This is a genomic window from Pseudomonas palmensis (assembly GCF_017848315.1).
Taxonomy (GTDB): domain Bacteria; phylum Pseudomonadota; class Gammaproteobacteria; order Pseudomonadales; family Pseudomonadaceae; genus Aquipseudomonas; species Aquipseudomonas palmensis.
This window is the reverse complement of the sequence record NZ_JAFKEC010000007.1, coordinates 113,456-156,831: the sequence shown is the minus strand read 5'-3', so window position 1 is coordinate 156,831 and position 43,376 is coordinate 113,456. Positions and strand designations below refer to the sequence as shown.

General features: G+C 64.6%; 42 protein-coding genes (1 of these 42 cut by a window edge). 19 read left to right on the top strand and 23 right to left on the bottom strand.

Annotated elements, in window-relative coordinates:
• Positions 1–779 (top strand): lysylphosphatidylglycerol synthase transmembrane domain-containing protein (locus JZZ72_RS06915; RefSeq protein WP_210014212.1); only part of this gene is annotated, 779 nt, incomplete at its 5' end.
• Positions 780–829: 50 nt separating this feature from the next.
• On the opposite strand, the gene purU is transcribed toward JZZ72_RS06915, so the two are convergent.
• Positions 830–1,678 carry a formyltetrahydrofolate deformylase gene (gene purU / locus JZZ72_RS06910; protein WP_043862127.1) on the bottom strand — a complete coding sequence of 283 codons (849 nt, stop codon included), beginning with the start codon at positions 1,676–1,678 and terminating at the stop codon, positions 830–832.
• Between the two features lie 300 nt (positions 1,679–1,978).
• On the opposite strand from purU, the gene mvaT reads away from it, so the two are divergent.
• Positions 1,979–2,356, top strand: a complete 378-nt coding sequence (gene mvaT / locus JZZ72_RS06905) for a histone-like nucleoid-structuring protein MvaT (protein ID WP_043862126.1) — start codon at positions 1,979–1,981, stop codon at positions 2,354–2,356.
• Between the two features lie 72 nt (positions 2,357–2,428).
• Here the strand turns inward: mvaT and sbcB are convergent, their stop codons facing one another.
• The 3 genes from sbcB to JZZ72_RS06890 all read right to left on the bottom strand — a co-directional run bounded on the left by sbcB (position 2,429) and on the right by JZZ72_RS06890 (position 4,807).
• Positions 2,429–3,862 carry an exodeoxyribonuclease I gene (gene sbcB, locus JZZ72_RS06900; RefSeq protein WP_043862125.1) on the bottom strand — a complete coding sequence of 478 codons (1,434 nt, stop codon included), beginning with the start codon at positions 3,860–3,862 and terminating at the stop codon, positions 2,429–2,431.
• A 38-nt stretch (positions 3,863–3,900) separates the two neighbouring features.
• A complete protein-coding gene (locus tag JZZ72_RS06895; protein WP_043862124.1) occupies positions 3,901–4,260 on the bottom strand; it encodes a PilZ domain-containing protein in 360 nt (119 codons plus the stop codon).
• Positions 4,261–4,417: 157 nt separating this feature from the next.
• The gene (locus JZZ72_RS06890; RefSeq protein WP_043862123.1) at positions 4,418–4,807 is read right to left on the bottom strand and encodes a tetratricopeptide repeat protein; all 390 of its coding nucleotides are present in this window, start codon (positions 4,805–4,807) and stop codon (positions 4,418–4,420) included.
• A gap of 203 nt (positions 4,808–5,010) precedes the next feature.
• Between JZZ72_RS06890 and pyk the strand changes: the two genes are divergently transcribed.
• A complete protein-coding gene (gene pyk / locus JZZ72_RS06885; protein ID WP_043862122.1) occupies positions 5,011–6,462 on the top strand; it encodes a pyruvate kinase in 1,452 nt (483 codons plus the stop codon).
• A 608-nt stretch (positions 6,463–7,070) separates the two neighbouring features.
• On the opposite strand, the gene JZZ72_RS06880 is transcribed toward pyk, so the two are convergent.
• Both JZZ72_RS06880 and JZZ72_RS06875 read right to left on the bottom strand, forming a co-directional pair.
• Positions 7,071–7,997, bottom strand: a complete 927-nt coding sequence (locus JZZ72_RS06880) for an iron-sulfur-binding ferredoxin reductase (RefSeq protein WP_210014211.1) — start codon at positions 7,995–7,997, stop codon at positions 7,071–7,073.
• A complete protein-coding gene (locus JZZ72_RS06875; RefSeq protein ID WP_054914813.1) occupies positions 7,990–9,102 on the bottom strand; it encodes a GGDEF domain-containing protein in 1,113 nt (370 codons plus the stop codon). The genes JZZ72_RS06880 and JZZ72_RS06875 overlap by 8 nt, the downstream gene beginning before the upstream one ends.
• 283 nt (positions 9,103–9,385) lie before the next feature.
• On the opposite strand from JZZ72_RS06875, the gene JZZ72_RS06870 reads away from it, so the two are divergent.
• Positions 9,386–10,909: a fumarate hydratase gene (locus tag JZZ72_RS06870; RefSeq protein WP_088515529.1), complete on the top strand. Its 1,524-nt coding sequence runs from the start codon at positions 9,386–9,388 to the stop codon at positions 10,907–10,909.
• A gap of 111 nt (positions 10,910–11,020) precedes the next feature.
• On the opposite strand, the gene JZZ72_RS06865 is transcribed toward JZZ72_RS06870, so the two are convergent.
• The 4 genes from JZZ72_RS06865 to JZZ72_RS06850 all read right to left on the bottom strand — a co-directional run bounded on the left by JZZ72_RS06865 (position 11,021) and on the right by JZZ72_RS06850 (position 14,371).
• On the bottom strand, positions 11,021–11,602 hold the full coding sequence (locus tag JZZ72_RS06865; protein ID WP_043862118.1) for a DJ-1/PfpI family protein: 582 nt from the start codon (positions 11,600–11,602) through the stop codon (positions 11,021–11,023).
• Positions 11,603–11,643: 41 nt separating this feature from the next.
• Positions 11,644–12,801, bottom strand: coding sequence for a phospholipase D-like domain-containing protein (locus tag JZZ72_RS06860; RefSeq protein ID WP_054914815.1), 1,158 nt, complete (start codon positions 12,799–12,801; stop codon positions 11,644–11,646).
• A gap of 1 nt (position 12,802) precedes the next feature.
• The gene (locus JZZ72_RS06855; RefSeq protein WP_043862116.1) at positions 12,803–13,384 is read right to left on the bottom strand and encodes a YceI family protein; all 582 of its coding nucleotides are present in this window, start codon (positions 13,382–13,384) and stop codon (positions 12,803–12,805) included.
• 93 nt (positions 13,385–13,477) lie between these two features.
• Positions 13,478–14,371 carry an acyl-CoA dehydrogenase middle domain-containing protein gene (locus JZZ72_RS06850; RefSeq protein WP_210014210.1) on the bottom strand — a complete coding sequence of 298 codons (894 nt, stop codon included), beginning with the start codon at positions 14,369–14,371 and terminating at the stop codon, positions 13,478–13,480.
• 133 nt (positions 14,372–14,504) lie between these two features.
• Between JZZ72_RS06850 and olsB the strand changes: the two genes are divergently transcribed.
• On the top strand, positions 14,505–15,260 hold the full coding sequence (gene olsB, locus JZZ72_RS06845; protein WP_043862114.1) for an L-ornithine N(alpha)-acyltransferase: 756 nt from the start codon (positions 14,505–14,507) through the stop codon (positions 15,258–15,260).
• Entirely contained in the window at positions 15,260–16,045 is a 786-nt protein-coding gene (locus tag JZZ72_RS06840; protein ID WP_196932593.1) for a lysophospholipid acyltransferase family protein, read from the top strand. The genes olsB and JZZ72_RS06840 overlap by 1 nt, the downstream gene beginning before the upstream one ends.
• On the opposite strand, the gene JZZ72_RS06835 is transcribed toward JZZ72_RS06840, so the two are convergent.
• The gene (locus tag JZZ72_RS06835; protein WP_043862112.1) at positions 16,021–16,611 is read right to left on the bottom strand and encodes an acyl carrier protein phosphodiesterase; all 591 of its coding nucleotides are present in this window, start codon (positions 16,609–16,611) and stop codon (positions 16,021–16,023) included. The genes JZZ72_RS06840 and JZZ72_RS06835 overlap by 25 nt on opposite strands.
• Positions 16,612–16,770: 159 nt before the next feature.
• Between JZZ72_RS06835 and JZZ72_RS06830 the strand changes: the two genes are divergently transcribed.
• The 3 genes from JZZ72_RS06830 to JZZ72_RS06820 are packed head-to-tail and all read left to right on the top strand — an operon-like array spanning position 16,771 to position 19,326.
• Positions 16,771–17,073 (top strand): ArsR/SmtB family transcription factor, encoded by a 303-nt coding sequence (locus tag JZZ72_RS06830; RefSeq protein ID WP_043862111.1) that lies wholly within the window; start codon positions 16,771–16,773, stop codon positions 17,071–17,073.
• A 13-nt stretch (positions 17,074–17,086) separates the two neighbouring features.
• Entirely contained in the window at positions 17,087–18,256 is a 1,170-nt protein-coding gene (locus tag JZZ72_RS06825; RefSeq protein WP_210014209.1) for an MFS transporter, read from the top strand.
• A gap of 20 nt (positions 18,257–18,276) precedes the next feature.
• The gene (locus tag JZZ72_RS06820) at positions 18,277–19,326 is read left to right on the top strand and encodes an alkene reductase (protein WP_043862109.1); all 1,050 of its coding nucleotides are present in this window, start codon (positions 18,277–18,279) and stop codon (positions 19,324–19,326) included.
• Between the two features lie 109 nt (positions 19,327–19,435).
• Here JZZ72_RS06820 and JZZ72_RS06815 read toward each other — a convergent pair whose 3' ends face one another.
• Genes JZZ72_RS06815 through JZZ72_RS06805 form a run of 3 tightly spaced genes read right to left on the bottom strand, consistent with a single transcriptional unit; the run spans position 19,436 to position 22,234 of the window.
• Positions 19,436–20,260, bottom strand: a complete 825-nt coding sequence (locus JZZ72_RS06815; RefSeq protein WP_210014208.1) for a coiled-coil domain-containing protein — start codon at positions 20,258–20,260, stop codon at positions 19,436–19,438.
• Positions 20,261–20,299: 39 nt separating this feature from the next.
• Positions 20,300–21,295: an NAD-dependent epimerase/dehydratase family protein gene (locus JZZ72_RS06810; RefSeq protein ID WP_210014207.1), complete on the bottom strand. Its 996-nt coding sequence runs from the start codon at positions 21,293–21,295 to the stop codon at positions 20,300–20,302.
• Between the two features lie 12 nt (positions 21,296–21,307).
• On the bottom strand, positions 21,308–22,234 hold the full coding sequence (locus JZZ72_RS06805) for a LysR family transcriptional regulator ArgP (protein WP_058540891.1): 927 nt from the start codon (positions 22,232–22,234) through the stop codon (positions 21,308–21,310).
• 122 nt (positions 22,235–22,356) lie between these two features.
• On the opposite strand from JZZ72_RS06805, the gene JZZ72_RS06800 reads away from it, so the two are divergent.
• From JZZ72_RS06800 to JZZ72_RS06760, 9 genes are all read left to right on the top strand, one after another.
• Positions 22,357–22,956, top strand: coding sequence for a LysE/ArgO family amino acid transporter (locus JZZ72_RS06800; protein ID WP_043862105.1), 600 nt, complete (start codon positions 22,357–22,359; stop codon positions 22,954–22,956).
• 186 nt (positions 22,957–23,142) lie between these two features.
• Positions 23,143–23,739 (top strand): superoxide dismutase, encoded by a 597-nt coding sequence (locus tag JZZ72_RS06795; protein ID WP_210014206.1) that lies wholly within the window; start codon positions 23,143–23,145, stop codon positions 23,737–23,739.
• Positions 23,740–24,033: 294 nt separating this feature from the next.
• On the top strand, positions 24,034–26,085 hold the full coding sequence (locus JZZ72_RS06790) for a putative bifunctional diguanylate cyclase/phosphodiesterase (RefSeq protein ID WP_054914822.1): 2,052 nt from the start codon (positions 24,034–24,036) through the stop codon (positions 26,083–26,085).
• A gap of 144 nt (positions 26,086–26,229) precedes the next feature.
• On the top strand, positions 26,230–27,561 hold the full coding sequence (locus tag JZZ72_RS06785) for an imelysin family protein (protein ID WP_043862102.1): 1,332 nt from the start codon (positions 26,230–26,232) through the stop codon (positions 27,559–27,561).
• Positions 27,562–27,731: 170 nt separating this feature from the next.
• On the top strand, positions 27,732–29,159 hold the full coding sequence (locus JZZ72_RS06780; RefSeq protein WP_210014205.1) for a di-heme oxidoreductase family protein: 1,428 nt from the start codon (positions 27,732–27,734) through the stop codon (positions 29,157–29,159).
• Positions 29,160–29,173: 14 nt separating this feature from the next.
• The gene (locus JZZ72_RS06775) at positions 29,174–30,238 is read left to right on the top strand and encodes an imelysin family protein (protein WP_210014204.1); all 1,065 of its coding nucleotides are present in this window, start codon (positions 29,174–29,176) and stop codon (positions 30,236–30,238) included.
• Positions 30,239–30,240: 2 nt separating this feature from the next.
• The gene (locus JZZ72_RS06770) at positions 30,241–31,338 is read left to right on the top strand and encodes a DUF1513 domain-containing protein (RefSeq protein WP_078479534.1); all 1,098 of its coding nucleotides are present in this window, start codon (positions 30,241–30,243) and stop codon (positions 31,336–31,338) included.
• A gap of 174 nt (positions 31,339–31,512) precedes the next feature.
• Positions 31,513–32,664, top strand: coding sequence for an efflux RND transporter periplasmic adaptor subunit (locus tag JZZ72_RS06765; RefSeq protein WP_043862098.1), 1,152 nt, complete (start codon positions 31,513–31,515; stop codon positions 32,662–32,664).
• A 13-nt stretch (positions 32,665–32,677) separates the two neighbouring features.
• On the top strand, positions 32,678–35,725 hold the full coding sequence (locus tag JZZ72_RS06760; RefSeq protein ID WP_054914825.1) for a multidrug efflux RND transporter permease subunit: 3,048 nt from the start codon (positions 32,678–32,680) through the stop codon (positions 35,723–35,725).
• Between the two features lie 81 nt (positions 35,726–35,806).
• Here JZZ72_RS06760 and JZZ72_RS06755 read toward each other — a convergent pair whose 3' ends face one another.
• The 5 genes from JZZ72_RS06755 to colR all read right to left on the bottom strand — a co-directional run bounded on the left by JZZ72_RS06755 (position 35,807) and on the right by colR (position 39,501).
• Positions 35,807–36,034 carry a hypothetical protein gene (locus JZZ72_RS06755; RefSeq protein WP_043862096.1) on the bottom strand — a complete coding sequence of 76 codons (228 nt, stop codon included), beginning with the start codon at positions 36,032–36,034 and terminating at the stop codon, positions 35,807–35,809.
• The gene (locus JZZ72_RS06750) at positions 36,031–36,744 is read right to left on the bottom strand and encodes a lipopolysaccharide kinase InaA family protein (protein WP_043862095.1); all 714 of its coding nucleotides are present in this window, start codon (positions 36,742–36,744) and stop codon (positions 36,031–36,033) included. Before JZZ72_RS06750 ends, JZZ72_RS06755 begins: the two co-directional genes overlap by 4 nt.
• A 4-nt stretch (positions 36,745–36,748) precedes the next feature.
• Positions 36,749–37,429 (bottom strand): class I SAM-dependent methyltransferase, encoded by a 681-nt coding sequence (locus tag JZZ72_RS06745; protein ID WP_043862094.1) that lies wholly within the window; start codon positions 37,427–37,429, stop codon positions 36,749–36,751.
• A gap of 97 nt (positions 37,430–37,526) precedes the next feature.
• Positions 37,527–38,828, bottom strand: a complete 1,302-nt coding sequence (locus JZZ72_RS06740) for a sensor histidine kinase (protein WP_100633518.1) — start codon at positions 38,826–38,828, stop codon at positions 37,527–37,529.
• Positions 38,818–39,501, bottom strand: a complete 684-nt coding sequence (colR, locus tag JZZ72_RS06735) for a two-component system response regulator ColR (RefSeq protein ID WP_043862092.1) — start codon at positions 39,499–39,501, stop codon at positions 38,818–38,820. The genes JZZ72_RS06740 and colR overlap by 11 nt, the downstream gene beginning before the upstream one ends.
• 181 nt (positions 39,502–39,682) lie before the next feature.
• On the opposite strand from colR, the gene JZZ72_RS06730 reads away from it, so the two are divergent.
• The gene (locus tag JZZ72_RS06730) at positions 39,683–40,438 is read left to right on the top strand and encodes a phosphatase PAP2 family protein (protein WP_078479532.1); all 756 of its coding nucleotides are present in this window, start codon (positions 39,683–39,685) and stop codon (positions 40,436–40,438) included.
• 87 nt (positions 40,439–40,525) lie between these two features.
• Here the strand turns inward: JZZ72_RS06730 and groL are convergent, their stop codons facing one another.
• The 4 genes from groL to JZZ72_RS06710 form a co-directional block, all read right to left on the bottom strand.
• On the bottom strand, positions 40,526–42,175 hold the full coding sequence (gene groL, locus JZZ72_RS06725; RefSeq protein WP_043862090.1) for a chaperonin GroEL: 1,650 nt from the start codon (positions 42,173–42,175) through the stop codon (positions 40,526–40,528).
• 46 nt (positions 42,176–42,221) lie between these two features.
• Positions 42,222–42,515 carry a co-chaperone GroES gene (locus JZZ72_RS06720; RefSeq protein WP_009050540.1) on the bottom strand — a complete coding sequence of 98 codons (294 nt, stop codon included), beginning with the start codon at positions 42,513–42,515 and terminating at the stop codon, positions 42,222–42,224.
• Between the two features lie 261 nt (positions 42,516–42,776).
• Entirely contained in the window at positions 42,777–43,235 is a 459-nt protein-coding gene (locus JZZ72_RS06715; RefSeq protein WP_054914827.1) for an FxsA family protein, read from the bottom strand.
• A 66-nt stretch (positions 43,236–43,301) separates the two neighbouring features.
• A protein-coding gene (locus tag JZZ72_RS06710) for a HugZ family pyridoxamine 5'-phosphate oxidase (RefSeq protein ID WP_088515535.1) crosses the window boundary here: on the bottom strand, positions 43,302–43,376 show its final stretch. Its footprint extends 657 nt past the window's final position; 75 of the gene's 732 nt are visible here — the last part of the coding sequence; its start codon lies off the right edge, out of view; it ends in the stop codon at positions 43,302–43,304.

Sequence of the window (43,376 nt, the reverse complement as noted above, 5' to 3'; positions counted from 1 at the left end):
GCCTGGGGGTGGTCATGGCCACCGAGTTCGCCATCTGCTCCACCCCCGGCGGCAGCGGCGGGCCATTGGCGCTGGTGGCCCTGCTGGCCAGGCACCGGGTGCGCCCGGCCCAGAGCAGCGCGGTGTTCGCCATGGACCAGCTCAATGACCTGGTGTTCTTCCTGTGCGCTATGTTCGGGATTGTCATCTACATGCTGTTCCACCGCTTCAGCGCAAGCATGCAGGGCATGCTGCTGGCCAGTGCGCTGATGATGTTCGCCGGCCTGCTGGCGGGGCTGGCGATACTGCGCTGGCGCCGCGGGTTGATGCGTGCGATGGGCCGGCTGCTGCGGCGGTTGAAGGTACGTGACGCCACGTGCCGACGCTGGGCGCGCAAGGTGCTGCACTTCTTTCGCGCGTTTGCCGCCACCTGGCGCCTGCCCAAGCGGGTACTGGCGCTGGTGTTCGGGCTCACCTGCCTGCACTGGGCGCTGCGCTACAGCGTGCTGTACCTGGTGTTGCGCGGGCTGGGGACAGACCTGCAGTGGGTGTCGAGCTTTCTGGTGCAGATGCTCGCCCTGAGTGCCGGCCAGTTCAGCCTCTTGCCCGGCGGGGCTGGCGCGGCGGAGTTGACCTCGGCGACGCTGCTGACGCCCATGGTGGGCAAGTCGACCGCGGCAGCGGCGATTCTGATATGGCGGGTGGTGACGTACTACTTCTATCTGGTGGTGGGCGGCCCGGTGTTCGTCTGCCTGCTGGGCAAGCCGCTGCTGGAGCGGTTGCGCCTGGCACGGCGGTAGACACGCGTTGTGCCCTTCGCCAGCAAGGCTGGCGAAGGGCCGGTGCGGTCCTAGAACACCACCGTCTTGTTGCCGTGCACCAGCACGCGGTCTTCCAGGTGATAGCGCAGGCCGCGGGCCAGCACCATCTTCTCGACGTCGCGACCGAAACGCACCATGTCCTCGATGCTGTCGCTGTGGCTCACACGCACCACGTCCTGCTCGATGATCGGGCCGGCATCCAGCTCTTCGGTCACGTAGTGGCAGGTGGCGCCGATCAGCTTCACGCCTCGCATCGACGCCTGGTGATACGGCTTGGCCCCCACGAACGACGGCAGGAAGCTGTGGTGAATGTTGATCACCTGCTGGGCGTATTCCTGGCACAGCTGTGGCGGCAGGATCTGCATGTAGCGCGCCAGCACCACCACGTCGGCGGCATGCTCCTTGACCAGGCGCGACACCTCGGCAAATGCCGGCTGCTTGTTCTGCGGGTCGACCGGTACGTGGTAGAACGGAATGCCGTGCCACTCGACCATGCTACGCAGGTCGTTGTGGTTGGAGATCACGCACGGGATATCGCAGTCCAGCTCGTTGCTGTGCCAGCGGTGCAGCAGGTCGGCCAGGCAATGGGACTCGCGGCTGGCCATCAGCACCACGCGTTTCTTCTGGTCGGTGTCGGTAATGCGCCACACCATCGAAAACTCTTCGGCAATCGGCGCGAACGCTTCGCGCAGCGCCTCGATGCCGAAAGGCAGGGTATCGGCACGGATTTCGTGACGCATGAAGAACCAGCCGCTCAGGTCATCGGAATGATGGCTCGCTTCGGTGATCCAGCCGTTATGGGACGCCAGAAAATTACTGACTTTGGCGACGATGCCGACACGGTCGGGGCAAGCGATCACCAGCCGATAGGTGCGCATGAGAGGGGCTCCAGAGTTCGCAAAGGCGCGTATTCTAACGACTGCCCGGAAAAACTGCAGTAGTGATTGCATACCGTGTATCACAACCTCACACCGCAGCCAGCCTGGGCTTGCACCTCGTCAAGGGCACATTAAAGTTATTTAACAATTGAAGCGGATAATTGGGAGTATCTCGTCACAATACCCTTTCAATTATGAAGGTATTCCGCAATGACGGCGGTTTAATGTTTACTTGTATTAAGTGTCTGACTATTATTGCTGCACCGCTGTCCTGCGTCCCTTCCCTCCAAGGAATACCTCATGTCCCTGATCAACGAATACCGCGCTACCGAAGAAGCCATCAAAGAACTGCAAGCCCGCCTGAAGAACCTGTCCGAAGACAACAAGCTGAAAACCGAGCTGGAGTTTGAAGCCAAACTGCGCGAGCTGATGGGCGAGTACTCCAAGTCGCTGCGCGACATTATTGCTCTGCTGGACCCTGAGGCCAAACTGAACAAGGCCCCTCGCGGCCCGGTTAAAACCACCGGCACCAAGCGTGCACGCAAGGTCAAGCAATACAAGAACCCGCACAATGGCGAAGTCATCGAAACCAAAGGTGGCAACCACAAGACACTCAAAGAGTGGAAAGCCAAGTGGGGTGGTGACGTAGTAGAAGGCTGGGCGACCCTGCTCGGTTAATCGCTGGACACTGTAACCCGGTTACAGGTCAGCCCAAAACGCCAGCATGCTGGCGTTTTTTATTGCCTGCAATTACTGCAGGGCAAACCGTTCGCGCAAGTTCATGGCATGGGCTCGCCATTGCGCCAGCAACTCGCGCTGCGTGGCATCGGCATCCAGCCAGGCGCTCTGCAATGCCTGCTCGAAGCCTTCAAGGGTATTCGGAGCGCCCATTGCCGGGTCGCTCAGGCGCTGCTGGCAGAACCCGAGCCAACGCTGGCGCTCCTGTGCATCCAAGGTCTGCGGAAAATTGCGCGCACGGTAGCGAAACAGCAACTCCGGCAATCGTGCATCGTCGAACATCCACTGACCCGTGGCTAATTGCTCGGGCTCCACGGTTCTTACTTGTTCACACAGGCGTCGGTCGCGATCACCGATAAATCCGTCATACAGCTGTTGCTCGGGGTCTTCGCTCGGGGCGAATTCCTGACTGTCATAAATAGCGCTCAACTTGTTCTGCCACACGGCCTGGGCGGCACTCAACTGCTCGGCGCGCTGTTGATACAACGTCATATCCAGGCCAAGGCGTTGCTGATCTTCACCGCGCAATACACTCAAGGGCGCGACCACCGGGCAGCGATTGATCTGAATTAATTTCAACGGTACCGGCAATTGTCCCTCGGACATTTCCTCGCGTCGGGTGTACAGACGCTGACGCAACACTTCGGCATCTTCCGTCAGCAATGGGGCGATATCCTGATGCAAGTCGCACACAATCAGCGCATTGCGATTGCGTGGATGCCAGGCCAGGGGCAGCACCACGCCAAGATAATTACGTGCCGCAGAAAAGCGTCCGGAAATATGGACAAGCGGTTGCAACAAACGCACTTGATCGAGGACTTTCTGCTTGCTGCGCAACTGGAACAACCATGCATACAGCCTGGGTTGCTTCTCGCGGATCAAGCGCGCCATTGCCAACGTGGCACGCACATCCGCAAGCGCCTCGTGCGCCTGCCCGTGATCGATGCCATTGGCCGCCGTCAGCAACTCCAGCTTCAGGCTCACCTGGCCGTCGCGCTGCGGCCACTGGATGCCATCGGGGCGCAGGGCGTAGGCAGTGCGCACCACATCGATAAGGTCCCAGCGGCTGTTGCCGCCCTGCCACTCGCGGGCATAGGGGTCGAAAAAGTTGCGATACAGGCTGTAACGCGTCACTTCGTCGTCGAAACGCAGCGAGTTGTAGCCGGCCCCGCAAGTACCCGGGCGCGCCAGCTCGGCGTGCACCCGGGTCATGAACTCGGCTTCGCACAGGCCCTGGGTGGCCAGCTGCGCCGGGGTAATGCCGGTTATCAGGCACGCCGCAGGGTGCGGCAGAATATCGTCGGCGGGTTGGCAGAAGAGGTTGACCGGCGGCTCGATCTCGTTGAGGTCCAGATCGGTGCGCACCCCTGCCACCTGCAGGGGCCGGTCGCTGCGCGGGTTGATACCGGTGGTTTCATAGTCGTGCCAGAAAATGCTGGAGCTCACGGCGTCGTCCTGAACAGAAAATCTGCCGGGAGTCTACCTCAGGCCGACGCACTCAACGGGTGGAAGCTGAAATAGTTGCGCAGCGACGACACCAGCTCGTCGTATTCGCGAGGGGCCTGCAGCAGCATGAAGCCGGAATCGTAGTGCCCCGGGTTCTCGTCTTCGTGGCACCACAGGCAGCTGGCGGTGAGGTTGATCACGTGCAGCGCACCGGCGCGCCCGGGCACCTTGAGCTGCAGTTCGAAATCGGGGCCCACCAGCAGTGGCAGGTCGCTGATCAGCATCAGGCCGTCTTCGGACACATTGCCCAGATAACCGATGGGCAACCCGGTAAACCGGTTGAAGACCTTGAGGTAATACGGGAGCAGGTGACGCTCGATTCGACGTTCGGTAAACATGATAGGAGTCGCTGTCGAAGACCCTTGAGCAGGGTCGCGCTGGATCGTTCTGGTGTACCGCATGTACCTCACAAGCCTAGCGCAACCTGACTGCCCCGTCACATTCGGACCCGCGCACTTTAGTATTAACGTCAGTATCGACGTCGTTGCGCGGCCATCAACGCCAGGGGGTGCTGCTGGCCGGACGGGCGATGGCCGGCTCGCCATTGGGGCGATAGTGGCCAAGCTGCTCGAGGGTCTGCAGGCGGGCGCGGGCACGGTAGGCGTACTCGTTGCGCGGGTACTGGGTGATGATGTACTGGTAGGTCTGCGCCGCATCCACATAGAGCTTCTGGCGCTCCAGGCACTGACCGCGCAGCATCGACGCCTCGGGGTGGATGAACGGGCGCGCACGGCTGGTGCGGTCGACCTGCGACAGCTCGAGCATGACCTGCTCGCAGTTGCCGCGATCATAGGCGCGGTAGGCATTGTTCAGGTGATGGTCCATCGACCAGCGGGTGCAACCGACGACACTGGTCGCCAGGGCTAATACGATCAAGGCTCGCATGGGGGGTCTCCTCTACTGAGCAGTGTATCGGCGCTTTCCTTGAAAGCTATAGGAGGAACAGCGGCAAGCGGACTGCATTGCGCTTGCCGCTTGCCACTCGTTCAAGCGCCCCTCCTCCTCCCACCAAGGTAGTGCAAAGGAACAATGACTACAGCGATTTTCCGGAGTAGCCTTTCGCTGCGCTTCACTACAGGAGTCTGTGCATGACCATCCGCCGCACCAAAATTGTCGCCACCCTTGGCCCCGCCAGCAACTCGCCGGAAGTTATCGAGCAACTGATCCTTGCGGGTCTGGACGTCGCTCGCTTGAACTTCTCGCACGGCACCCCGGACGAGCACAAGGCTCGCGCCCGCATGATCCGTGACATCGCTGCCAAGCATGGCCGCCACGTCGCGCTGCTGGGCGACCTGCAAGGGCCGAAGATCCGCATTGCCAAGTTTGCCAACAAGCGAATCGAACTCAAGGTCGGCGACCGCTTCACCTTCTCCACGGCTCACCCGCTCACCGAAGGCACCCAGGATATCGTCGGCATCGACTACCCGGACCTGGTAAAGGACTGCGGCGTGGGTGACGAACTGCTGCTCGACGACGGCCGCGTGGTCATGCGCGTCGAAACCGCCAGCGCCGACGCCCTGCACTGCGTGGTGCTGATCGGCGGCCCGCTGTCGGACCACAAGGGCATCAACCGTCGCGGCGGCGGCCTGACCGCCCCGGCCCTGACCGAGAAAGACAAGGCCGATATCAAGCTGGCGGCCGAGATGGACCTGGACTACCTGGCCGTGTCGTTCCCCCGTGATGCCAGCGACATGGAATACGCCCGTCGCCTGCGTGACGAGTCCGGTGGTACGGCCTGGCTGGTGGCCAAGATCGAACGTGCCGAAGCCGTGGCCGACGACGAGACCCTCGACGGCCTGATTCGCGCCAGTGATGCAGTGATGGTGGCCCGTGGTGACCTGGGTGTGGAAATCGGCGACGCCGAGCTGGTGGGCATCCAGAAGAAGATCATTCTGCATGCACGCCGCCACAACAAGGCGGTGATCACCGCGACCCAGATGATGGAGTCGATGATCCAGAACCCGATGCCGACCCGTGCCGAAGTGTCCGACGTGGCCAACGCCGTGCTCGACTACACCGACGCGGTAATGCTGTCGGCCGAGAGTGCTGCCGGTGCCTACCCGCTCGAGGCGGTACAGGCCATGGCGCGGATCTGCCTGGGCGCCGAGAAGCACCCTACCAGCAAGACCTCCAGCCACCGCATGGGCACGCAGTTCAGCCGTTGCGACGAGAGCATCGCGCTGGCGGCCATGTACACCGCCAACCACTTCCCGGGTGTGAAGGCGATCATTGCCTTGACCGAGAGTGGCTACACCCCGCTGATCATGTCGCGTATTCGTTCGTCGATCCCGATCTTCGCCTTCTCGCCGCACCGCGAGACCCAGGCGCGGGTTGCGATGTTCCGTGGCGTGTACACCGTACCGTTCGACCCTGCGGCGCTGGCGCCGGAGCAAGTCAGCCAGGCGGCGGTGGACGAGCTGCTCAAGCGTGGCGTGGTCGAGCAAGGTGACTGGGTCATCCTGACCAAGGGTGACAGCTACCACACCATCGGTGGCACCAATGGCATGAAGATTCTGCATGTCGGTGATCCGTTGGTCTGAAGCTGACCGGTTGTCACTAGAGCCCCGCCTTGATGGCGGGGCTTTTTTATGGGTGCGATACGCCGGTGCCGGTGATCTTGAGCTGGCTTTGATCTGCCGGCCCTTCAGAAGGCCGAGTGGAGTCGCCATCCAGGCTGGATAATCTCTCGACTCTGGATCAGTGGTTCCAATGACAGCAAGCATATCCAACATGAATACAGACGCCGAGGGCCCCTTCCGCTCTTACAGCGGCTTACTTTTTTCTTGGAAAAAGTAAGCAAAACCGCTCCGTCCATCATCAGGCCCTACGCTTCGCTACGGGTCCCCTCCCTCCGGCGCCGCTCCGGGGGCACGCGACCCGAGTTGCAAGCAACTCTAACAGTCGCTCGCTTCGGCTAACGCCGAAGGGGCTTCGCCCCGCCCCCTGCACGACACCTCCACTCGGCCTTCTGGGGGACGGAAGATCAAAATCAAAAGCAGATCAAGATCAAGATCAAGATCAAGATCAAGATCAAGATCAAGATCAAGATCAAGATCAAGAGCCAGAGCCAGAGCCAGAGCCAGAGCCAGAGCCAAGGCCAGCGCAAACGCCGCAGGAGCCTGCAGTACCTCCTTATGGGAATAGGAGCTCAGGCATGCCCCACGAATACATCCGCAAACAGCTGATTACGCGGCAACCCCGCCAGAAACATCCCACGCGCAAACCGCTCCACACTCGACGCAGAGCCACAAGCCAGCGCAATCGTCTGACGCGATGCCAGACGCATCGGCCCCAACTCCTCCGGTATCAGCAACTGCACCTCCACCTGCGGGTACCGCCGCGCCAGGTCATCCAGCTCTCGCTGCAGGTAATGCCCACCCGCCTCGCTCGCCACATGCACCACCCTGATCGCCCCCTGATGCTCCTGACGCAGCGCCTCGCGCACAATCCCCCACAGTGGCGCCAGCCCGGAACCCGCCGCCAGCAGCCACAACGGCCGGGCCTGCCAGTCCGGATCGTAATGCAGCGCGCCACCGCGCAACTCCCCCAGGCGCACCAGGTCGCCCACCTGCAACCCCCGCGCCGCGCTGCAGAACGCCCCGGCATGCCGACAATCCAGGTGAAATTCGAGCCATTCATCCTCGCCCGGCACGCTGGCCAGCGAATACGGTCGCGCAACACCATGCACGCTCCACAGCACCAGATGCTGCCCCGCCTGATACCGCAACGGCCTGTCCGGTTGCAGGCGCAGGCGCAGCACCTGCGCCCCCAGCCAGTCCAGCGCGACGACCCGCGCCGGCGCCCCATCGCGCACCGGGTCGAACACCGCTACCTGCAGGTCACTCTCGACCCGGCACTGGCAGGCCAGCCGCCAGCCCTCCAGGCGCTTGCCTTCGCTCAGCGCATCGGGCCTGGCATCGCCCGGCACACCCGCCAGACAGCGCACCAGGCAAGCATGGCAGCTCCCCGCCCGGCAGCTGTAGGGCACGCCCACGCCAGCCTCGTTCAGCGCATCCAGCAGGTTGCTGCCCTCGGCCACCTGCCAACTGCGCTCACCTACGCACAACTCAGGCATCCACCACCTCCCAGGCCGGCACACAGCGATTTCGGCCGCTGCGCTTGGCGCGGTACAGCGCCTGGTCGGCACGGTGCAATGCATTGTCCAGGTCATCCTCGGCTGTCAGCAGGGTCATGCCGACCGACAGGCTCAAGGGCCCCACCTGCCCCTGCATCGCCGCCGAGGGCAACGCACCAAAGGCCTGACGCAGACGCTCGCAGCAATGTTCCAGGGCCTGGGCCGTGCAATCGGGCAACAACAGCACGAACTCCTCGCCGCCATAGCGGGCCAGCACCGCAGCGTCGCACAGGTGCTCGCTGGCAACCTGGGCAAAAGCCTGCAGTACCCGGTCGCCGACCGCATGCCCGTGGGCGTCGTTGATGCGCTTGAAATGGTCCAGGTCGATCAGCGCCAGACCATGCCGGCTCCCCATGGGCATGCTGGCCAGGGCATCGCTGGCCAGGCGCAGAAAATGCCGGCGGTTGAACAGGCCGGTCAACTCGTCGGTGGCCACCAGTTCCTCCAGTTGCCCCATCATGCCGCGCAGGGTGTCCTGGTGCGCCTGCAGGGCGATGCGGCGCTGGCGCATGCGCTGGCGCGAGGCCTGCACGTAGCGGGCATACAGGCACAACCAGCACAGCACCACGAACAGCGTGCATACCTGCAACGCCGCCAGCGCCGGGTCCGACAGGCGCCCGTTGCCCCACTCCCACAGGTTCAGGCCGAGAAAGCTGCACAGCACCACCAGCGCGCAGCGGGTGAACGAACGGCCGTTGAGGTGGAACAGGCCGAACATCAGGATCAACGGGTACAGCACCAGGAAGGTGCCACGGGCCTGGTCCAGGTTGGCCAGCAGCCAGGTTTGCCAGGCCGCTGCCAGCAGCACCTGGAACTCCGTGAGGCTGGGGTCGCGCCAGCGCAGGTTGACGCCACTGGCAAACACCCAGCCCAGCCACGCCAGGTTGAGCACCAGCAGCACACTGCTCGCGCCGATGACCGGCACCGGCGCCTGCACATGCCCGCCCAGCACGGCGACCCAGGCCAGCAGCAGCACCAGCAGGTAACTGCCGGCAGCCAGCAGGAAACGCTTGAGAAGAAGCTTTTGCAGAGCGGTTTCGGTCACGGGTGACTCACCAGGCAGCCGAGCGGCAGCGGTTGTGACGGGGGGCAGTCGGTACTGTAGGACGTGTTCGAAATAATTGCCACGCAAAAACAGTGCCTGGCAGCAGGCGACCATGGTTGGCCGCACTGGCGCGTGTACCGGCAGGCGATGCGCGCTATACTGCCGCGCCTTTTTGCGTCGGCCACTGCGTGTCGGCGCGCCTTGAAAGGTCATTGCGACGCCTCGGCCCGTGAACGTCGCGATACCTTAATGAATGTTCCCGTCTTTAAGAGGAGCGCGCTGCATGACCGTGATCAAGCAAGACGACCTGATTCAGAGCGTTGCCGACGCCCTGCAGTTCATTTCGTACTACCACCCCGTCGATTTCATCCAGGCCATGCACGAGGCCTACCTGCGTGAAGAGTCGCCGGCTGCGCGCGACTCCATCGCGCAGATCCTGATCAACTCGCGCATGTGCGCCACCGGCCACCGGCCGATCTGCCAGGACACCGGTATCGTCACCGTGTTCGTGCGCGTCGGCATGGACGTGCGCTGGGATGGCGCGACCATGAGCCTGGACGACATGATCAACGAAGGCGTGCGTCGCGCCTACAACCTGCCCGAGAACGTGCTGCGCGCCTCGATCCTGGCCGACCCGGCAGGTGCCCGCAAGAACACCAAGGACAACACCCCGGCCGTGATCCACTACTCGATCGTCCCTGGCGACAAGGTCGAGGTGGATGTCGCGGCCAAGGGCGGCGGTTCGGAAAACAAGTCGAAGATGGCCATGCTCAACCCGTCCGACTCGATCGTCGACTGGGTGCTCAAGACCGTTCCGACCATGGGCGCCGGCTGGTGCCCGCCGGGCATGCTCGGCATCGGTATCGGCGGTACTGCCGAGAAGGCCGCGGTGATGGCCAAGGAAGTGTTGATGGAGTCCATCGACATCCACGAGCTCAAGGCCCGTGGCCCGCAGAACCGCATCGAAGAGATCCGCCTGGAACTGTTCGAGAAGGTCAACCAGCTGGGCATCGGCGCCCAGGGCCTGGGCGGCCTGACCACCGTGCTCGACGTCAAGATCATGGACTACCCGACCCACGCAGCCTCGCTGCCGGTGTGCATGATCCCCAACTGCGCAGCCACCCGTCACGCGCACTTCGTGCTCGATGGTTCCGGCCCTGCAGAGCTGGAAGCACCGTCGCTGGACGCCTACCCGGAAATCGTCTGGGAAGCCGGCCCGTCGGCCCGTCGCGTCAACCTCGACACCCTGACCCCGGAAGACGTGCAAAGCTGGAAGCCGGGCGAGACCATCCTGCTCAACGGCAAGATGCTGACCGGCCGCGACGCCGCGCACAAGCGCATGGTCGAGATGCTCAACCGTGGCGAAGAGCTGCCAGTGGACCTCAAGGGCCGCTTCATCTACTACGTCGGCCCGGTTGATCCGGTGCGCGAAGAAGTGGTTGGCCCGGCAGGCCCGACCACCGCAACGCGGATGGACAAGTTCACCCGTCAGATCCTCGAGCAGACCGGCCTGCTGGGCATGATCGGCAAGTCCGAGCGCGGCCCGACCGCCATCGACGCGATCAAGGACAACAAGGCCGTGTACCTGATGGCCGTGGGTGGCGCTGCCTACCTGGTGGCTCAGGCGATCAAGAAATCCAAGGTGCTGGCATTTGCCGAACTGGGGATGGAAGCGATCTACGAGTTCGACGTGAAAGATATGCCGGTGACCGTTGCGGTCGACAGCAAGGGCGAGTCGGTGCACATCACCGGGCCTGCGCTGTGGCAGAGCAAGATCGCGCAAAGCCTGGCAGTGGAAGTGAAGTAAGCGCCAGCGCTACAAGCTGAAAGCTGAAAGCTGAAAGCGGCAAGGGAGTGATCCCTTGCCGCTTTTTTGTTGCCTGTACCGGCCTCTTCGCCGGCACGCCAGCGAAGGCTTTCAGAGGGTAATGCGCGTACCCAGCAACCCCAGGAACCCCGCCAGCCACGCCGGGTGCGCAGGCCAGGCCGGCGCACTGGCCAGGTTGCCCTGCACATGCGCCGCCGTCACCTCGATCTCGACGTAACGCCCACCCGCCAGGCGCACCTCCGGCGCACACGCCGGGTACGCACTGCACTCGCGCCCCTCCAGCACCCCGGCCGCCGCCAGCAGTTGCGCTCCATGGCACACCGCCGCAATCGGCTTGCCCGCCTGGTCGATGGCGCGCACCAGTTGCAGCACCTCTTCATTCAGGCGCAGGTACTCCGGCGCACGCCCGCCCGGAATCACCAGCGCGTCGTAGTCTTCGGCACGCACCTGGGCGAAATCGAAGTTCAGGCCAAAGTTGTGCCCCGGCTTCTCGCTGTAGGTCTGGTCGCCCTCGAAGTCATGGATGGCGGTACGTACCGACTGCCCGGCCGACTTGCCCGGGCACACCGCATGCACCGTGTGGCCAACCATCTGCAGCGCCTGGAACGGCACCATCACTTCATAGTCTTCGACGTAATCGCCGACCAGCATGAGAATCTTTTTCGCTGCCATTTCGTCAACTCCTTCTGATGCGGGGGAAAATCGAAAGAACCTCAGTCGCGCCGGTCCAGCAGGTTGACCACTACCCGGTCCAGCCAGCCCCAGATACGCTGTTTCACACGCCGCCACAGCGGCCGCGCCTGCCAGTCGTCCAGGTCGACCTGGCGGCTCAGGGCAAAGTCGCGCTCGAAGCTCGCCACCACGTCGGCGGTCAGTTGCGGGTCGATGGCCTCGACGTTGGCCTCAAGGTTGAAACGCAGGTTCCAGTGGTCGAAATTGCATGAGCCAATGCTCACCCAGTCGTCCACCAGCACCATCTTCAGGTGCAGGAAGCATGGCTGGTATTCGAATATCTTCACCCCTGCCCGCAGCAGGCGCGGGTAATAGCGATGACCGGCATAGCGTACCGAAGGATGGTCGGTACGCGGGCCGGTCAGCAGCAGGCGCACATCGATGCCCAGCGCGGCCGCGCGGCGCAAAGCCCGGCGCACCTTCCAGGTGGGCAGAAAATACGGCGTGGCCAGCCAGATACGACGCTTGCCGCTGATCAGCGCGCGCACCAGCGACTGCAGGATGTCGCGGTGCTGGCGGGCGTCGGCATAGGCCACCCGGCCCAGGCCCGGGCCTGCAACCGGCACCCGCGGCAGGTGCGCCAGGCCGAAATGGGTGGGTGGGCGCCACGCGGTGCGGCGCAGGTTGGAACGCCACTGGCGATCGAACAGCATCTGCCAGTCGGCCACCAGCGGCCCCTGCATCTGCACCATCACCTCGTGCCATTCGCTGACCGGCTCGCCCGGTGTCCAGAACTGGTCGGTGACCCCGGTGCCGCCGACCACCGCCCAGGCCTGGTCCACCAGCAGCAGCTTGCGGTGGTCGCGGTACAGGTTGCGCAGCCCCCGGCGCCAACGCAGGCGGTTGTACCAGCGCAACTCAACGCCGGCGCCCAGCAGGCGCTGACGCAGGCTCAAGGTAAAGGCCAGCGAGCCGTAGTCATCGAACAGGCAGCGTACCCGCACGCCGCGCTCGGCGGCCTGCACCAGCGCCTGCACCATGGCCTCGGCACACGCCCCGGCCTCGACCAGGTACAGCTCCAGGTCGACCTGGTGCTCGGCACCCATGATCGTCTGCAGCATGCGCGGGAAGAACTGCGGGCCGTCGATCAGCAGTTCGAACTGGTTGCCGGCACGCCATGGAAACACCGGCCCGGCCATTTCAGCGCGCCGTGAAGATCAGTACCGCACCCACCGGCACCGACAGGTTGATCGACTGCAGCCCGGCGAGCTTCTGCAACGTCTTGAGGCCGGGCAGCAGGTCGAAGTGATCGGCGCTCAGTACCAGCGGCTCCAGGGTCACCACCTGGAAACGCCGCTCGTCGAGCCGGGTGGCGAGCAGCTGCGCGTTGTAGCTGTGGGTCTTGCCGTGCAGGTTGACGGTCACCGGCAGGCGCAGTTCGACCTGGGCACCATTGGCCAGGTCGTTGATCGGACGCAGGTCGATCTGCGCCTGGATGGTCGCGTCGGGGTATTTGGCCACCTCGAACAGGTCGTTGCGCATGCGCTCGTCACGCAGCGGGATGCCGCTGCTGACCGAGTCCATCTCGATCTGCAGCTCGGCCGCACCCTTGCGATCGACCTTGCCATGCAGCACCAGAAAGCGATGCACCTCGGACACGTTGCCGTTCTTGCTGGTGATGAACGACAGGCGCGACGATTCGCCGTCCAGGTGCCAGTTGGCCTGGGCAGGCAGGCTCGCCAGGGCCAGCAGGGCGAGAGCGATTCGGGGCAGGCTGAACATGCAGGTTCCTGAAAGCGTAAAGCCGCCAACATTACCCGCCTGCCCGCACGGCAGCAAGCGACAGCCTGTGGCCATGCGGGCAGCCCGGCAACCTCAGGCCAGCCCGCTGCCGGCCCATGCCTTGGCCAGGCGCCTGGCCCGCGCCGCGCTGGCGATCTGCAGAATGCCCTGGTCGCGCTGCCACAGCTCGGCCCAGGGCCCCGGCGTGCTCGTCAGCGCCTGGTCGAGCTCGCCGCTCAGTTGCGAGAACTGCGCGAACAGGCCGCCCAGCAACAGGTGGAACGCCGCCGAATCGGCGCATTGCCGGCTGCCTTCGGCACACCCGGCCAGCAGCCCGATCAGGCGCAGCAAAAGCCCCTGCGGCCAGGCATTGGCGCGGCCTACCCCGTACAGCCAGGCGCTCAGGGCGCTCAGCACGTACAGGTCTTCCAGCGAGCGGAACGGCTTGACGTAGGCGTCCCAGCCGTCACCGGCCAGGCGTTCGCACAGGGCCTGTTCAAGGTGCAGGCGGGCATGCCCGACCTCAGGCATCAACGGCAGGCTCGGCAAGGGCTCCACGCGCACACCGGGCTCCCCCGGGTACACCACCGCCAGGCTCAGCCGAGGCGCCTGGCCCGGTGCTTCGCAGCGCGCCGCCACCAGCAGCCAGTCGGCGTCCGGCCCGGCGGTGACGAAGTCCTTGCTGCCGCTCAGGCGCAGCGTGTCGAGCGCCAGGCGCATGCCCATGTCGGCGGCGCGCACGCTGCGCCGCTCACTCGCACACAGGGCGCCGAGGCCCGCCGGGGCGCTGGGCCACAGCACGCGCAAGGCGGCCTGGTAGCCCACCAGAAACGCCAGCCCCGGGGTCGGCATGGCTTGCCCGCCCAGCACTGCCAGCTCGAACGGGCTGACCGTGCCGAGCTGCTCCAGCAGGCTGGCGTAGGTGTCGCCCAGGTTATCGGTTGCCAAGGGCGGAATGGGGTCGTTGAGTCGCTGCAGCCAGGCCATCGGCGTGCTCCTTGAGGGCTGTCATACAAGCATCACCAAAGCTTCATGGGGGTGACACCGCGTCTACCTAGGCTGAGCTTGCACAACATAGTCGACCGGCCGCAACCCCATGGCTGGCTTATGGAGACTCGCAATGACCCTGACTGCATGCCCTGGCGACACCCGTAACGAACGCCGTCTGCAGGCCGAGCGCCTGGTCGGCCCCGCCGCGCTGCACGAAGCCCAGGCATTGCGCTTTCGCGTGTTCAGCAGCGAATTCAAGGCCAGGCTCAAAGGCGCCGAACACGGGCTGGACATGGACGACTACGACATCCACTGCCAGCACATCGGCGTACGCGACCTCAACAGCGGGCACCTGGTGGCCACCACCCGCCTGCTCGACCACCAGGCCGCCAGCAGCCTGGGGCGCTTCTACAGCGAAGAGGAGTTCAGCCTGCATGGCCTGGGCCATCTGCAGGGTCCCATCCTTGAACTGGGGCGCACCTGCGTCGACCCGGCCTACCGCAACGGCGGCACCATCGCGGTGCTGTGGGGCGAGCTTGCCGAGGTACTCAACGAGGGCCGCTACAGCTACCTGATGGGGTGCGCCAGCATCCCCATGCAGGACGGCGGCGTGCAGGCCCACGCGATCATGCAACGCCTGCGCGAGCGCTACCTGTGCACCGAGCACCTGCGCGCCGAACCGAAGAACCCGCTGCCCAGCCTGGCACTGCCCGGCAACGTCATCGCCGAGATGCCGCCGCTGCTCAAGGCCTACATGCGCCTGGGCGCCAAGATCTGCGGCGAGCCGTGCTGGGACGAAGACTTCCAGGTGGCCGACGTGTTCATCCTGCTCAAGCGCGACGAGCTGTGCCCACGCTACGCCCGCCACTTCAAGGCGGCGGTGTGATGCAACGCCTGCGCGTGTATGCGCGAATCGTCCGGGTGCTGCTGGTGGTGCTGTTCGGGCTGGGCATGGCCAGCCTGTTCAGCCTGTACGAGCGCCTGCACCTGAGTACTCCCGACGACCGCCGCCAGCGCTGGTCGCAACTGTTCATGGCCCGGCTTGCCCGGGCCTTGCCGTTCAAGGTCACGGTGATCGGCAACCGCCCGCAGCAACCGATGCTGTGGGTCAGCAACCACGTGTCGTGGACCGACATTCCGCTGCTGGGCATGCTCGCGCCGATGTCGTTCCTGTCCAAGGCCGAGGTGCGCCAGTGGCCGGTAGCCGGCTGGCTCGCGCTCAAGGCCGGCACCCTGTTCATCCGCCGCGGTGGCGGCGACAGCCAGTTGCTGCGCCAGCAGATCGCGCGGCACCTGCAACAGGCCTGCCCGGTGCTGATCTTCCCCGAAGGCACCACCACCGACGGGCGCAGCCTGCGCACCTTCCACGGGCGCCTGCTGGCCAGCGCAATCGACACCGCCACGCCCGTGCAACCGGTGGCCGTGCGCTACCTGCGGGGCGGCAAGCCCGACCCCATCGCGCCGTTCGTGGGCGATGACGACCTGCTCTCGCACCTGCTGCGCCTGTTTGCCCACGACTGTGGCGAGGTGCAGATCCACCTGCTGGCACCCATCCAGAGCGCCGGCCAGGAACGTGCGTCACTGGCGTTCAATGCCCAGTTGGCGATCCACACGGCGTTGTTCGGCGCCCAGCCGGTGGCCCAGCCTCAGCGCCGCGCCAAGGCGGCCTGAGCGTCGGCCGCAAAGCCCTGCAGTTCGGGGTAGAAGTGGCGAAAGTCTTCCATCAGCGGGCCGTACAGCGCCTGTACCTCCTGCATCGCGCCTGCCATACCCTCGGGGCGTGACAGGCGCCGGGCGATACCGTTGAACACCTGTTCAAGCACCGCGAACTCGCGGTACGAGCCCAACCAGTCGTCCGCCGCCATGTACGGCGCAATCTGCGCCAGGCGCCCGGGCAGCTCGGGCTCGGCCGCCAGCACCTGGTACACGCGCCCGGTGAACTGGCTCAGCGGCTGCCGGGCATAGTCGTGCCAGTGCAGCGCCAGGCAGTGGTCGAAAAACACATCGAGGATGATCCCGGCATAACGGCGCCGCTCACGCGGAAAACGCGCCAGCGCCGCCAGTACCCGCGGGTGGCTGTCGGTGTACACGTCGATCTGGCGGTGCAGGCGGATGGCGGCTTCCAGCGGCTGGGCAAAGCGCCCCTGCAACGGCCCCTTGACGAAGTCGCCGTACAGGCTGCCGAGCAGTTGTTCGGGCTGCTGGCCGCCCAGGTGAAGGTGTGCGAGGTAGTTCATAGGCCGCAGTCTAGCACCGCTTGCCCGCTTGAATATCGTTATAACCCGATATAGCGATTCATGCGCACGACAGAACCAAATCATATTTGTATATCGCGAAATACCGATTTATATTTCGCCCCATCGCGATATAACGCTATACCCACCACGAGCCCACCCATGCCTCTTGATCTCGACGAAATAATAAAAGCCCTGGCCCACCCAGTACGGCGAGAAATCCTGAACTGGTTGAAAGACCCGCAAGCCTGCTTCCCTGACCAGCACCACAGCACCGAACACGGTGTGTGCGCCGGGCAGATCGACCAACGCTGCGGCCTGTCGCAGTCCACGGTCTCGGCCCACCTGGCCACCTTGCAGCGCGCGGGGCTGATCAGCAGCCAGAAGATTGGCCAGTGGCACTTCTTCAAACGCAACGAGGAAACCATCCAGGCCTTCCTCCAGCAGATGAGCCAAGAGCTCTGACAAGGACCTTGCAATGCCCCTTTCGCTGTTGATCCTGGCGCTGAGCGCCTTCGCCATCGGTACCACCGAGTTCGTCATCATGGGCCTGCTGCCGGATGTGGCAAGCGACCTGGGTGTGTCGATCCCCGGTGCCGGCTGGCTGGTGACCGGCTACGCGCTGGGCGTGGCCATCGGCGCGCCGTTCATGGCCCTGGCCACCGCCCGGCTGCCGCGCAAGGCCGCACTGGTGGCGCTGATGGGGGTGTTCATCATCGGCAACCTGCTGTGCGCCCTGGCCACCGACTACAACGTGCTGATGTTTGCCCGCGTGATCACCGCGCTGTGCCACGGCGCCTTCTTCGGCATCGGTTCGGTGGTGGCGGCCAACCTGGTTCCGGCCAACCGCCGCGCTTCAGCCGTGGCGCTGATGTTCACCGGCCTGACCCTGGCCAACGTGCTGGGCGTGCCACTGGGTACCGCGCTGGGCCAGGTGTACGGCTGGCGCTCGACGTTCTGGGCAGTGACCGTGATCGGCGTGATCGCGCTGATCGGCCTGATCCGCTTCCTGCCGATCAAGCGCGACGAAGAGAAACTCGACATGCGTGCCGAGCTGGCTGCGCTCAAGGGCGCCGGCATCTGGCTGTCGCTGTCGATGACCGTGCTGTTCTCGGCCTCGATGTTCGCCCTGTTCACCTATGTGGCGCCGTTGCTGGGTGATGTCACCGGCGTGTCGCCGCGCGGCGTGACCTGGACCCTGCTGTTGATCGGCCTGGGCCTGACCCTGGGCAACATCCTGGGCGGCAAGCTGGCCGATCGTCGCCTGGCCGCCACCCTGATGGGCGTGTTCGCCGCCATGGCGGTCATCTCCACCGCGCTGAGCTGGACCAGTACCGCGCTGATTCCGGCCGAGATCACCCTGTTCCTCTGGGCCACCGCCGCGTTCGCCGCCGTGCCGGCCCTGCAGGTCAACGTGGTGAGCTTCGGCAGGGCGGCACCGAACCTGGTGTCGACCCTGAACATCGGTGCCTTCAACCTGGGCAATGCGCTGGGCGCCTGGGTCGGCGGCACCGTGATCGACCAGGGCCTGGGCCTGACCCGCGTGCCCCTGGCGGCAGCGGCGCTGGCCGTGCTGGCCCTGATTGTCACCCTTATCACATTCAGCCAGGGCGGCAACAACGCCGACCTGGCACCTGCCACTCACTGATTGCCACGAGGTTCACGCACATGACAACGCTATTCGACCCGATCACCCTTGGCGACCTCGAGTTGCCCAACCGCATCATCATGGCCCCGCTGACCCGCTGCCGGGCCGACGAAGGCCGCGTACCCAACGCGCTGATGGCCGAGTACTACGTACAGCGCGCCAGCGCCGGGCTGATTCTCAGCGAGGCCACCTCGGTGACCCCGCTGGGCGTGGGCTACCCCGACACACCGGGCATCTGGAGCAACGACCAGGTGCGTGGCTGGACCAACGTGACCAAAGCGCTGCACGGTGCTGGCGGGCGCATCTTCCTGCAACTGTGGCACGTGGGACGCATTTCGCACCCGCTGTACCTGAACGGCGAAACGCCGGTTGCGCCGAGCGCGGTGCAGCCCAAGGGGCATGTGAGCCTGGTGCGCCCGATCACCGAATTCGTCACCCCGCGCGCGCTGGAAACCGAGGAAATCGCCGACATCATCGAGGCCTACCGCGTCGGTGCCGAGAACGCCAAGGCGGCCGGCTTCGACGGTGTGGAGCTGCATGCGGCCAACGGCTACCTGATCGACCAGTTCCTGCAGAGCAGCACCAACCAGCGCACCGACGAGTACGGTGGCTCGCTGGAGAACCGTGCACGGCTGCTGCTGGAAGCGACCGATGCGCTCATCGACGTGTGGGGCGCGCAACGCGTAGGCGTGCACCTGTCGCCACGGGCCGACCTGCACGACATGGGCGATGCCAACCTGACCGAGACGTTCACCTACGTGGCGCGGGAGCTCGGCAAACGTGGCATCGCCTTCATCTGTGCGCGTGAGCGAGTGGCCGAAGACAGCATCGGGCCGTTGCTCAAAGAGGCGTTTGGCGGGCCGTACATCGCCAACGAACGCTTCGACAAGGCCAGTGCGAATGCTGCCATTGCCAACGGCACGGCCGATGCGGTGGCCTTCGGCGTGCCGTTCATTGCCAACCCCGACCTGCCGGCACGGCTGCAAGCGGATGCACCGCTGAACGAGCCACGGCCTGACACGTTCTACTCCAAGGGCCCGGTCGGGTACATCGATTACCCGGTGATGTAAGCGTCGGCTCTGTCGCGGGTCAAGCCCGCTCCCACAAGGGTATCGGTGGTGTGCAGACAGCCACTGTACCGGTGGGAGCGGGCTTGACCCGCGATAGGTTCACAGCGGATCAGGGCTTGGCGTTGATCTGCCGCTGCAGGTTCTGCACCTGGCTCTGCAAGGTGGTGATATTGCGGGTCACCTGCCCGCGAAACGCATCGAACTCCGCCGTCGAGGCACCCGCCCCGGCAGCCGCCGCCGGGCGATTCTCCTGCTCGCTCTTGAGCACGATCAGGTCCTGCTCCAGGCGCTGGATCGCCGCCCCCGGATCCCCCTGTTTCTTCAGTGCGGCAACCTCCGTCGACAGGCTCTTGAGCTGCGCATCGACCTTGCCGGTATCAGCCTGCGCCGCCTTCACCGCCGCCAGCTCCGTGGCCACGGCCTTGAGTTGCGCCTGCAACTGGGCATTGGTTGCCTGCTGCTCGCCAACCTGCGCCAGGGCCTGCTCCAGCCGCTTGCCCAGGTCCCCCTGCTGCCCGGCTACGCCCTGCTGCTGCTTGCTCTGCTCGGCGAGGCTGGCCTGCAACTGCTTTATCTGCAGCTTCAGTGCCTCGCTGCCGGTGCTGACGCTCGACTCGCTGGCCGCCACCTTGCCGCTGATGTCCTGCAGGCGCCCGGCAGCTTCTTCACTGATGCGCGCAAAGCTTTCCTGGGTGGCCACCAGTTGCTGCTCCATCAGCGAAATCTGCTGGAAGCTCCACCAGCCAAGCCCGGCCAGGGCGATGAACGAAGCGCCCACCAGCGCCCACAACGGCCCGGTGGCCGCCGGCTTGCGCGGTTTGCCGCGCACGGCGGCCACCCGTGCACCTGGCGCCGGGGCAAAGTCGTCATCATCGCGACCGCCGGCCTTGAGGCTGGGTACATCATCGAAATCGTCGTGAGCATCGTTGCGCATGGATCAACCGCCGTGAGTGCAAATGAGCGCCAGTATAAGTCAGTGGCCGCCGTGCTGGGCCTTCCACCAGCCGCAGAATTCATCCAGCGCCGCCCACACGCTGACCTGCGGGCGGTAGTCCAGTTGCTGGCGGGCGCGGCTGATGTCCAGGGTGAAATCCTTGTTCATCACCTGCACCGCCAGGCGCGACAGGGTCGGTTGCGGACGGCCCGGCCACAGCAGGCAGGCCCCCTCGTTCAGCGCGCCCAGGCTGTAGGCCAGGCCACTGGAGCGGTAGCGCGTGACCTGGGGCAGGTCCATGCGCCGCATCACGTAATTGATCACGTCCCACAGCGGCAGCGGGTGGCCGTTGCTGATGTTGTAGGCCTGCCCGAGCGCGTCGTTGCCGGCCAGCACCGCGTTGATCAGCGCCTCGTTGAGGTTCTGCACGCTGGTGAAGTCGACCTTGTTCAAGCCGTTGCCGATGATCGCCAGACGGCGTTTCTGCTGCATCTTGAGCAGGCGCGGGAAGATGCTCACATCCCCTGCCCCGGTGACGAAGCGCGGGCGCAGGGCCAGCACTTCCAGGCCGAACTCCTGGGCACCGAAAACCTTCTGCTCGGCCAGGTACTTGGTGGTCGCGTAGGCATCGTGCAGGCGCCGCGGCACCTGCTCTTCGGTCACCCCCAGGCGCGAGCGCCCGTTCCAGTAGATCGACGGCGAGGACAGGTGCACCAGGCGACGAACGTGTTCCTTCAGGCACGCCTCCACCACGTTCTCGGTGACCACCACGTTGCCCTGGTGAAAGTCCTGGTAGCGTCCCCAGTTGCCCACCGCACCGGCGCAGTGCACCACGGTTTCGACGCCCTGGCAGACCCGCCGGGCCAGCTCCGGGTCGCCCAGGTCCCCCGGAATGAACTGGGCGCCGCGGCGCACCAGGTGCTCGACGCCTTCGGCCCGCCGGCCATTGACCCGTACCTCCATGCCCTGCTCCAGGGCAAAGCGTGCAAAGCGCCCGCCAATGAAGCCGCTTGCGCCGGTGACCAGAATTCGCATGAAGCACTCCGCCTACTTGTTTGCAGATGATGCAGACGCCGGCAAACCCGACCACGGCACCAACCAGCTGCTGGCGCTGCGCCGCAGGTGGTCGGTGAGTTGGCCGAGCAATTGCCCGCCATTGCGCCAATGATGCCAGTACAGCGGCACATCGATCGGCTTATCCGCCAGAATTTCCACCAGTTGCCCGCTGGCCAGTTGCGCCTGGGCCTGCAATTCGGGCACCAGGCCCCAACCCACGCCGGCCTCGGTCATGCGCAGAAAGCCCTCCGAAGACGGGCACAGGTGATGCAGGAATGCACCATCGATACCCAGCGACGCCAGGTAGCGATGCTGCAGAAAATCGTCCGGGCCGAACACCACGGCCGGGGTGCGGGCCAGACGCGCCACCTCTACCCCCTGGGGAAAGTGGCGCGCCATGAAGTCGGGGCTGGCCAGCGCACGGTAGCGCATGGCGCCGAGCAGCTCGCTGCGCGCCCCGGCAACCGGTCGCTCGCTGGCGCACAGGCAGGCCGCCACTTCGCCAGCGCGCATGCGCTTGAGGCCCACCTCCTGGTCTTCCACCACCAGCTCCAGCAGCACCCGCTCCTGCGCACAGAACGCCCCGACCGCCGCCGCCCACCAGGTGGCCAGGCTGTCGGCGTTGAGCGCTACCCGCAGACGCTCGGGCTGACCGCCATCGTCCAGCGCCGGCACCTGATGCTGCAGGTCGCGCTCGAGCAGGCGCACCTGCTGTACATGGTTGAGCAGGCGCTTGCCGATCTCGGTGGGCGCTGGTGGCGCGGCGCGTACCAGCACCGGCTGGCCGACGCGCGCCTCCAGCAGCTTGATACGTTGCGAAATGGCCGATTGCGACAGCCCGAGCAACTGTGCGCCCCGCTCGAAACCGCCCTGCTCGATCACCGCCGCCAGGGCGGAAAGCAACTTGTAGTCGAACATCAGTTTCCCTAATGCCGGATGAGGTTTATTGGTTTTTCTTATACGCCCACTGTCCGCACAATAGCCAGCGATCCCCCCTGTATTTTCGGCAGCCCGTGTGGCTGCTTCGCGGAGCACCTCCCATGTGGCAAAGCTACCTCAACGGCCTGCTGGTCGCCTTCGGGCTGATCATGGCCATCGGCACCCAGAACGCCTTCGTGCTGGCGCAGAGCCTGCGCCGTGAGCACCACCTGCCGGTCGCGGCACTGTGCGTGTTCTGTGATGCGGTGCTGGTGGCGCTTGGCGTGTTCGGTCTGGCCACGGTGCTGGCGCAGAACCCGACCCTGCTGGCGGTCGCGCGCTGGGGTGGGGTGGTGTTTCTGCTGTGGTATGGCAGCAAGGCGCTGATCCGCGCCTGCTCCAGCCAGAGCCTGGAGCAGGGCGAGGGCCTGGGTCAGCGTTCGCGTCGCGCGGTGTTGCTCAGTGCCCTGGCGGTGACCCTGCTCAACCCCCACGTGTACCTGGATACCGTGTTGCTGATCGGCTCGCTGGGTGCGCAGCAAAGCGTGCCGGGTGCCTACGTGGCGGGTGCGGCCAGTGCCTCGCTGCTGTGGTTCTTCACCCTGGCGCTGGGTGCGGCCTGGTTGGCGCCGTGGCTGGCCCGGCCTGGCACCTGGCGCCTGCTGGACCTGATGGTGGCGGTGATGATGTTTGCGGTGGCGTTGCAACTGGCGCTGGGCTGACCCGTTCGTCAGGTGTCGGCAAAGGCTCTGGAACCTCTATTCCATACACTTGTTGCGTGGTTTAGGTCAGGGCCCGGTGCTATGATCCCGAATCTGCGTCGCAAAGAGTAAAAACTCGCCGATGCATTCCGGCCGCCCGTGATCGGCCTTGCGCTCACCGCAACAGACCTGATTAGGAGAATCACCATGGCTTTTGAATTGCCGCCGCTGCCTTACGCACACGATGCCCTGCAGCCGCACATTTCCAAGGAAACCCTGGAATACCACCACGACAAGCACCACAACACCTACGTCGTGAACCTGAACAACCTGGTGCCAGGCACCGAGTTCGAAGGCAAGACCCTGGAAGAGATCGTCAAGACTTCTTCGGGCGGTATCTTCAACAACGCCGCTCAGGTCTGGAACCACACCTTCTACTGGAACTGCCTGGCGCCAAACGCTGGTGGCCAGCCTACCGGTGCGCTGGCTGAAGCCATCAACGCCGCGTTCGGTTCGTTCGACAAGTTCAAGGAAGAGTTCACCAAGACGTCGGTTGGCACCTTCGGTTCTGGTTGGGGCTGGCTGGTCAAGAAAGCTGACGGCTCCCTGGCGCTGGCCAGCACCATCGGTGCGGGCAACCCGCTGACCAGCGGTGACACCCCGCTGCTGACCTGCGACGTGTGGGAGCATGCCTACTACATCGACTACCGTAACGTGCGTCCGAAGTATGTCGAGGCGTTCTGGAACCTGGTCAACTGGAAGTTCGTGGCTGAGCAGTTCGAAGGCAAGACCTTCACTGCATAAGTGCTGCTTCTGAAAAAACCCGGCTCAGGCCGGGTTTTTTTATGCCGAAAAAGCGGCAAAGAGCAAAACCCCGCCCACCAACCTTTTTTAACCAATTTCACCAACACCCTCTCTTGCTGCCCCCCCATACCGCGCTAACATCAATCGTTGGGAAACTTGTCGTACATCGCTCAAGTCGCAAGGCCGGGCAACCGATACAGTGACCGCTGGATCATGAATCCTGCCAACGGCCGATAGTGGATTGCCACAGATGATGGCAAAATGATGCCATGCGCATGGATTAAGGAAACCCCATTGAAGCTGGAACTCAAAAACAGCTTGTCGGTCAAGTTGCTCAGAGTGGTCCTGCTCTCGGCACTGGCCGTGGGCGTGGTACTCAGCTGTGCGCAGATCGTCTTCGATGCCTACAAGACCCGTCAGGCTGTCGCCAACGACGCCCAGCGAATCCTCGACATGTTCCGCGACCCTTCCACCCAGGCCGTATACAGCCTGGACCGCGAAATGGGCATGCAGGTCATCGAGGGGCTGTTCCAGGATGAGTCCGTGCGCATGGCCTCCATCGGTCACCCCAACGAAACCATGCTGGCAGAAAAGTCGCGCCCTCTGCAGGAACTGCCGACCCGCTGGCTCACCGACCTGATCCTCGGCCAGGAACGCACCTACACCACCCAGCTCGTCGGCCGCGCGCCCTACAGCGAATACTACGGCGACCTGAGCATCACCCTCGATACCGGCGCCTACGGCCAGGGCTTCGTGGTCAATTCGGTGATCATCTTCATTGCCGGCGTGCTCCGCGCCCTGGCCATGGGGCTGGTGCTGTACCTGGTCTATCACTGGCTGCTGACCAAGCCACTGTCCAAGCTCATCGAGAACCTCACTCAGATCAACCCCGACCGCCCCAGCCAGCATCAGCTGCCGCTGCTCAAGGGCCACGAGAAGAACGAACTCGGTCTGTGGGTGAACACCGCCAACCAACTGCTGGCGTCCATCGAACGCAATACCCACCTGCGCCACGAGGCCGAGAACAGCCTGCTGCGCATGGCCCAGTACGACTTTCTCACCGGCCTGCCCAACCGCCAGCAACTGCAACAGCAACTGGACAAGATCCTGGTCGATGCCGGGCGCCTGCAGCGCCGGGTTGCGGTGCTGTGCGTAGGCCTGGACGACTTCAAGGGCATCAACGAACAATTCAGCTACCAGGCCGGCGACCAGTTGCTGCTGGCCCTGGCCGACCGCCTGCGTGCCCACAGCGGTCGCCTGGGTGCCCTCGCCCGCCTGGGCGGCGACCAGTTCGCGCTGGTGCAGGCCGACATCGAACAACCCTACGAGGCTGCCGAGCTGGCCCAGAGCATTCTCGATGACCTGGAAGCGCCATTCGCCCTGGACCATCAGGAGATCCGACTGCGCGCCACCATCGGCATCACCCTGTTCCCCGAAGACGGCGACAGCACCGAGAAGCTGCTGCAAAAGGCCGAACAGACCATGACCCTGGCCAAGAGCCGTTCGCGCAACCGCTATCAGTTCTACATCGCCAGCGTCGACAGCGAGATGCGCCGGCGCCGCGAGCTGGAAAAGGACCTGCGCGAAGCCCTGCCGCGCAATCAGCTGTACCTGGTTTACCAACCGCAGATCAGCTACCGCGACCACCGCGTGGTGGGCGTCGAGGCGCTGCTGCGCTGGCAGCACCCGGAGCTGGGCATGGTTCCGCCCGATCAGTTCATACCGCTGGCCGAACAGAACGGCAACATCATCGTGATCGGCGAATGGGTGCTCGACCAGGCCTGCCGGCAACTGCGCGAATGGCACGACCAGGGCTTCAGCGACCTGCGCATGGCAGTCAACCTGTCGACCGTGCAACTGCACCACAGCGAGCTGCCCCGGGTGGTCAACAACCTGCTGCAGATCTACCGCCTGCCGCCGCGCAGCCTGGAACTGGAAGTGACCGAGACCGGCCTGATGGAAGACATCAGCACTGCCGCCCAGCACCTGCTGAGCCTGCGCCGCTCCGGCGCGCTGATCGCGATCGACGACTTCGGCACCGGCTACTCCTCGCTCAGCTACCTCAAGTCGCTGCCGCTGGACAAGATCAAGATCGACAAGAGCTTCGTGCAGGACCTGCTCGACGATGACGACGACGCCACCATCGTTCGCGCGATCATCCAGCTGGGCAAGAGCCTGGGCATGCAGGTGATCGCCGAGGGCGTGGAAACCGCCGAGCAGGAAGCCTACATCATTGCCCAGGGCTGTCATGAAGGTCAGGGCTACCACTACAGCAAGCCGCTGCCGGCACGCGAGCTGACCGCCTTCCTCAAAGCAGCGCAACGCAACCAGGTATCGATTCTGTGAGTGACGCTGCCGCCAAGGGCAGCGTGAACAGCATTTGAATTTTTACGTGGCAACCTCTTTACAGAAAATGCATATCTTTCGCATTATGTTGCACCTTTGCGTGCGGCTGCACGCCTGTTCAACCTCTCGACGCAGGAATAGCCCATGATTCGTATGCCTCTGGCCACCGCCAGTCTGCTGGCCATTGCCATCTCCCTCGCCGGCTGCGGCGATGACAAGGACAAGGCCGCCGCACCACAGGCCGCCGCACCTGCTGCCGCCAGCACCACCCAGGCGTCCGGGGCCGTCGACGAAGCCGCCGCCCAGGCGGTGGTCAAGCACTACGCCGAGATGGTGTATGCCGTGTACAGCGACTCGCTGAGCACCGCCAAGACCCTGCAGACCGCAGTCGATGCCTTCCTTGCCAAGCCCGACGCCGACACCCTGGCCGCCGCCAGGACTGCCTGGGTAGCCGCCCGTGTACCGTACCTGCAGAGCGAAGTGTTCCGCTTCGGCAACACCATCATCGACGACTGGGAAGGTCAGGTGAACGCCTGGCCGCTGGACGAAGGCCTGATCGACTACGTCGACAAGAGCTATGAACACGCCCTGGGCAACCCGGCCGCCACCGCCAACATCATCGCCAACACCGAGATCCAGGTGGGCGAAGACAAGGTCGACGTCAAGGACCTGACCCCCGAGAAGCTGGCCAGCCTGAACGAGCTGGGCGGTTCGGAAGCCAACGTCGCCACCGGCTACCACGCCATCGAATTCCTGCTGTGGGGCCAGGACCTCAACGGCACCGGCCCGGGCGCCGGCAACCGCCCTGCCTCGGACTACCTGCAAGGCGAAGGCGCCACGGGCGGCCACAACGAGCGTCGTCGTGCCTACCTCAAGGCCGTGACCCAGCTGCTGGTCAACGACCTGGAAGAAATGGTCGGCAACTGGAAGCCGGCAGTGGCCGACAACTATCGCGCCACCCTGGAGGCAGAACCTGTCGCCAACGGCCTGCGCAAGATGCTGTTCGGCATGGGCAGCCTGTCGCTGGGCGAACTGGCGGGCGAGCGCATGAAGGTCTCGCTGGAAGCCAACTCGCCTGAGGACGAGCAGGACTGCTTCAGCGACAACACCCACTACTCGCACTTCTACGACGCCAAGGGTATCCGCAACGTCTACCTGGGCGAGTACACCCGCACCGACGGCACCAAGCTGAGCGGCCCGAGCCTGTCGTCGCTGGTGGCCAAGGTCGATCCGGCCACCGACAACACCCTGAAGGCCGATCTGGAAGCCACCGAGGCGAAGATCCAGGTGATGGTCGACCACGCCCTCAAGGGTGAGCACTACGACCAGTTGATCGCTGCCGACAACGCTGCGGGCAACCAGATCGTGCGTGACGCCATCGCCGCGCTGGTCAAGCAGACCGGTGCCATCGAACAGGCTGCGGGCAAACTGGGCATCACCGACCTGAACCCGGACACCGCTGACCACGAGTTCTGAGTGGTAGCGTGCTGAAACAGAGGCGGCCTTCGGGTCGCCTTTTTTTTGTGGGACCTCTTCGCTGGAAGCTGAAGCAGATTTCATCCAGCAAACGCAAATCCCTCTTATTCATATCCCCCGCGCCTGCTAAGCTTGCACGCCGGTTTTACGCTAGCCATTCAGGATTCTCGATGCCCGCTCCGCTTCACCGCGCCCTTCCCCTGCTATTGGCCCTGGCCCTGAGCGCCTGTGACGACGCCCCGCGTTTCACCAAGGCCGAACCTGGCGAGGCGCGTGCCGGTGGCAGCACCACCGTGAACAAGCGCGACCGCAACGCCTACTCCATGCCCTCGGCCAACCTCACCCCGAGCCAGCGCCTGGACTTCAGCGTGGGCAACAGCTTCTTCCGCAGCCCGTGGGTGATCGCCCCGTCCACCACCACCGCACGCGATGGCCTGGGCCCGCTGTTCAACACCAACGCCTGCCAGAACTGCCATATTCGCGACGGGCGCGGGCACCCGCCCGCAGAGGGCGCCAAAAACGCGGTATCGATGCTGGTGCGCCTGTCGATCCCCGACCAGCCCGAATACGCCAAGGTCATCGAGCAACTGGGCATCGTGCCCGAGCCGGTCTATGGCGGGCAGTTGCAGGACATGGCCGTGCCCGGCGTGGCCCCCGAGGGCAAGGTGCGGGTCAGCTACACCCCGGTGAACGTCACCTTCAAGGACGGCACCCAGGTCGAACTGCGCAAGCCGCAGCTGCAGATCACCCAGCTTGGCTACGGCCCGATGCACCCCGACACACGCTTCTCGGCACGCGTCGCGCCGCCGATGATCGGCCTGGGCCTGCTCGAGGCCATCCCTGATGAGGCCATCCTGGCCAACGCCGACCCCGAGGGGCGCAACGGCACCGGCATTCGTGGCCGGCCCAACCTGGTATGGGACGACGCCCAGGGCAAGCAGGTACTTGGCCGCTTCGGCTGGAAGGCCGGGCAACCCAACCTCAACCAGCAGAACGCCCATGCGTTCTCCAGCGACATGGGCCTGACCAGCAGCCTGGTGCCGCGCGACGACTGCACCCCGGCGCAGCTCGATTGCCTGGCCCAGCCCAATGGCAACGGCGCCGATGGCGAGCAGGAGGTCAGCGACAATATCCTGCGCCTGGTGCTGTTCTACACCCGCAACCTGGCGGTGCCGGTACGCAAGGACGTCGATTCGCCCCAGGTGCTGGCTGGCAAGAACCTGTTCTTCCAGGCCGGCTGCCAGGGCTGCCACACCCCCACATTCACCACCTCGGCCAATGCCGCCGAGCCGGAGCTGGCCAACCAGACCATCCGCCCCTACAGCGACCTGTTGCTGCACGACATGGGCCCGGGGCTGGCCGACAACCGCAGCGAATTCGCCGCCGGTGGCCAGGACTGGCGCACCGCGCCGCTGTGGGGCATCGGCCTGAACCAGACCGTCAGTGGCCATACCCAGTTTCTGCATGACGGGCGCGCCCGCAACCTGCTCGAGGCCGTGCTCTGGCACGGCGGCGAAGCCGAGCCTGCGCGCCAGCACGTCTTGACCTTCAATGCCGAGCAACGCGACGCGTTGCTGGCGTTCCTGAACTCACTCTAGAGAAGGAGCCGGACATGTTCCGTCCCAAGCTGTTGTTCACCAGCCTCGCCGCCATCGCCCTGGGCGCCTGCTCGCCGCAGGACCCGCAGGCCGTGACCTCTGCCGCGATCGCCAAGCAGGTGATCCTGCCGACCTACAGCCGCTGGGTCGAAGCCGACCGCCAGCTGGCCGTCAGCGCCCTGGCCTTCTGCGAAGGCAAGGCCGACCTGGCCACCGCACGCGCCGACTTCCTGCACGCACAAAAAGCCTGGGCCGAGTTGCAACCGCTGCTGATCGGCCCGCTGGCCGAGGGCAACCGCGCCTGGCAGGTGCAGTTCTGGCCCGACAAGAAGAACCTGGTGGGCCGTCAGGTCGAGCAACTGGTCAACGGCGACAAGCCGGTGGGTGCCGAGACCGTGGCCAAGTCCAGCGTCGTGGTGCGCGGCCTGTCGGCCTACGAGTACATCCTGTTCGACAGCAAGCCGGACGTCGCCACCGCCGAACAGAAGGCCCGCTACTGCCCGCTGCTGGTGGCCATCGGCGAACACCAGAAGAACCTCGCCGAAGAGATCCTCAAGGGCTGGAACAGCACCGACGGCATGCTGGCGCAGATGACCAAGTTCCCCAACCAGCGCTACGCCGACTCCCATGAGGCGATCGCCGACCTGCTGCGCGCCCAGGTCACCGCGCTGGACACCCTGAAGAAGAAGCTCGGCACGCCGATGGGTCGCCTGAGCAAGGGCATCCCGCAGCCGCTGCAGGCTGAAGCCTGGCGCAGCCACTCCTCGCTCAAGAGCCTGGAAGCCAGCCTGATCGCCGCCCAGACCGTGTGGGTCGGGGTCGACAACCAGGGCCTGCGCGGCCTGCTGGGCAAGGACCAGAAGGCCCTGGCCGACAAGATCGACGCGGCCTATGCTGATGCCCTCAAGCAACTGAAGGCGATCGACCGGCCCCTGGGCGAAATGCTCCAGGACGATGCCGGCCGCGAGCAACTGAACGCCTTCTACGACAGCCTGAACGTGGTTCACCGCCTGCATGAAGGTGAACTGGCCAAGGCGCTGAACATCCAGCTGGGCTTCAATGCCAACGACGGTGACTGATCATGTTGCGACGCCAGGCCCTCAAACTCGGTAGCGTGCTGCTCAGCGCCCTGACCCTGGGTGGCTGGACCCTGTGGCGCAGCAAGGGCCAGCAGCCGCTGCTGCTGTCGGCCCGTGACGATGCCGACGGCAAGCACTATGCCGTGGGCTATCGCCTGGACGGCACCCAGGTGTTCGCCACCCAGGTCGGCCTGCGCTGCCACGACATCATCAACCACCCCGAGCGGCCGATCGCGCTGTTCGTGGCGCGCCGCCCCGGCACCGAGAGCTACCTGATCGACCTGCGCGACGGGCGTCTGCTGCAGACCCTGGCCTCGCAGCCGAACCGGCACTTCTATGGCCACGCGGTGATCCACAAGGGCGGCGAATGGCTGTACGCCACCGAGAACGACACCACCGATCCGGGCCGTGGCGTGCTGGGTGTGTACCGCTTCGAAGGCGAACGCCTGGCCCATCATTCGGAAATCCCGACCCACGGCATCGGCCCGCACCAGGTGTCGTGGCTGCCTGACGGCGAGACCCTGGTGGTGGCCAATGGCGGTATCCGCACCGAAGCCGAGAGCCGGGTGGAGATGAACCTGGATGCGATGCAGCCCAGCCTGGTGCTGATGCAGCGCGACGGCACCCTGCTGAGCAAGGAAACCCTGAGCCAGCAGATGAACAGCGTGCGCCACCTGGCGATTGCCGACGACGGCACCGTGCTGGCGTGCCAGCAGTTCATGGGCGGCTCGGAAGAAACCGCCGAATTGCTGGCGATCAAGCGTCCGGGGCAGCCGTTCGTGGCCTTCCCGGTGCCGGAGCGCCAGTTGCAGTCCATGGCCCAGTACACCGCCAGCGTGGCGGTGCACAGCGAGCTGCGACTGGTGGCGATGACCGCGCCACGGGCCAACCGCCTGTTCATCTGGGACCTGGACAGTGCCGAGGTGAAGCTGGATGCGCCGATGCCGGACTGCGCGGGCGTGGGCGCAGTGGCCGATGGCTTTGTGGTGACCTCCGGGCAAGGGCGTTGCCGGCTGTACGACTGCCGCAAGGCAGCGCTGGTGGGGCAACCGCTGCAACTGCCTTCGGGGTTGTGGGACAACCATCTGCACCTGATCTGATATAGCAATCGCGGGTCAAGCCCGCTCCCACAGGGAACACCTGGAACCTTGTGGGAGCGGGCTTGACCCGCGATGACGTCGGTACAGACAACATAAAATATACCGAACCAGCACACCGCCCCCTGCGCCGCGACCGACTAGACTTGCGCAACAACGCTTCCAGGGAGCTGGTCCATGCTGCGCCGTCGCATGCTCATCATGCTGGGTATCGTCCTGCTGCTGGTGCTGGCCCTGGGCGGCTACAAGGGTTTGTCCATCTACCGCCAGATCCAGCAGTTCTCCGCGCCCAAGCCGCCGGTCAGCGTCGCCGCCGCCGAGGCGCGCGAGCAGCCCTGGCAAAGCCGCCTGCCCGCCGTGGGCAGCCTCAAGGCCCTGCAAGGGGTGGACCTGAGCCTGGAGATCGCCGGCACGGTCAAGGCCCTGCACTTCGAATCCGGCCAGCAGGTCAAGGCCGGGCAACTGCTGCTGCAGCTGGACAGCGACGTGGAGACGGCCCTGCTCGGCACCGCCCAGGCCGACCTCGGGCTGGCCCAGGTGGATTATCAGCGAGGCAGCCAGCTGGTCGGCAGCCAGGCCATCTCCAAGGGCGAATTCGACCGCCTGCGCGCCCAACTGCTGCGCAACCAGGCGGTAGTGGCGCAACTCAAGGCATCCCTGGCGAAAAAGAGCATCAACGCGCCGTTCACCGGCACCATCGGTATCCGCCAGGTCGACCTGGGCAGCTACCTGGCCAGCGGCACTGTGATCGCCACCCTGCAGGACCTGAGCAGCCTGTATGTCGACTTCTTCGTGCCGGAACAGGCGCTGCCCAACCTCAGCCTCGGCCAGCAGGCGCTGGTCTCGGTGGCCGCCTACCCGCATCGCAGCTTCACCGCCACCCTCAGCGCGATCAACCCCAAGGTCGACGACACCACCCGCAACCTGCAGGTGCGCGCCACCCTGGCCAACCCCGACGGCACGTTGCTGCCGGGCATGTTCGCCAGCCTGCAGGTGTTGCTGCCCAACCCGCGCAACGCGGTGGTGGTGCCGCAGAGCGCCGTCACCTACACCCTCTATGGCAACTCGGTGTATGTCGCCGTGCCGCAAAAGTCCGAAGACGGCAAGGTGCAGACCACGGCCGATGGCCAGCCGCAACTGATCGCCGAGCGGCGCTTCGTCGAGACCGGCGAGCGCCGCGACGGCCTGGTGGTGATCGCCAAGGGCCTCACGCCCGGCGAAACGGTGGTCACCGCCGGCCAGTTGAAGCTGACCCAGGGCGCTGCCGTCACCCTGAGCGCCGACAAGACCCTGCAAGCCGAACCGACCAGCCAGCCCGGCGCCGACTGACCAAGGAACCGCCATGGCCTTTACCGACCCGTTCATCCGTCGCCCGGTGCTGGCCAGCGTGGTCAGCCTGCTGATCGTGCTGCTGGGGTTCCAGGCCTGGAGCAAACTGCCGATCCGCCAGTACCCGCAGATGGAAAACGCCCTGATCACGGTGACCACCGCTTACCCAGGGGCCAACGCCGAAACCATCCAGGGCTACATCACCCAGCCCCTGCAGCAGAGCCTGGCCAGTGCCGAAGGCATTGACTACATGACCTCGGTGAGCCGGCAGAATTTTTCGGTGATCTCGATCTACGCGCGCATCGGCTCCGACAGCGACCGGCTGTTCACCGAGCTGCTGGCCAAGGCCAACGAGGTCAAGAACAAGCTGCCCCAGGACGCCGAGGACCCGGTGCTGAGCAAGGAGGCCGCCGATGCCTCGGCGCTGATGTACATCAGCTTCTACAGCAAGGAGCTGAGCAACCCGCAGATCACCGACTACCTGTCGCGGGTGATCCAGCCCAAGCTCGCCACCCTGCCCGGCATGGCCGAAGCCGAGATTCTCGGCAACCAGGTGTTCGCCATGCGCCTGTGGATCGACCCGGTGAAGCTGGCCGGCTACGGCCTGAGCGCCGGCGATGTGACTGCCGCGGTGCGCCGCTACAACTTCCTGTCCGCCGCCGGCGAGGTCAAGGGCCAGTACGTGGTCACCAGCATCAACGCCACCACCGAACTCAAGTCGGCCGAAGCCTTCGCCGCCATCCCGCTCAAGACCAAGGGCGACAGCCGCGTGCTGCTGGGCGATGTGGCACGGGTGGAGATGGGCGCGGAGAACTACGACACGGTCAGCTCGTTCGACGGCACGCCGTCGGTGTACATCGGCATCAAGGCCACCCCGGCCGCCAACCCGCTGGACGTGATCAAGGAGGTGCGCAAGCTGATGCCGGAGCTGGAAGCGCAGTTGCCGCCCAACCTCAAGGCCTCCATCGCCTATGACGCCACGCTGTTCATCCAGGCCTCCATCGACGAGGTGGTCAAGACCCTGGTCGAGGCGGTGCTGATCGTGATCGTGGTGGTGTTCCTGTTTCTCGGCGCGCTGCGCTCGGTGCTGATCCCGGTGATCACCATCCCGCTGTCGATGATCGGCGTGCTGTTCTTCATGCAATTGATGGGCTACTCGCTGAACCTGTTGACGCTGCTGGCGATGGTGTTGGCCATCGGCCTGGTGGTGGACGATGCGATCGTGGTGGTGGAGAACATCCACCGCCATATCGAGGAGGGCAAGACGCCGTTCGACGCCGCGCTGGAAGGCGCCCGGGAGATCGCCATGCCGGTGGTCTCGATGACCATCACCCTGGCGGCGGTGTACGCCCCCATCGGTTTCCTGGAGGGCCTCACCGGGGCCCTGTTCAAGGAGTTCGCCCTGACCCTGGCCGGGGCCGTGGTGATTTCCGGCATCGTCGCGCTGACCCTGTCGCCGATGATGTGTGCCCTGCTGCTGCGCCCGGAGCAGAACCCCAGCGGCCTGGCCCATCGTCTCGACCAACTGTTCGAGCGGCTCAAGCGCCGCTACCAGACGCTTTTGCACGGCACCCTCGAGACCCGGCCGGTGGTGATTGTGTTCGCCCTGATCGTGCTGTGCCTGATCCCGGTGTTTCTGATGTTCAGCAAGAACGAGCTGGCCCCGGACGAAGACCAGGGCATCATCTTCATGATGGCCACCGCCCCGCAACCGGCCAACCTCGATTACCTGAACGCCTACACCGACGAGTTCATCACGATCTTCAAGTCATTCCCCGAGTACTACTCCTCGTTCCAGATCAACGGCTTCAACGGCGTGCAATCGGGCATCGGCGGCTTTCTGCTCAAGCCGTGGAACCAGCGCAGCCGCACCCAGATGGAGTTGCTGCCCGAGGTGCAGGCCAAGCTGGCGACCATCAGCGGCCTGCAGATCTTCGGCTTCAACCTGCCCTCCCTGCCGGGCACCGGCGAAGGCCTGCCATTCGCCTTCGTGATCAACACGCCGAATGACTACGTGTCGTTGCTGGAAGTGGCGCAGCGGGTCAAGGACCGCGCCCAGGCCTCGGGCAAGTTCGCCTTCCTGGACATCGACCTGGCATTCGACAAGCCGGAGGTGGTGGTGGATATCGACCGGGCCAAGGCGGCGCAGATGGGGGTGTCGATGGATGCCCTGGGCGGCACCCTGGCCACGCTGCTGGGCGAGGCCGAGATCAACCGCTTCACCATCGAGGGGCGCAGCTACAAGGTGATCGCCCAGGTCGAGCAGGCCTACCGCGACAACCCCGGCTGGCTGAACAACTACTACGTGAAGAACGAGCAGGGCCGGATGCTGCCCCTGTCGACCCTGATCAGCGTCAGCGACCGCGCGCGGCCGCGCCAGCTCAACCAGTTCCAGCAGCTGAACTCGGCGATCATCCAGGGCTTCCCGCTGGTGAGCATGGGCGAGGCCCTGGAGACGGTGCGCAGCATCGCCCAGCAGGAGGCACCGGCAGGCTTCGCCTTCGACTACAGCGGGCAGGCACGTCAGTTCGTGCAGGAAGGCAGTGCGCTGTGGGTGACCTTCGGCCTGGCACTGGCGATCATCTTTCTGGTGCTGGCGGCGCAGTTCGAGAGTTTCCGCGACCCGCTGGTGATCCTGGTGACGGTGCCCCTGTCGATCTGTGGAGCATTGATCCCGCTGTTTCTGGGGTGGTCGAGCATGAACATCTACACCCAGGTGGGGCTGGTGACGCTGATCGGGCTGATCAGCAAGCACGGCATCCTGATCGTCGAGTTCGCCAACCAGTTGCGCCTGCACAAGGGGCTGACTGCGCGGGATGCCGTAGAGGAAGCGGCAGCGATACGCCTGCGGCCGGTGCTGATGACCACGGCGGCGATGGTATTCGGCATGGTGCCGCTGATACTGGCGACGGGCGCCGGGGCGGTGAGTCGGTTCGACATCGGCATGGTGATCGCCACCGGGATGTCGGTGGGCACGCTGTTCACGTTGTTCGTGTTGCCGTGCGTGTACACGTTGCTGGCCAGGAAGGAAATGCCAAGTACGGCGCTGGAATCGAGTTGAACGCATCGCGGGTCAAGCCCGCTCCCGCAAGGATCACTGCAACCCTGTGGGAGCGGGCTTGACCCGCGCCGATACACTTCATCACCCGTTGGAGCGCAGCCCCCGGCTCATGCCGAACAGGAACAACAGCAGGTCATGGTCCGGTTGCGCCGTGACGACCGGCTTGGCCGTCCGCGGCAGCGGGCACTGCGCGCCCAGGTCGATGGAACTGAGCACCTGCGGACGCGGCTCCTCCCACGCGGCGAAAGCCACCGAAGCCACCGCCAACGCCACAAGCAGAAACAAACCTCGTGCTATTTCTAGTTTCATTGCTCTAAACCTTTGACAGCGCTGCCAAACGCCACTTCGTAAAAGTAGAGCAACTTCTTCCAGTCCGCATCGTTCCACGACGAATGGCGGCGCAGTTGCTTCAGGTCATTGGCGGCCGCACGCTGGCAGCTGATGCGCCGGCGGCACTTCTCCAGGTCCAGCAAGGCGACCTCGGCACGCGCATCCGCGCCCTCGCCGGTCACCTTCACGAAAATATGCTTGCTGTACAGGCAGCCATGCTGCCAGTGCCCGCGGTGCATGCGCGCCAGGTTGCCGGCCAGGTCCTCGAGCACCCGGTCGTGCAGCGCCTCGCCGTGCTGCTCGCGCCCGCCGCCGGCGTACCACAGGTCGATCTCCTCGAAACCATCCAGCGCCTCGCTGACCAGCAGCGCCCGCCACTGGTGCTGGGCATCGCGCTCCACGCCGCAATAGACGATATGCGGCACCCGCACGCCCAACTGCTCGAAACTGCTCAGGGCAGCGAACTCACGCAATACCGTGGGGCGACCGAAGGGGTGCAGCAGGCTGCGGTAGATATGCCCGACCTGGCGCTTGGCATACAGCAGATGGCCCGTCTCGTCGCTCAGGCGCTGCACGCCGCTTTCGCCGCCACGCCGCTGGTTGGGTGCCTCCACCCACTCGCCCTGGCGCTGCCAGAAGTAATCGAATTGATCCGAGACCGCCGTACCGCCCGTTCCTTCCACAGCCATTCCTTCACCCCTTGCGCAATACGTAAACTCGCCACATCGCATAGAACGGCAAAAAGTCCATTCGTTCCTGAATACGGAAACCTGCGGCCTCGAACTCCTGTTCAACCGTAGCAGCTGGTAACACAAAACGGTTCTGGTAACTGCCATCGGCCTGCCCGTTGTTACGGCGTGCTTCCAGGCGCTTACGCCGCCAGGCCTTGATGTTGCCGTCCACCCACAACGAGATGATCACGCTGTCGCGGCTAACCCGTTGAAACTCCGAAAGAATCGCCTTGCGATGGGCCGCTTCGCCAATGTGGTGGAACAGCCGCATGCAGAAAATGCTGTCTACCGCGTTGTCCGGCAGATCGATGGCGAAGGCTGATGTCTGCAAGGGCCGTACCCGTTTGACCACTTCTGCCGGTTGCGACCCGCAGGCGATCTGCAGCATGGCGGCGGAATTGTCGGCGCCGATGATCACGCGGTTGGCCTTTTCGGCCAGCAGCGGCCAGAAACGGCCGGCACCGCTGGGCAGGTCCAGCACCAGGCCAGGCTCGCCGGCCAGCGCCAGGGCACGCCGGGCCAATTGCTCGTCACGCTGGTGGGACAAGCGGCGGGCAATGCCGTCCTGGTGCTTGTGCAGGTACTGTTGAGCGTGCTGCTCGTCGTACTTTTCGGAAAACTTGAGCTTGATGGGACTGCGCATGGTGCATCTCCTGACTCCAATGCCGCCTACCTTAAGCAGGGCGACGTTGGCGTCAGGTCATGCGAACGTGAAAAAAATGTCAGGTTGCGTCGGTAAGTTACAAGGTGTTTCCGGGGGCCTGCGACCCGGCCGTGCCCAATTTCACATGGAACCGGCAACCATGGGGCTCGGCGGCGCTCAGGCTGACGCTCCAGCCCTGGTCCTCGCAGATCCGCTGCACCAGAGACAGGCCCAGCCCGAGCCCTTCCCCGCGTTTTTCGCCGCCGCGCACGAACGGCTGGAACATGGCCTCGCGATGCTCCTCGGGAATTCCCACGCCGCTGTCCTCGACGGTGAAGCCATCGGGCTCCAGGGTGAGGCGGATGTACCCCTGGTCGGTGTAGTGCGCCGCATTGCGCAGCAGGTTGCCCATCACCGATTGCAGGAACGTGGCGTTGTACAGGGTGGGCAGCGCGCCGGTGTCGTGGTAGGTGAGGGTCAGCCCCTTCTGCTCGATGGTGTCGCGCCAGACGCCGATCAGTTCGTTGCCCACCTCACGCAGGCTTGCCCGCGAAGCGACGGCACCCTCGTCGCGCTGGGCGCGGGCGAGCATGAGGAAGGTCTGCACCAGCTCGCGCATTTCTTCGGTGGCCCGCGAAATGCGTTCGACCTGGGCGCGGGCGCGATTGTCGATGGCCGGGTTCTCCAGCAGCAGCTCGCACGAGCTGGCCAGCACCATCAGGGGCGTGCGCAGTTCATGGCTGACATCGCTGGTGAACAGCCGCTCGCGGGTCAGTGCATCGCGCAGGCGCCCCAGGGTGGCGTCGAAGGCCACCGCCAGTTGCCCCACTTCGTCGGCCGCGTAGTCCGGCGCCAGGGGCGGCGCCAGGCCCAGCAACTGGTCGCGGTGGCGCACCTGGCGCGCCAGCCGGATCACCGGGGCCATCACCCGCCGTGCCAACACCCAGCCGAGAAATACCGCCAGTGCCAGGCTGAGCACGAAGCCCACCACCACCACGGCGAACAGCACGCGCTCGCGTTCTTCGAAATCGCTCTGGTCCTGCAGCAGCACGTAGTGCCGCCCGTCCACCACCTCGACCATGGCGTGGTACGACAGGTGCTCGCGAAACACTTCGTGAAACCCCGGGGTGAGGTGGCGCAGGTCCTTGGGCAGGTCGAAGTCGTCGCGCCCGCCACTGTAGTAGAACAACTGGTCGGGCCGCGGGCGGTGGCTCCACTCCGATACGCTGTCCATCAGCAGCATGCGCTTGAGGTCGCCCCCCAGTACCGAGGAGATCAGGCGCTCTTCCACCAGGTGCACGGTGGCCACGATGCCGAAGGCGAAGGCCCCGGCCACCAGCGCGCTCATCAGCGCGAAGGCGATGATGATGCGCTGGGCAAGGCTTTGCTTAAACTCCATCACGACCCTCGGCCAGTCGATAGCCAACACCGTGCACGGTATGCAGCAGGGGCTTGTCGAATGGCTTGTCGATCACCTGGCGCAACTGGTGGACGTGGCTGCGCAGGCTGTCACTGTCGGGGCAGTCGTCGCCCCACAGGGCTTCTTCCAGTACCTCGCGGCGCAGCACGTGGGGGCTCTTCTGCATCAGCACTGCAAGCAGCTTGAGGCCGACCGGGTTGAGCTTGAGGAACTTGCCCTGACGGGTGACCTCCAGGGTGTCGAGGTCGTAGCTCAGGTCGCCGACGTTCAGGCTGCGCCGGCCACCGCCCTGGGCCCGGCGCAGCACCGCTTCGATGCGCGCGGCCAGTTCCGACAGGGCGAACGGCTTGAGCAGGTAGTCGTCGGCGCCGGAGCGAAAGCCCTGCAGGCGGTCGTCGAGCTGGTCGCGGGCGGTCAGCATGATCACCGGGGTATCGCGCCGGGCATCCTCGCGCAGGCGCTTGCACAGCGTGTAGCCGTCGATGCCGGGCAGCATGATGTCGAGCACGATCAGGTCGTAGTGCTCGGTGGCAGCCAGGTGCAGGCCCGACAGGCCGTCCTGGGCGCAGTCGACGGTGTAGCCCTTGAGGCCCAGGTAATCGGCCAGGTTGGCCAGGATATCGCGGTTGTCTTCAACCAGTAGAATTCGCATCGGTACCTCTCCCCCGTCCTCGTTTGCCTGCTTGGCAGGCGCAGCTTAAGGCCATCGTCCAGGCCCCGCCAGCGCCGCATGGATTTAATCGCAACTGACATTTTTTTCACCCCAGCTTCACACATAGCGTAGGCGCGCCGGCACACAATCGGCAGTTTCCATTGCCTGCCTGGACCCTGCCATGCCTGCCACTCCCCCTTTGCCCGCGTCCCGCCCGCTGAACCTGTGGATTGCCCTGGGCATTCCGCTGCTGACTGCCGTGTGCCTGATCCTGCTGGAGCTGACCGACCTGGACATGGCCCTGGCCAACCTCGCGTTCGACCCGCAGGCGGGCCAGTTCATCGGTCGTCACAGCTATTTTCTCGAAGACATCCTGCATGACCGCGCCAAGGAGCTGGTGATCCTGTTCGCGGTGCTGGCCATCGTCGGCTTTGCCGCCAGCTTTGTGCTGCAGCCCCTCAAGAGCTGGCGCCGGGAACTGGGTTGCCTGGTGTTGGCGATGGGCCTGTCGACCGGCTTCGTGACGCCGCTCAAGGCCGCGACGGCGGTGCAGTGCCCCTGGAGCCTGAGCGAATTCGGCGGCCAGGAAACCTACAGCAAGCTGTTAGAGGCCCGCCCCGCCACCGACAAGCCAGGGCGCTGCTGGCCGGGCGGGCATGCGGCCACGGGGTTTACCCTGTTTGCGCTGTTTTTTGTTCTGCGTGATCGCAAGCCACGCCTGGCCAAGGCAGCGCTGGTGTTCGCCTTTGGCCTGGGGGTGGTGTTTTCGGTGGGCAGGATGCTGCAGGGCGCCCACTTCTTTTCGCACAATGTGTGGACCGCAGTGTTCTGCTGGCTGATCGGGTTGGGGTGCTACTGGCTGGTGTTGTATCGCAAGCCGTCACTGGCCGCTTCGCCAGCCAGGCTGGCACCTACAGGATTCGCTGAACGTCTGTAGGAGCCAGCCTGGCTGGCGAAGGGTTTCTGCCAGACATAAAAAAGCCCCGCACAAGGCGGGGCTCTTCTTCAAGCGGGTAAGGCTGGCTTACATCATGCCGCCCATGCCGCCCATGCCACCCATGCCGCCCATGTCAGGCATGCCACCGGCAGCCTTGTCTTCAGGCGCATCGGCAACCATGGCTTCGGTAGTGATCATCAGACCACCGATCGAGGCCGCGGCCTGCAGAGCCGAACGGGTCACCTTGGCAGGGTCCAGGATGCCCATTTCGATCATGTCGCCGTACTCGCCGGTAGCAGCGTTGTAACCGAAGTTGCCCGAACCTTGCTTGACCTTGTCGACTACCACGCTTGGCTCGTCGCCGGCGTTGGCAACGATCTGGCGCAGTGGGGACTCGACGGCGCGACGCAGCAACTGGATACCCACGTTCTGGTCTTCGTTGTCACCCTTGAGCTCGGCAATGGCCTGCAGCGAGCGAACCAGCGCCACGCCACCGCCAGGTACCACGCCTTCTTCGACGGCTGCGCGGGTAGCGTGCAGGGCGTCTTCAACGCGGGCTTTCTTCTCTTTCATTTCAACTTCGGTGCCGGCACCGACCTTGATCACGGCAACACCGCCAGCCAGCTTGGCCAGACGCTCTTGCAGTTTTTCACGGTCGTAGTCCGAGGAAGTCTCTTCGATCTGGGCACGGATCTGCTTGACGCGTGCTTCGATGTCGGCTTCAACGCCAGCACCGTCGATGATGGTGGTGTTTTCCTTGGACAGGGTCACGCGCTTGGCGTTGCCCAGGTGCTCCAGGGTGGTCGACTCCAGGCTCAGGCCGATTTCTTCGGAGATCACGGTACCGCCGGTCAGGACGGCGATGTCCTGCAGCATGGCCTTGCGGCGGTCGCCGAAGCCAGGTGCCTTGACCGCAGCCACTTTCACGATGCCGCGCATGTTGTTGACCACCAGGGTAGCCAGCGCTTCGCCTTCGACGTCTTCAGCCACGATCAGCAGCGGACGACCGGCCTTGGCAACGGCTTCCAGTACTGGCAGCAGTTCGCGGATGTTGGAGATCTTCTTGTCGACCAGCAGCAGCAGCGGGCCGTCGAGCTCGGCAACCATGGTGTCCGGCTTGTTGACGAAGTAAGGGGACAGGTAGCCACGGTCGAACTGCATGCCTTCTACAACCGACAGTTCGTTTTCCAGGCCCGAGCCTTCTTCGACGGTGATCACGCCTTCTTTACCGACTTTTTCCATGGCTTCGGCAATGATTTCACCGATGGAGGTGTCGGAGTTGGCCGAGATGGTACCGACCTGAGCGATGGCCTTGGAATCGGCGCATGGCTTGGACAGGTTCTTCAGCTCTTTGACGATGGCGATGGTGGCCTTGTCGATACCGCGCTTGAGGTCCATCGGGTTCATGCCGGCAGCAACGGCCTTGAGGCCTTCGCTGACGATGGCCTGAGCCAGAACGGTAGCGGTGGTGGTGCCGTCGCCCGCTTCGTCGTTAGCCTTGGAGGCCACGTCTTTCAGCAGTTGGGCGCCCATGTTCTCGAAGGCGTCCTTGAGTTCGATTTCCTTGGCAACCGAAACACCGTCTTTGGTGATGGTTGGCGCGCCGAAGCTCTTGGCCAGAACCACGTTGCGGCCTTTCGGGCCCAGGGTCGCTTTTACCGCGTCAGCCAGAACGTTGACGCCAACCAGCATTTTCTTACGGGCGGAATCGCCGAATTTTACGTCTTTAGCAGCCATGATCGTTTAATCCTTGAATACTTTGGAGTAACGGGAAACCAGCGGATCAGCCTTCGATAACGGCGAGAATCTCGTTCTCAGCCATTACCAGCAGGTCTTCGCCGTCAACTTTCACAGTGTTGCTGCCCGAGTACGGGCCGAAAACCACCTTGTCACCCACTTTCACGGCCAGCGCGCGCACTTCGCCGTTGTCCAGGATGCGGCCGGTACCCACGGCGACGATTTCGCCACGGTTGGGTTTTTCAGCGGCCGAGCCTGGCAGAACGATACCGCCAGCGGTTTTCGATTCTTCTTCGCTGCGACGGATGACGACGCGGTCATGCAGAGGACGAAGCTTCATTGTCGATCTCTCCTGATAGTGGTTTTCATCGGCCGGTATCGTTACCGGCGTGTTGATGCTTTCGGCGTAGCCGATCGTGGACCGCGGGGCGGGCCACGCATGTATTGTCTGGGGCAAATGCCCAGAAACCTTGCGGTGACCCATACATGAGGTCGGCCAAGGCGATTACAAGGCTTGCCGATGAAAATTTTTGCAGGCCGGCGCGCCAAATGAAAAACGGCCCCGAAGGGCCGTTTCATGCTACGCGGGCAAGCGCTCGCGTCACGGGTCACGCTTTTCGTATTCGCCTTCGATCACATTGGGCTGACGCGGTGCGCCGGGCGGCGCATTGAACGGGTCGTCGCCGAAGGCGCGCTGACGCATGGCCTGGGCTTCGGCGCGCTGGCGCAGCTTGTTGGCCAGCAACCGGCGGCTGAACGGCAACAGCACGATCAGGCCGATCACGTCGCTGATGAAGCCGGGGAGCAACAGCAGACCGCCACCCAGGGCCAGCATCAGGCCGTGGAACATGTCTTCGGCCGGCAATTCGCCGCGCTGCAGGCTCGCCCGCGCACGCAGCGCGGTGGCAAGGCCCGCGACCCGCACCACCAGCACACCGAGGGCCGAGCCCGCGATGATCAGCAGCAGCGCCGGGAAAAATCCGATCGCGGTGCTGACCTTGAAAAACACATACAGCTCGAGCACCGGGAAAAGCAGAAACAGCAGTAGAAAAGCACGCATCAAGGGTTCCTCTACGCAAGATGTCCTTGCAGGTACGACCTTAAATGGTTGCTGGCCGTTGCAATTTCAACCCTCGACCGCCTCGCGATCAGGCCACTGTTCGGCGCGGGCCAGCAAAACCAGGGCTTCGCGTACTTGTAT

What these genes read in the sequence shown, in the direction of transcription:
- purU (WP_043862127.1), bottom strand. Translation starts at nt 1,678, where the DNA reads ATGCGCACCTATCGGCTGGTGATCGCTTGCCCCGACCGTGTCGGCATC.
- mvaT (WP_043862126.1), top strand. Translation starts at nt 1,979, where the DNA reads ATGTCCCTGATCAACGAATACCGCGCTACCGAAGAAGCCATCAAAGAA.
- JZZ72_RS06895 (WP_043862124.1), bottom strand. Translation starts at nt 4,260, where the DNA reads ATGTTTACCGAACGTCGAATCGAGCGTCACCTGCTCCCGTATTACCTC.
- JZZ72_RS06890 (WP_043862123.1), bottom strand. Translation starts at nt 4,807, where the DNA reads ATGCGAGCCTTGATCGTATTAGCCCTGGCGACCAGTGTCGTCGGTTGC.
- pyk (WP_043862122.1), top strand. Translation starts at nt 5,011, where the DNA reads ATGACCATCCGCCGCACCAAAATTGTCGCCACCCTTGGCCCCGCCAGC.
- JZZ72_RS06880 (WP_210014211.1), bottom strand. Translation starts at nt 7,997, where the DNA reads ATGCCTGAGTTGTGCGTAGGTGAGCGCAGTTGGCAGGTGGCCGAGGGC.
- JZZ72_RS06870 (WP_088515529.1), top strand. Translation starts at nt 9,386, where the DNA reads ATGACCGTGATCAAGCAAGACGACCTGATTCAGAGCGTTGCCGACGCC.
- JZZ72_RS06865 (WP_043862118.1), bottom strand. Translation starts at nt 11,602, where the DNA reads ATGGCAGCGAAAAAGATTCTCATGCTGGTCGGCGATTACGTCGAAGAC.
- JZZ72_RS06860 (WP_054914815.1), bottom strand. Translation starts at nt 12,801, where the DNA reads ATGGCCGGGCCGGTGTTTCCATGGCGTGCCGGCAACCAGTTCGAACTG.
- JZZ72_RS06855 (WP_043862116.1), bottom strand. Translation starts at nt 13,384, where the DNA reads ATGTTCAGCCTGCCCCGAATCGCTCTCGCCCTGCTGGCCCTGGCGAGC.
- JZZ72_RS06850 (WP_210014210.1), bottom strand. Translation starts at nt 14,371, where the DNA reads ATGGCCTGGCTGCAGCGACTCAACGACCCCATTCCGCCCTTGGCAACC.
- olsB (WP_043862114.1), top strand. Translation starts at nt 14,505, where the DNA reads ATGACCCTGACTGCATGCCCTGGCGACACCCGTAACGAACGCCGTCTG.
- JZZ72_RS06840 (WP_196932593.1), top strand. Translation starts at nt 15,260, where the DNA reads ATGCAACGCCTGCGCGTGTATGCGCGAATCGTCCGGGTGCTGCTGGTG.
- JZZ72_RS06835 (WP_043862112.1), bottom strand. Translation starts at nt 16,611, where the DNA reads ATGAACTACCTCGCACACCTTCACCTGGGCGGCCAGCAGCCCGAACAA.
- JZZ72_RS06830 (WP_043862111.1), top strand. Translation starts at nt 16,771, where the DNA reads ATGCCTCTTGATCTCGACGAAATAATAAAAGCCCTGGCCCACCCAGTA.
- JZZ72_RS06825 (WP_210014209.1), top strand. Translation starts at nt 17,087, where the DNA reads ATGCCCCTTTCGCTGTTGATCCTGGCGCTGAGCGCCTTCGCCATCGGT.
- JZZ72_RS06820 (WP_043862109.1), top strand. Translation starts at nt 18,277, where the DNA reads ATGACAACGCTATTCGACCCGATCACCCTTGGCGACCTCGAGTTGCCC.
- JZZ72_RS06815 (WP_210014208.1), bottom strand. Translation starts at nt 20,260, where the DNA reads ATGCGCAACGATGCTCACGACGATTTCGATGATGTACCCAGCCTCAAG.
- JZZ72_RS06810 (WP_210014207.1), bottom strand. Translation starts at nt 21,295, where the DNA reads ATGCGAATTCTGGTCACCGGCGCAAGCGGCTTCATTGGCGGGCGCTTT.
- JZZ72_RS06805 (WP_058540891.1), bottom strand. Translation starts at nt 22,234, where the DNA reads ATGTTCGACTACAAGTTGCTTTCCGCCCTGGCGGCGGTGATCGAGCAG.
- JZZ72_RS06800 (WP_043862105.1), top strand. Translation starts at nt 22,357, where the DNA reads ATGTGGCAAAGCTACCTCAACGGCCTGCTGGTCGCCTTCGGGCTGATC.
- JZZ72_RS06795 (WP_210014206.1), top strand. Translation starts at nt 23,143, where the DNA reads ATGGCTTTTGAATTGCCGCCGCTGCCTTACGCACACGATGCCCTGCAG.
- JZZ72_RS06785 (WP_043862102.1), top strand. Translation starts at nt 26,230, where the DNA reads ATGATTCGTATGCCTCTGGCCACCGCCAGTCTGCTGGCCATTGCCATC.
- JZZ72_RS06780 (WP_210014205.1), top strand. Translation starts at nt 27,732, where the DNA reads ATGCCCGCTCCGCTTCACCGCGCCCTTCCCCTGCTATTGGCCCTGGCC.
- JZZ72_RS06775 (WP_210014204.1), top strand. Translation starts at nt 29,174, where the DNA reads ATGTTCCGTCCCAAGCTGTTGTTCACCAGCCTCGCCGCCATCGCCCTG.
- JZZ72_RS06770 (WP_078479534.1), top strand. Translation starts at nt 30,241, where the DNA reads ATGTTGCGACGCCAGGCCCTCAAACTCGGTAGCGTGCTGCTCAGCGCC.
- JZZ72_RS06765 (WP_043862098.1), top strand. Translation starts at nt 31,513, where the DNA reads ATGCTGCGCCGTCGCATGCTCATCATGCTGGGTATCGTCCTGCTGCTG.
- JZZ72_RS06760 (WP_054914825.1), top strand. Translation starts at nt 32,678, where the DNA reads ATGGCCTTTACCGACCCGTTCATCCGTCGCCCGGTGCTGGCCAGCGTG.
- JZZ72_RS06755 (WP_043862096.1), bottom strand. Translation starts at nt 36,034, where the DNA reads ATGAAACTAGAAATAGCACGAGGTTTGTTTCTGCTTGTGGCGTTGGCG.
- JZZ72_RS06750 (WP_043862095.1), bottom strand. Translation starts at nt 36,744, where the DNA reads ATGGCTGTGGAAGGAACGGGCGGTACGGCGGTCTCGGATCAATTCGAT.
- JZZ72_RS06745 (WP_043862094.1), bottom strand. Translation starts at nt 37,429, where the DNA reads ATGCGCAGTCCCATCAAGCTCAAGTTTTCCGAAAAGTACGACGAGCAG.
- JZZ72_RS06740 (WP_100633518.1), bottom strand. Translation starts at nt 38,828, where the DNA reads ATGGAGTTTAAGCAAAGCCTTGCCCAGCGCATCATCATCGCCTTCGCG.
- colR (WP_043862092.1), bottom strand. Translation starts at nt 39,501, where the DNA reads ATGCGAATTCTACTGGTTGAAGACAACCGCGATATCCTGGCCAACCTG.
- JZZ72_RS06730 (WP_078479532.1), top strand. Translation starts at nt 39,683, where the DNA reads ATGCCTGCCACTCCCCCTTTGCCCGCGTCCCGCCCGCTGAACCTGTGG.
- groL (WP_043862090.1), bottom strand. Translation starts at nt 42,175, where the DNA reads ATGGCTGCTAAAGACGTAAAATTCGGCGATTCCGCCCGTAAGAAAATG.
- JZZ72_RS06720 (WP_009050540.1), bottom strand. Translation starts at nt 42,515, where the DNA reads ATGAAGCTTCGTCCTCTGCATGACCGCGTCGTCATCCGTCGCAGCGAA.
- JZZ72_RS06715 (WP_054914827.1), bottom strand. Translation starts at nt 43,235, where the DNA reads ATGCGTGCTTTTCTACTGCTGTTTCTGCTTTTCCCGGTGCTCGAGCTG.